The sequence below is a fragment of the Thiomicrospira sp. WB1 genome (assembly GCF_001507535.1).
GTDB lineage: Bacteria > Pseudomonadota > Gammaproteobacteria > Thiomicrospirales > Thiomicrospiraceae > Hydrogenovibrio.
In genome coordinates this window covers 1-57,193 of sequence record NZ_LQBN01000002.1, presented here as the reverse complement: position 1 = coordinate 57,193, position 57,193 = coordinate 1, and the positions used below count along the sequence as shown (strand labels likewise).

The following is a 57,193-nucleotide window of genomic DNA, read 5'->3' as shown; positions in this document are numbered from 1 at the left end:
GCCATTTGAAGCCATTGACGCCCAGTTTGCTCTGTCCGAGCAAGCGGTCATTCAGTTAATGCGGCGTGAATTAAAACCCAACAGCTTTCGGCGCTGGCGCAAGCGGGTCAACGGCCGTAAAACCAAACACCTTCAATTAAGGAGCAAAACGGTACAAAGAGGCTATTGCCCAACGCAATACAAACACCGCTAACACAGACGCAGAAAAAGCCGGTCGGCATGCATCAGAAAGAAATCAAATAGAAATTAGAGACAAAAGAGAAGAAAGAATGGCGGTGAAAGAGGGATTCGAACCCTCGATGGAGCTACAAACCCCATACTCCCTTAGCAGGGGAGCGCCTTCAGCCACTCGGCCATTTCACCGTCGAAGTGTGCGCGTATATTAACGTGTCAGTCGCAATTTGTAAACCGTCAAACTGCAATTTTGAGCCGTCTCTGTCCCGCGAACTCAACAAAAAAGCGGTGATCGAAACGACCACCGCTTTGCTGCGAACAATCTTTGCCATTTTAACCAGGCCTGGTCAAAATGGCAGGATCGTGAGGATGATTACATCATTTCCAGGTCCATCTGAATGGATTCAACACCAGCAGCGGCGCATTTCTCGTCGTCCATGCCATCCGGCGCCCCACTGACGCCCACCGCGCCATAGGTCTTGCCACCGGCCTGGATCAGCACGGAACCAGCCATGAAGGCCACACCGAGTTCCTGGCTTTGGAGCGGGCTGTTGGCGCGCCCTTCCAGATCGGAGCCTTTGGCCCCGAATTGAACCGCGGTGTAGGCTTTGTTGCGGCTGATATCCCAGGACACATAAGGGGCCGTGGTGTCACGCAACTGTGCTTGCGGCAGACCATTACGGTCGACAACGGTTGCGGTCACCGGAATCCCCATGTCACTGCAGGCGTCTACTGCCGCCTGCGCCACTTTTTGTGCGGCTGACAAGGTCAGAACACTCTGGGTAATGGCCAGGTCTTCCGCCTTGGCAGGCAGGGCGACAGCCATCGCCAGTGCGGCGGGAACAAACAAACGTGAAAGTGCTTTCATGCGTCACTCCTCTGTATCAGGTTCCAGGTCGAGGCGGCACAGCCACTTATGGAGATGAGCGTAAAATGCCCGACGGCGCCGCACTCAACCCGGAAAACCTCTTTGTGATTCAAATATTATGCTTGAGTACCACTTGGATTATACATTCAAAACTCGGGACATCGCAGCCAAAGGTTTGTGAAAACAATATGCAAGGCAATGTCTTTCCCAAGCGACCACCCCTTCCTCTATAATGCCCGGTAACGAATCGAATCCTGTCACCGGGGCTGTTTATTTATGCAACCAATCCGTCGGACCCTGTGCCACGCGCCAGCCAAACTGATTCTCAGTGGCGAACACGCCGTGGTATACGGTGCACCGGCATTGAGCCTCTGTCTTGACTTGCCGACCCGGTGCGAACTGAACTGGTCGCCATTAGGCACCGACGACGGGTCAACGCTGACCCTTGATCTGCCCGATCTGGGCGTTGAAACCGACATGACCCTGGACCAGTGGCAACGCCTGGCCACCGATGTGGCCGCTCGCCTGAAGCTGCACCAAGACAATCATCTGGCCGTCGACCGGGTTTTGAGCGCGCCCTGGGAGCTGGCCCTGATGGCCTTTCATACGTTTCATGTTCATCATCGTCTTGAACCAGGCCACTGGCGGTGTCGAATTGAGCAGAAGAATGCCTGCCACCTGTCCCTGATGGGCAAGGGACTGGGTAGCTCAGCTGCCATGACGGTTGGCATTCTCAAGGGACTGTGTGCCCACCACCAGTTGCCGGACGACCCGATCACGCTTTTGAGCCTGGCCCAGGAAGTGGAGCATTATCAGCACGGTCATTCCAGCGGTCTGGACCCGGCAACCCTAATTCACGGCGGCCTGGTCCGCTTTGAGCCTCACCGCCCTCCAACATCGCTTGCCAACCAACCTTTTCGCGGCTGGCTCATTGACACAGGGCGTCCGGCCAGCAGCACCGGTCAGGCGGTGGAGACCGTGGCCGAGAGGTACGGCCATGACCATCCGATCTGGGCCCGGTTCCGTCAGACCACCGAGCGCATTCACCAGGCCTGGCAAGATCAGGCCCTGCCATCCCTGAATCAGGAATTGAATGACAATCAGGCCCTGCTGGAAACCATCGGGGTGGTGCCCGAGCGCATTCGCGAATTTATTCAGGCCATGCACCGTCAACTGGATACGCCCGACGCCGTTGCCGGAATCAAATTATGCGGAGCCGGTGCCACGCACGGTCAAAACGGCGGCATCCTACTGGTTCACCATGACCACATCGACACCGAGCTTTGTGATGCCTTTGGTTATGACGCCTTTGCCGTCGAAACCTCTGCCACTGGCGTGCGTTGTCAGGGCATGCACACAAAGGAGCCGACATGATTTCACTGGAAACCAGCGCGCCGGCCAGCACCATGATCTTAGGCGAACACGCGGTGGTACAGGGTCACCCGGCACTGGTTGCAGCGCTGACACCGCGCCTTCGCATTCATTGGCAAAGCCGCGCGGACGATCAGTTGCGCATTGAATCAGCACTGGGAAATCTGACCAGTCGCTGGCACACTCTGAGCGTCGCCCAATGCCCGGAACTGAAATGGGTGATCACCGCATTGCTGAGCCAGCGTCCGGCGCTCGAGCATTCGGGCTGGACCCTCAGCATTGACAGCGACATCGACCCCACTCAGGGTTTGGGTAGCTCCGCCGCCCTGGTGGCGGCACTGGTCAGTGGCCTGGCCTGGCTGACCCGGGGCCCCACCGACACCGAATCCTTGTTTCAAACGGGGCTGACCCTGATTCATCAACTGCAAGGGCGTGGCTCCGGTGCCGACCTGGCCGCCAGTCTCAGCGGCGGGTTGGTCAAATTCATGCCGGGAACACCCCCAAAGATCGAACGCGTTTCCGCCCCGCTGGCACTGACGCTGGCCTACAGTGGTTATAAAACCCCCACAGCGGAGGTTCTGGAGTGGGTTGACGCGCAATGGGCCGCTTTGCGCCCCGTTCAGGATGGGCTCTATCAGCAGATGGGCCAGGCCACGCAGGCCGCCTTTGAAGCCCTGACTCAAGACCGTCTGGATGATTTTTTTCGACTGGTGCGTCATTATCAGGGCTTAATGCATGCACTGGGCGTCAGCGATGCCCGCCTGAGCGAACTGGTCTGGGACTTGCAACAACGTTGGCCGGCCTCTAAGATTTCCGGCTCAGGACTGGGCGACTGCGTACTCGGCATCGGGCTAAGTAAACACGCCCAAACCACCGGCGACCCTGTCTGGCCACTGAGCGAACAGGGCGTACAGATCAAACCGGCCGAAAACGGAGAGCTTTTACCATGACCGCCACACCGGACCCACGCAAACAATTCGTCCGCCAGGTGCTCAATCAGGCCCAGACACTTGGGCTCAGCCAACCCGCCGAAGGCGAAGCTGACGCGCCCGTCAACATCGCTCTGTGCAAATACTGGGGCAAACGCGACCCGGTACTGAATCTGCCCGTCAACAGCAGCCTGTCAATAAGCTTGCCCGGGTTTGGCACCACCACCCGCCTGCTCTGGCGCCCGGACAGCGATGTCACCGGCTTGCAGCGGCTCACTTTAAATGGCACCCCCATTTCTCCGGAAGACCCGGTGTTTCAGCGACTGGCGGCCTTTCTGGCTCTGTTTCCGGCTGCGGATCAGGGACGGTTTGACATCGACACCCACAACCAGGTGCCCACCGCAGCCGGACTGGCCTCCTCCGCGTCCGGGTTTGCCGCCTTGGTCAAGGTGATGAACCAGGCATTTGGCTGGGAACTGTCGCAGGAGAAGTGCTCGTTGCTGGCGCGGCTTGGCAGCGGCAGCGCCAGCCGATCACTTTATGATGGCTTTGCCATCTGGCATCAGGGATTACGTGCCGATGGCCTCGACAGTTATGCCACGGCGTTACCGCAGGTCTGGCCATCTCTGTGTGTGGGGCTGGTGGAAGTCGATACGTCTCAAAAATCAATCGGTTCCACCGCGGGCATGCAACAGACCGTCTCGGACTGTGATTTATACCAGGCCTGGCCAAAACAGGCACAAAAGGCCCTGTCGACGCTGCAACTGGCACTCGAAACCCAGGACTTCGCCACCCTTGGCAAAACCGCCGAACACAATGCCCTGAGCATGCATGCCACCATGATTGCCACCTGGCCGCCGATTCTCTACTGGCAGCCGCAAAGCGTTGCGGCGATGCAAACCGTCTGGCAACTTCGGGCCGACGGTGTGGGGGTGTACTTCACCATGGACGCCGGCCCGAACTTGAAGTTATTGTTTGAAGAACAAGACAGGCCCGCGGTCGAGCAAGCCTTTGGCAACCTGACCATTCTGCGGCCGTTTGCCAGAGCCTGACCGCCACCCAAATAAAAAAAGCCGCAAAAGCGGCTTTTGGTCAGACAACATTTGAACGTTACTTCACCACGCTGAGGTGGCTGCGTTTTTTCGGTTTATCTGACTTGGTTTGCGAATCCGTGCGCGTGCCGTCGTCCGAACCGGCGTCCTCGTCGGGATAAGGCTCGGGAGGAAACGGCATACCCTGGCCGTTTTCACGCGCAAAAATCGCCAGAACCGCTTCAGGCGGAAAATGCAACTTGCGCTCAATGCCGCTGAAACGCGCCTTGAAGCGAATTTCATCGTTGGTGATTTCCAGCGCCCGCACCGCATCCGGGTGAACATTGAGCACAATCATGCCGTCCTTGGCGAACTCCTGCGGCACTTCGATCCAGGGGTAATTGGCATCGACCTGCAAATGCGGGGTCCACTCATTGTCGACAATCCATTCGAACAGAGCTCGAATCAGATAGGGGCGATTTGAAATCATACGGCTCCTTAAATGACGTCTCGCATGTCCAGCTCGTCGTCCGACAGACTTTCTGGAAAGACTTCTCTGGCGAGCACTTTTTCGGCGTAATCCTTGACCGGCTTGGCGGACTTGGGCAGTTCAATGCCCAGATACGGCAGTCGCCACATCAGCACCGCCAGACTCACATCCACCAGCGAATATTCGTCGTTCATAAAATAAGGCTGGTGTTCAAATACCGGAATCATCTGGATCAAGCGTTCCTGTAGATCACGACGAGCGGTTTTGACCGCTTTTTCGTCATCCGACTGGGTAATGGTGTCGGCAAGCGAGTACCACTCCACTTCGATTTGACGCAGCATCTGACGAGACCGCGCCTTGGAAATCGGGTCCACTGACAGCAACGGCGGGTGCGGGAAACGCTCATCCAGATATTCGATGATGACCTGCGGGTCATACAACACCAGATCACGATCAACCAGGGTGGGCAGGGTTCCGTAGGGGTTCAGCTCCACCAGGTCTTCGGGCATGCCCTCCGAGGTGTCCACCTCAACGATTTCCATCGGAATGTCTTTTTCCTTGGCCATCAGACGCACGCGGTGCGAACTGGGGCTTTTGGAATCGGAAAAAAGGGTCATCACAGAACGTTGTGTGATCGGCAGATCGGACATGGCTGTCTCCTGAATCGAAATAATCAGCGTCATGACTCGCCTGAGCGACATCATTACACCTGGGGTTAAGTGTACTAACCGTATTATACCCTGCCCGTCAAGCCCCTGACCTGCGATGATCATGAAGTTAAATCAGGCGCGTTCAAACCCAAACGGCATCACCGCGCTAATCGACTTGGCACTTAATCCCAGTGCGATCAAACGGTCCACCCCGAGTGCCACGCCAGCACAATCGGGCAATCCACCTTGTTCCAAGGCCTCCAGCAGACGCTGGTCCAGCGGCACAACCGGTTTGCCCAGCTGCTGGCGCGCTTGCCGTTCCCGCTCAAAACGATGACGATGCTCAGCGGGGGATTGCAATTCCTGGTAGCCATTGGCCAGCTCTTCACCAGCCACATAGGCTTCAAAACGCAGCGCCCAGCGCTCATCCTGTGGGTCTTGTTGCGCCAATGATGCCTGATCCAGCGGGTAATGGGTCACACAGGTCACCCGGTCATGCCCCAGCTGTGGTTCAATCACCTCGGTGAACACCAGTTGCGCCCAGAGATCGGTCTCGTCCTCACTCAACCCGGTGACCGGTGCCGCCCCTTTTGTCGCCAGGCAGGCCTGGTAAGTTTCGGCATTCGCAGACAGGGGGTCGTCAATGCCTGCATAGCGAGCAAACGCTTCTTCCCAGCGAATCGACTCCATCGGCTGGGCCAATGGCCGTCCCAGCAGTGCCAGCGTGCCTTCAATCACGTGTGCGGTTTCCTGCTGCATTTGATACAGGTCAAAGCCCAGTCGATACCACTCCAACAGGGTGAACTCGATTTGATGGCGACGCCCCAGGTCACCGTCGCGAAACACTTTCCCCAAATAGAACAGGTCCCCCGAACCGGCACAAAGCAGACGCTTCAAGGGGTATTCGGGCGAGGTGTGCAGATATCGGATCTGCGAATCTGCCTGACCGGGCACGTTTACCGCCACTTTAAGGGAGTCCAGATGCACGTCCGGAGTGGCTGCCTCCGAAAGCATGGGCGTGTCGACTTCGAGCAGATCGCGCTCATAAAAAAACGCCCGCAGATGCGCCAGGCATTGCGAGCGTTTTTTCAGCACGGCCAGATCGGCGCTGGGCCGCCAATCGACGGCTGGCTCAGTCTTTGGCACGTGACACATATTCACCGGTCTGTGTATTACAGATCAGTTTTTCGCCAATCTGCACAAACAAAGGCACCTGCACCACGGCACCGGTAGACAGGGTCGCGGGCTTGCCGCCGGTACCGGCGGTGTCGCCTTTCAAACCGGGATCGGTTTCCACCACTTCCAGAGTGACCTGAGTCGGTGGCGTCACCGAAATCGGGTCGTCGTTCCAGAGCGTGACGGTGCACATGTCCTGTTCCACCAGCCATTTGTCCATATCAGCCACGGCCGCGGCGCTGGCCTGATACTGCTCAAAGCTGCCCGGGTCCATAAAATGCCAGAATTCCCCATCGTTGTACAGATACTGAAGATCGACTTCCATGACATCGGCGGCTTCCACTTTTTCACCGGATTTAAAGGTTTTTTCCAGCACCTTGCCAGTGATCAGGTTGCGAAACTTGACCCGGTTGAACGCCTGGCCTTTGCCCGGCTTGACCAGCTCATTTTCGATGATGTTACAAGGCTGACCGTCCATCAGAAATTTGAGGCCACCTTTGAATTCATTGGTACTGACTGTTGCCATATTGGATTCCTCTTCGCGTTTGTCCGCTTGACACAACGGTGCGCAAACCGCTGCGAAAAAGCGCCGATTCAGTTAAAATTGTGCGGTATTTTACATCAAACCCTTGATCATGTTCGAGTTTCCCGGGAGACTGCTATTTATCCGCCCAAACGCCAAAGTGTGACGCTGGAGCGCTTGCTCGCATCGCTGGCGCTGGACCCCAACGCCAGCGACGCCCCCGAGCTGGATGTCGAGTCGGCGTTTCCGGTTCGCATCCCCGCGCATTTTCAGGCGCAAATGCAACCGGGCGACTGGCAGGACCCTTTATTGCGCCAGGTGCTGCCGTTGGCCGAAGAAAGCCTAGACGTTGACGGCTATGAGGCCGATCCGGTCGGTGATGCCAAGGCCAGTCTGCAACCGGCGCTGATCCAGAAATACGCCGGGCGGGCGCTATTGATTGCCAGCCCCAAGTGCGACATCCATTGCCGTTACTGCTTTCGCCGCCACTACCCTTATGAGGAGGCACGCCAGACCCACTGGCAGTCAGCTCTGGTACATCTGCAGGACCGGCCGGACATTGAAGAACTGATTTTAAGCGGCGGCGACCCATTGAGTTTGAGTACCGGCGCGCTGTGTGACCTGTTGGATGCCATTGAAGCGCTCCCCCACTTAACCACACTGCGAATACACTCGCGCACACCGGTGGTCGCGCCCCAACGCATCGCCTCGCAACTGATTGAACGCTTGCAGCAACTGCCTTTGTCCATCGTCCTAGTGAGCCACTGCAACCATGCGCACGAACTGAGCGATGAAACCCATGCGCTGTTTCAACGGCTCCAATCAGCCGGTGTCACCCTGCTGAATCAAACCGTGCTGCTCAAAGGCATCAATGACTCGGCAGACATTCTGGCGGACTTGAGTCGGCGCCTGTTTTCCCAGGGCGTTTTGCCCTACTATTGCCACCAGCTTGACAAGGTGGCGGGCGCGGCGCATTTTGACCTGCCCGACCGGCAGGCCTGGTTCATTTTTGATCAATTGCGACAGCGACTGCCCGGTTACCTTGTGCCGAAACTGGTCCGAGAAGAGGCTGGCGAACCCTATAAAACACTGGTGTGCTCACCATGAGTTCACGCCACCTTCGCCACAGACGAACCTTTTCACTTCGCTTTCAGGCTATGATAAACCTCTGAACCAAACCGCCGTGACAACCCCATTACTGACACCGAGACCCAAAAAGGAGCAAGCCATCCAATCGTCTTCCCTCTCAAACGAGCGTAAATTTCCTCGGCCCGGTTGGCTGAAATGGACGCTGTCGGCTGTCTTTTTAATCGCGGTGGTGGCAGTGATTCACCACTGGCTCGGCTGGTCACGCCTGTGGCAGGCCTGGCAGATGCTGAGCGAGCTGGAAATTATCAGCGTGGTGGGCCTGCTTTTGCTCAGTTACCATTTTCGGGCGCTGCGCATCTTTTATTATTTTCGTCATCAAGGGCCCGTGACCCGGCTCGGCTGTGACAAACTGGTGCTTAATCACACGGCCTGGAACAATTTTCTGCCCATGCGTTCAGGGGAATTGAGCTACCCGTTACTGGTTAAACGTTATTTTGGCATCGGCTACAGTCGCTCCCTGGCCAGCCTGTTGTGGTTGAGACTGATGGATCTGCATACACTGGTCATGCTTGGACTAGGCTTGGTCTGGGTGATTTGGCCGCACTGGGCCCTGGCGCCACTGATGGGGTTTGTGCTCGCGATGCCATTGCTCACATTTGGTCTTAAGCGCCGTTTGAAACAATGGAACCGCCAGCGGTCCGAGCGCATCGATCAGGCTTTGGATGGGCTGCCCCACCATCTGCCCTTGCTTTTCAAACTTTGGGCACTGACCTGGTTGAACTGGGGAGGCAAGCTGGTATTATTCATTCTGGTCATTCAGGCAATGACCGAGCTGCCGGTCTCTCTGGCCATGGCAGCGGCCATTGGCGGCGAATTGTCCAGCGTACTGCCCATCCATGGCCTGGCTGGTTTCGGCACCTATGAAGCGGGCATGATGGTGCCATTGCTCTGGGCACAAGCCGACCCGAAAGCGTTATTGGCCGCCGCGGTCAATGTTCATCTGTTAATTTTAGGCGCCAGTGCACTGGGGCTGGTGGTGGCTCAATGGCTGCCCGCAACCGAAAAGAGACACACATTATGACCGACACCGCGACCACCGTATCCATTGTAATCCCGCTCTACAATGAGCAGGACAATGTTCACCCCTTGGTGGACAAGGTTATGGACGCCTTGCAAGGGTTTGAATCTCAGTGGGAGCTGATTCTGGTCAACGACGGTTCCCGCGACCTGACCTATGAGCGCTTACAGGCTATCGCCACCGAACACGCGTTTGTGCACCCCATCCATCTGCAACGCAATTTTGGTCAGACCGCTGCAATGCAGGCCGGCATTGATGCCGCACGTGGCAACGTCATTGTCACGCTGGACGGCGATTTACAGAATGACCCGATTGACATCCCGCGCATGGTTCGCCGCCTGATTGACGATGACCTCGATCTGGTTGCCGGCTGGCGCAAAAACCGCAAAGACGGTCTCTGGCTGCGAAAGATCCCTTCGCGCATTGCCAACCGGTTGATTGGTAAAATCACCGGCGTGCGCCTGAACGACTATGGCTGTTCACTCAAAGCATTTCGCGCCAAGGTGCTCAAATCCATCACCCTGTTTGGCGAGATGCACCGCTTCATACCCGCCTGGCTGGCGACCGAAACCCACCCGGACCGCATCAAGGAAGAAGTGGTCACCCATCATCCACGCATTCATGGAGAGTCCAAATACGGGCTTTCACGCACTTTTCGTGTGGTGATTGATTTATTGTTTATGTATTTCTACATGCGTTTTCGCGGGCGCCCCGGTCATTTTTTCGGTCAGGCAGGCCTGGTCTCCAGCGGACTGGGCGGCATGGGACTGTTTTACCTGTTTGTGCTGAAGCTGTTGGGCGAAGACATCGGCGACCGGCCGCTTTTGATCACCTCTGTCATGCTGGTGATCCTGGGCGTTCAGTTGATTCTGACCGGCGTGCTCGCCGAGCTGATCACCCGCATCTACTATTCGGCTTCGGATCGCAAGTTTTATACGGTGATGACGCCTGACACAGAAACGCCTGCGGCGGAAGAAGGCTGGCAGACACCCATTCAATCGCGTCAGGATGACTGAATGAGCACCCAGGCTCAGAGCCAGACAACGTCTTTGTCGGTATCACAGTGGCTGTGGTTACTCCTGGTCCTAGGCGTGAGCACCTTCTTTCAACTGGGCGCCGTCCCCCTTTTCGATCTGGATGAGGGCGCCTTTGCCGAAGCCACACGCGAAATGCTGGCAAGCGGGGATTATATTTCCACCTGGTTGAATGGCGAACCCCGTTTTGACAAACCCGTTCTGATTCATTGGCTGCAGGCCGCCAGCCTTACTCTGTTCGGGCAAAATGAGTGGGCCGTGCGTCTGCCGTCGGCGCTGGCAGGCGCAACCACCCTGCTGGTGCTGTTTGTTTTTATGCGCCGTCATCGCGACGCTCAAACCGCACTACTGGTCGTAGCCATGACCGGGTTGAGTCTGAACATCGCCCTGATTTTCAAAGCCGCTACGGCGGATGCCTTGCTGATCTTGTTTTTAACCTCGACTTTGCTCGGCATCTACGAGTATTTCGTTCGTCCTCGCACATCAGTTCTAGTCGGCATTTACGCCTTGATGGGGCTCGGGTTGCTGACCAAAGGCCCTGTTGCCGTCTTTTTCCCAGTTCTGATCTCTTTCATTTTTTTCGGCTGGAATCGCCGCTGGCAGGACTGGTGGCGCGCTATTTTCTTCCTACCGGGCTGGGGCGTCATGCTTGCCATCGCCCTGCCCTGGTATCTGCTGCAATACCAGCAAATGGGGCAAGCCTTCATCGACGGTTTTTTCTTTCAGCATAACCTATCGCGTTTTGACAGCGCCATGGAAGAACATGAGGGGTCCGTTTTTTATTATTTGCCGGTCCTATTGCTGTCGTTTGTGCCTTTCTGGGCTTTGATAAAACCGGCCTGGGAGGCGCGTGGCAAGGGACAACCGGCCTCACTTAGCCAATATGCCCTGATCTGGTTGCTGACGGTGGTGATTTTCTTCAGTCTTTCCGGCACCAAATTACCCCACTACATCAATTATGGCCTGCCCGGCCTGATGATCTGGCTTTCCCTGTTTCACACCGCCTTGTCCGACAGCCGATGGCACCTGTGGCCGAGTTGGCTTATGCTCGGCTTTTTATGGGGACTGCCCAACTTACTGGTGGCCATGTCTGGCCAGGTAGAACATATCTATTACCAAAGTGTGTTGGCAGAGTTTGATCAGACCGCCCACGAGATCCACTGGTACGCTTGGATGAGCGGGATCACCGTGTTACTGCTATGGATTCAAATAAGCCGCCTGAACAACGTGCAACGGCTAATCGGATCCGCAGTGCTGGTGATGCTGGCATTTTTGGTGTTGGTCTCGCCGGTGACGGCTCAGCTTCAACAGGGCCCGATCAAGCAGGCGGCCCTTACCGCCAAGGCCCTGGACAAACCGGCGGTGCTTTGGCGCTTTAACCGCCCAAGCTTCAGCTTCTACGTCGACGCCATCACCCCTAAACGCAAGCCCCAGCCCGGCGAGCTGGCGCTTATGCAAACCACCAAGCGCGAACGAATCGACTTTCCATACCGCGTGCACTATCAGCAACGTCAGGTCATGCTGATTGAACGATTAAGCGAGGAGTCGCAACACGAGAAAGACATTGTAGGGCGATCAACGCCGACGAGCGAGCAGCCACCCGGCCAGAAGAACCAGAACCAGTGAGGGCAAAAACGCTCCCAGAAAAGCAGGCAATTGGTAAACCACGCTCAAATTACCGAACACCTGATTAAGCAGGTGAAAGCTCAGACCGATCAAAACGCCCACAAACACCCTTTGCCCCATGCTCACCTGACGCTGGGACCCAAACACCAGCGGGAACACCATCAACAGCATGCCCACCTGCACAAACGGCATGGCAATTTTGCGCCAGAAGGCCAGTTTGAAATGCTCGGCATCCAGTTCATTGGCTTCAAGAAAACCAATGTAATCATAGAGATCCAACACCCCCATATGTCGGGTTTTCACACTCAGACGCTGTAACTGTTCCGGCGTCAATGAAAACAGGAAGGGGGTTTTTGCCAGGGTTTGCTGAGTACGTTGCAGCCACTGATGCGAGGACGAAGCCGGCTGACCCAGCGCCTCTTGAGCCTGGTTCAAAAGGTTGGCAACCTCGGCATCGGCCTCCCAGCTCAGCCGATTCTGGCGGGCTTTGAGCAACACCCATTCACCATTTCGATATTCCGCGCGTTTGGCTTGCGTCCAGCTCTGCAAACGTGACTGATTCAATTCGTAGACACGCACATTCAAAAAAACCTGATCGGACACGACCTTACCGATGTGGACCAACCGATTGCGTTCACGTACCCAGAGATCGCGACCCTGGCCAATTGAAAAATTCTCATGCAGTGCTTCCATGCGCACCTTTTCAGCCGCCACTTCGGACTTGGGTGCCAGCCCCTCTCCCAAAACAAAAAACAACGCCCATAACAGCGCCACCGATTTCATCAATGCCCAAAAAATCCGGGGCAAGGACCAGCCGGTCACCCGCAACACAATCAGCTCAGACTGATTGGCCAGCCCGCCCAGACCGATCAGTGCGCCGATGAGCACCGCCAGTGGAAACAGTTCATACCCATACACCGGCAGCTTAAACAGGCTGTAATGCACCACTTCGGCCAGCCCGTAATCCTTTTCCATCTTGCCAAGCTGATTGAGAAACTCAAAAAACACAAACAGGCTCAACAACACCAGCAGCACCAGCAACGCATGTTGAACCAATACCCGTCCCAGATAACGCTCAATTCGGTTCATGCATCCTCCTCGCCCGGGGTTTATTCACCCCTCGGCGCCAACCATCCAAGGTGAGCGCATAGATCAAAAACACGATCCACACGGGCCAAAGGCCAACGACCAACGGCCATTCTCCTTCCCCCATCATGGAGCGCAAACTGATCAGCAACTGGTAATAGGTCACATACAGGACCAGCGCCAGTGCAATTTTGGCAAAACGTCCCTGGCGAGGGCCTGTTCGGCTGAGTTTTAACCCCAATAAACCCATGATCAAGACGCTCACCGGCGCACTGAGTCGCCACTGCCACTGAGCCTGATGGGCTGGATCGTTCGAGCCCATCAATGCCTGATTGCTCATTTCCTCCTCCCCCGGCGCACTGCGACGTGCCTGAAAACTGGGCAAAAAACCTTCAAACCGTTCAAATTCTCGTACAGAGAAATCCTCTGGGCGATTCACGGATTCATAGATGGCCCCATCAAACAGAACCAGCGCCAAACGCTCGTCAATTGTTTCAAACTGCCCTTGTGGGGCCATCAGAATGGTTTCACCCCGTGACCGGGTTGGGGCCAGACGGATCCAGACATCGGTCATCTCCGATTGGTCGGTCAGAGTACGGGTATAAAACACCCCCTGCTTGGCTGGCAGTTCGTTAAAACGCCCCGGCGTCAGCGCCGTGACCGGTGACATCGATTGCGCCTGATCCATCAGCACGCGTGATTGCTGGTGACTCCAGGGCGCAACCCAGCCACTAACCCAGGCCGTCAGCGCCACCAGGGGCAGCAGAAAGACAAGCAGCCGTTTCTGAAACCAGCGCAGGGAAACGCCACAACTTTGCAGCACCACCATCTCCTGGTCCTGATACAGCCGCCCCATGGCCAGCATCACACTCAGCAACGCCACCAAAGGCAGAATAATCTCCAGCGCCGGTGGAATTTTATAAATCAGCAATGACAACACCAGGCCTGGTGGAATATCCCCCTCCACCGCCACCGCCAGCAGACGGGTGGCCTCGGACCCAAATGCCACCAACAGCAACACACTGAGCACGGCCATCCATGTGGCCAACAAAGAACGAAACAGGTACCGGTCAAGAATTCGCAAAAAAAACCACCAACGGTTAGAATATTTGGCATTCAATAAAGAAAATATTATACAAGTTAAGAGGCCCTCTCCATGCAAGAAATCCAGTTTAACGCAACGCAAACCTTAACCACCGACGCCTACGACACACTTGTGGTTCCGGTTTTTGCCAAAGGCGATCAGATTTCTCAGCTCCACACCCTGGGACTGGACACCGCAGTGGCACGCTGGGTTGAACAAAACGATTTCGAAGCCGGCAACGGTCAGACGCTGCTGTTGCTGGACCACGCAGCCAGCCCCTGTCAACGACTTCTGCTGGTCGGCTGTGGAGACAGCGCCAAGCTGACGGAAAAAACTTACCGTCAAGCGATCAAAGCGGCCACAAACGCACTGCATCAATCCGGTGCGCACAACGTGCTCTCGGTTCTGACATCCATTTGGCCTGAAAGTCGTGACCAGGCCTGGTCACTTTATCAGAACACGCTTTTCCTGCAGCATGGCCTCTACGACTATCAACACCCTAGCCGAGGTGATTTCACCCCCAAGCAAACCCGCGTGCAAAGCGTGACCTTTTTCAGCCATGAAGCTGAGCAGGACGACGTTCTCAAGCAGGCACAGGCTTCGGCTTATGGCATGAAAATGACCCAGGATCTGGCCAACACCCCTGCAAATTATTGCACGCCCACCCACCTGGCCGAGACCGCGCAACAACTGGGCAAAACTTACGGGTTTGAGGTCACCATTCTGGAAAGAGAGCAGATGACAGAAATGGGCATGGGCGCATTTATGGCGGTCGCCCAAGGCAGTCAAACCCCTCCAAAAATGATCTGTTTGTCTTATCAGGGCGGCGACCCGGACCAACCGCCGATTGCGCTGGTGGGCAAAGGCGTCACCTTTGACACAGGCGGCATTTCACTCAAACCCGGTCAGGCAATGGATGAAATGAAATACGACATGGGCGGTGCCGCCGCTGTTCTGGGGACTTTCGAAGCCATCGGGCGCCTGCAACCCAATCAAAACATTGTCGGTGTGATCCCTTCCACCGAAAACATGCCGTCCGGCTCGGCGATCAAACCCGGGGACGTGGTCACCTCTCTGTCGGGGCAGACCATTGAAATCCTCAACACCGATGCCGAAGGTCGACTGATTCTGTGTGATGCCCTGACCTACGCCCAGCAAACGTTCAAACCGGAAAAAGTCATCGACATGGCCACCCTTACCGGGGCCTGTATCATTGCCTTGGGCCATGAAATCTCAGGCATTATGGGCAACGATCAGGCTTTGGTGGACGCTTTGTTGGACGCCGGGCGCGAAACCTACGACCGTTTCTGGCAACTGCCCTTGGCCGACGAATTCGATGCACAGCTCAAATCCAATTTTGCCGACATGGCCAATATCGGTGGCCGGGCCGCTGGCACCATCACCGCCGGGCAATTCCTGGCACGCTACACCCGAGACACTCGCTGGGCGCACCTCGACATTGCCGGCACGGCCTGGCGAAGTGGTGAACAGAAAGGCGCGACCGGGCGCCCGGTGGCTGCGCTGGTCCAATATCTGACCCATGCCTCGGACTGACATGGCCTTGGCCCCAACCCCAGCCAACCAGGATGTGCTCTTTTACATCCTGCCGGGCGACGCACCGAGTGACCTGGACCAGTTTGTGTTGAAATTGCTGAACAAAATTCATCGTCAGGGGCGCCAGGCCGACCTGCTGCTCCCGGATGAGGCCACAGCGCAAAAATTTGAAGAACGCATCTGGGGGCTGCGCCCGGAAAGTTTTATTCCATGCAGTCTCAACGGCGATTTCAAGGCGCCTTTTCAACTTTACACGCAATTTCCAGCGACCCCTGGCAACGATGTACTGATTAATCTCAATCCCGCGTTTGAACCGATGCGCGCCATAGAGGACGGCGCCTATCACCGGCTGATTGAAATACTGGATCAGTCGCCACAGCGAATTGAGCTAGGGCGAGAACGCTGGCGACAATACAAGAAACTGGGATTGACCCCAACCTCCCACAAGCTGTGAGGCGCTGGCAATCGGCTCAGTCTAGGCTGGCGTGACTAACCGTACATGCCATACATTGGAGCAACGATGGACATTACACAACTGCTGACGTTTACGGTCGAACAACACGCCTCGGATCTGCATTTATCCGCTGGCATGCCACCGATGCTGCGCCACGACGGCGACATCCGCAGTCTGGAAACCGAGGCCCTCTCTGCGCAAAGCGTCCATGACATGGCCTTTGACATCATGACCGATGCCCAGCGGAAACTGTTTGAACGCGACTGGGAAATCGATTTCTCATTTGAGTTGCCCAACCTCGCTCGGTTTCGTGTCAATGTGTTTCAGCAGAATCGGGGCGTCGGTGCGGTCTTTCGGGTGATCCCGGGCACGGTTCTGTCACTGGAAGATCTGAATGCACCGGAAATCTTCAAAGACATTGTGGAAACCCAGCGCGGCCTGGTGTTGGTTACCGGTCCCACCGGTTCCGGTAAGTCCACCACGCTGGCGGCCATGGTGGACTACCTCAACAAAACCCGAAAAGCGCACATCCTCACCATTGAAGACCCGATCGAGTTCGTCCACACCCCGAAGCAGTCACTGATCAATCAGCGCGAAGTGCACCGCGACACTCAAAGCTTTGCTTCGGCTCTGCGCTCATCGCTGCGGGAAGACCCGGATGTAATTCTGGTTGGTGAAATGCGGGACCTGGAAACCATCAGCCTGGCACTGACGGCGGCCGAAACCGGGCACCTGGTTCTGGGCACACTCCATACCAGCTCCGCCGCAAAAACCATCGACCGCATCATTGATGTGTTTCCCGCCGGGGAAAAACCCATGGTGCGCGCCATGCTGTCAGAGTCTCTCAAAGCCGTGATTTCTCAGACCCTGCTGAAAAAAACCGGCGGCGGGCGCGTGGCCGCGCACGAAATCATGCTCGGCTCCCCGGCCATCCGCAACCTGATTCGCGAAGACAAGGTGCCTCAGATGCAGTCGATGATTCAAACCTCCAACAAACTTGGCATGCAAACACTCGATCAGGATTTACGCCGACTGGTCAATGCCAAGCAGGTGGCACTGGAAGAGGCCCGGGCCAAGGCCACCAACAAAGACGAATTTTTACGCTGACGGAAAACGCACATGTCTGAACGGTCGCACACACAACTGACCACCCTGCTGCAGGCGTTTGACCAACAAGGCGGTGCCGATCTGTTCATCACGGCCGGGGCCCCGGTCAGCCACCGCCTGAACGGCGCCATCGAGCCTCTGACGGAAGAATCTCTGTCGTCCGAACAGGCCAGACACCTGACGCTGGCCTTGATGACGGAAGAGCAGCGTGCGCGCTTTGACGCCGAAAAAGAACTGAATTTTTCCTACCATCTGAGCGATGCCTCGCGTTTTCGCGTCAACGCGTTTTTTCAACAGGAACAGGTCGGCTGTGTGGTCCGCCGAATTGCCACAACCATCCCGACCTTGCAGGATCTGGGATTGCCTTCGCACCTTGGAGAGCTGGCCCTGAGCCCGCGCGGCCTGATTTTGATGGTTGGGGCCACCGGCTCCGGCAAGTCCACCACTCTGGCGTCCATGGTGGATCATCGCAATCGTCAGCAGCGGGGCCACATCATCACCATTGAAGACCCGATCGAATTCGTGCACCGCCACCAGCAGAGCCTGATCACTCAGCGCGAGGTCGGCGTCGACACTGAAAGCTATGCCCAGGCGTTGACCAACACCCTGCGTCAGGCCCCGGATGTGATTTTGCTGGGTGAGATCCGCACCGAAGAAACCATGGCCCATGCCATCAACTTTGCTGAAACCGGCCACCTATGTCTTTCGACCCTGCACGCCAACAATGCCCATCAGGCGCTGGAACGGATCGTCAATTTTTTTGAACAGGCCAAGCGTGACCAGATATTGATGGATCTGTCGCTCAACCTGAAAGCCATCGTGTCGCAACGCCTGATTCCCAGCGAAAAAGGGGGGCGCATTGCCGCACTGGAAGTGCTATATAATACGCCTTATATTTCGGAACTGATTTTCGATGGGCGCATTCACGAGATCAAGACCGCCATGCAAAACAGTCAGACACCAGGCATGCAAACGTTTGATCAGTCTTTGTTTGACCTGTATGAAGCCGGACAGATCAGTTATGAAAATGCGTTGCGTCATGCGGATGCGGTCAACGATTTAAGACTCCAGATTAAACTGAACAGCCAACAACCATTGCCGGACGCGCTGCAAAGCGAACGGACTCATTTAAGCATCCGGCCCGATGATTAACGACAAAGCCTTCATGCCAAACATCACCGACTCTAAATTTGCACCGATTCTGATATGGCTTTTTTACCAGGCCTGGTGCCTGCCCGCTCACGCGGACGAGATGCCTCAACCGCTGAATGGTTCTGAACGCGCTCTGAGCTCTCAGACGGACCAGCTCTGTGAAGAATGGGCCAATAAATTACGGACCGTTCAACAAAGCACATGCAGAAACTTCAAGCTGCATGCGAGCGTCCGCTTTCAGTCCGCGGAAAAACGGCCACTGGTCTACAAAGAGGTTCGTCCCGGCAACCTGTCTCCCCCTAAAGGACGCATTTTGTTTATCGGCGGTATTCATGGCGACGAGTACGCGGCGATCAGCATTACCTACCTTTGGCTGCAGGAGCTGTTGAAAGCGCGCACGCAACCCCACTATCACTGGCTGTTTCTGCCCCTGGCCAACCCCGATGGCCTGTTTCAATCTCCGGCAACCCGCATGAATGCCAACGGTGTGGATCTGAACCGGAACTTTCCGTCCCCCGATTGGGACGATTCGGCCTTATCCACCTGGCGCAAACATTATCGTGGCAATCCACGGCGCTACCCAGGCACTCATGCCGCCAGTGAACCGGAGACTCGCTGGATGGTGCATATGATTGAACGTTTCCGCCCGGATGCGATCATTTCCGTGCACGCCCCTTACGGGTTGCTCGACTACGACGGACCGGAACATGCTCAACCCAACCGGATCGGTCACTTAAAGCATCGTTCACTCGGCACCTACCCCGGATCACTGGGACGCTATGCCGGGGAGCACCTTAACATCCCGGTTCTGACACTGGAGTTGCGTTCGGCCGGACGCATGCCCAAATCAGATGAAATCGAGCAGATGCTCAAAGACCTGGAAAGCTGGGCGGCGGCAAAAATCCGCCAACAGGAAAAAGAGTTATAGCGCGAACGCGCTGCGACGGTAAAAAGCGTGGTAATTACTTTTGACTCAAGCGAGGCAGGTTGGCGGCCGGAATCGTATTTTCATACACCAGTTGCCAGTGCCCCTGATCGGCTTCACGCCAATACTGTTCAACCTTATCCTGATTTCCGACCGGAAAACTGACATAGTAGACGCCCGGCTCGCCCGGATAGGCATAGACGCTGACGGCCGACCAGTCAACCTGATAAGGCGACTCTTCCCGCAACCATTGATTAATACGGGTGAGCACAGACTGTTTGTGGCCATTGATTTCGGCCAAACTCCGCTTGGGCGTTTTTTCGGCAATGATCACCGGTGTGGTTTGATTCAAACCGAAGCGGAACAACAGGTTTTCCATGGCCGGATTATTGAGCACCACACAGCCACGACTGGCCAGAGGCGGGCGACTGTATGTCGAGCGCGGCGTGCCATGCAGCCAGATTCCCGAGCCAGTTCGCCCCTGCCCTTTGTCCCAGGTGTTGGGATAATTCAGCGTCAGTGCCCCCACCCCATACAGCTCGGGCAGCGTCTGGTCCGGCAATTGTTTGACGATCTGATAGACGCCCACAGGCGTTTTTTTGTCACCCCGGACCTGCTTGCCTGTGCCGCGCTCGCCCAGTGTCACATAATAATTGGCCACCTCTTCGTAACCGTTTTCCTGCTTCTGATACAGAAACAGCCGGTGCGCCTCAGCATCCACCAGAACCAGGAAAGGTTCCTGACTGGTTTTGAGCACATATTGCGACAAAATGTCGTCACGGCGAGCCGGAGCAGAAAGTTGGTCACGATTCTGGCGCCAGCGGACCTTGGCTTCCGTCACCAGGGCGTCCACGGTTTTGGCATGACGCTGACGCTCAACCAGCACTTTTTGTTTTTGACCGGACTTGATCGCCAGGAGTTCAGCCTTGAGCAATTGCGCCAACTTGTATTCCGGCATTTCGGCGGCCAGTTGAGACAGGTCCAGGACGGCCGAGTCGAATCCCCCCTGCTCGATTGCGCTCAAACCAGTGAGCAATTTTTCTTCGGGCAACAGAGTAAAACCGTCCTGAGCCTGAACCGACAGCGAAGCTCCCAGAGCAAGGTGGCTTACCAGCACAGCGGTAAACGCCGAACGGCGCCAGATGGCGCGGCGCGTCCGACGGCAACGCTGACTGTCATGCACATTAAGGGGAAACATTGATCACCTCCTCCAGTGCAATGCGCCAGCTCTGGTCCGTCTGCTGGTGCCAGATTAATTTTTTGCGCACCTTATCCTGGAAAAAATCCGATTGGTATGCCTGATTGAACGTGACTTCGATCGTATTGGGCCCCAATGGGATGGCACGCATCTCCGACAGACGAATCCGAATGAACTCGGGGCGACTCAGACTGGCCTGACGGTTCGCGACCCAGGCCTGGTGACTTTTGTGGTCATCAGGCAAAAAATCTTCAACATAAAAAGCGAGGTAAGCCTTCAGCGCCTGATCCGACCAGGCCTCACGCCAGGCTTCGGTCTGATTGATCACCGTCTGCATCGCCTGCTCAGTCTGGCGCAAACGGCGCTCTTCGGTTGTCTGCAAGTCGGCCTGCGCACTCAGATCCCATTTAGGGTCAGGCTGCTTAACCTCGGTATCAAACACGGCCTGATAAGCCTGCTGCGATTGATAGGCGTATATTTGGTTAAGATTGTCACGTAAAACTTTCACTTGAGGAATCTGCGCCAGGGCGGCTTCCAGCTCTTGCTGGGCCTGCTCGTATTGTCGCAAATGCATCAAGGTCGCCGCAAGGTTATTCCGCACCGCCAGATCATTAGGAAAATCGGCTTTCAGGGCACGTAAGCGCTCCAGAGCATCCTGATACTGCCCCGACTGTGAGGCCTGGGTGGCGGCCTCAAAACGCTCGGCAAAGCCGGCGCCTTTGTCGGTTTCAGCCCAGCTCGACAGGGACACGCCCAAGCACAGCGCCAGCAAAAACGTTTGCAATCCTCGAGCGGAGGTGAGATGAAAAACCGGTCGAAAAATCGACCCTGATAGACAGACGTGTCGGCTCATGTCAGTCAATGACAACCTCTAACAATTGGTCGGCACGCCGGGGTGACGAAACCAGAAAACAAATTTGGGGCAGGCAGTCAGATGCAGCACCATCTTGCCGACCACTTCAAAACATTCAATAAACCTTTCTATTCTAACGCAAATCGCCCACCCCGACCATAGAGGATTTGAGTGTTTTGATGCGGTCACGCAAACTGGCGGCGGCTTCAAAATCCAAATCTTTGGCGGCCTGATACATTTTCTTTTCCAGTTGCTTGATTTCCGCCGCCAGTTCCGCAGGCGTTTTCGCCGCATCCTCGCCCACCGCATAGACTCCCTGCATTTCTGCAGCCTGGTCCTTGGCACGTGCCGATTGCGGCTTTTTCGCGTAGGGCGAATCGTCCAGGATGTCGGCCACTTTTTTGTTCAACTTCTGCGGCGTAATGCCATGGGCCTCATTATGGGCAATCTGTTTGTGGCGACGCCGTTCGGTCTCACTCATGGCTTTCTGCATGGAACGAGTGATTTTGTCGGCGTAGAGAATGGCCTTGCCCGCCACATTTCGGGCCGCCCGCCCGATGGTCTGAATCAAAGAACGGTCAGAACGCAAAAACCCTTCCTTGTCGGCATCCAGAATCGCCACCAGCGACACTTCGGGAATATCCAAGCCTTCACGCAACAGGTTGATGCCCACCAGCACATCAAACTCGCCCAGACGCAGGTCACGGATAATTTCGATGCGCTCCACCGTATCAATGTCGGAATGCAGATAGCGCACCCGCACCTGATGCTCTTCCAGGTATTCGGTCAGGTTTTCAGCCATTCGTTTGGTGAGCGTGGTGACCAGCACCCGCTCGTCCACCTCGACCCGTTTTCTGATTTCACCCAGCAAATCATCCACCTGCGTCGTCGCCGGACGGACTTCGATCTCTGGGTCCACCAGCCCGGTGGGACGCACCACCTGTTCCACCACTTTCGACTGATGCTCGGCTTCATAATTGGCCGGGGTCGCGGACACAAAAATACTCTGCGGCATCACGCGTTCAAACTCGTCGAAGCGCATGGGGCGGTTATCCATGGCCGAAGGCAATCGAAACCCATAATTCACCAGGTTTTCCTTACGCGAACGGTCGCCTTTATACATCCCGCCAATCTGAGGGATGGTGACATGACTTTCATCGATCATCATCACCGCATCATCCGGCAAATAGTCGAGCAGCGTCGGCGGCGGCTCCCCCGGGCCACGCCCGGAGAGATAACGGGAATAATTTTCGATCCCGGAGCAATAGCCCAGTTCCGCCATCATTTCAATGTCGAGACGGGTACGCTCTTCCAAACGCTGAGCTTCCACCAGTTTGTTGCGTTCACGCAAGTCAGTCAGGCGCTCCACCAGTTCATCCTTGACCTGATCAATGGTTTTGAGAATGCGCTCGCGCGGGGTGACATAGTGGGTTTTGGGATAAACCGTAATCCGAGTGGGACGGCTCAATATTTCGCCTGTCAGTGGGTCAAACCAGGCCAGCGCCTCCACTTCATCGTCAAACAGCTCGATGCGGATGGCAAATTCTTCGGCCTCGGCGGGAAACACATCGATCACATCGCCGCGCACCCGAAAGGTCCCGCGCCACAGTTCCGTTTCATTGCGTGTGTACTGCATGGTACTGAGCTTTTCCAGAATCTCACGCTGTGCCATCTGGTCGCCCAGACGCAACTGCAAAATCATTTTAAGGTATTGATCCGGGTCGCCCAGGCCGTAAATGGCGGAGACGGTCGCAATCAGCACCACATCCCTGCGTTCCATCAGCGCCTTGGTCGCCGACAACCGCAGTTGCTCAATCTGCTCATTGACGGACGCGTCCTTGTCGATATAGGTGTCGGACGCCGGCACATAGGCTTCCGGTTGATAATAGTCATAATAGGAAACAAAATATTCGACTGCGTTATGGGGAAAGAACCCTTTCATTTCACCGTATAGCTGAGCCGCCAGGGTTTTGTTGTGCGCCATAATGATGGTGGGACGCTGCACCCGCTCGATCACATTGGCCATGGTGAAGGTTTTGCCCGAACCCGTTACCCCCAGCAGGGTTTGAAAGGCTTCGCCATCCTCCAGCCCTTCGACCAGTGCATCAATGGCCTGGGGCTGATCCCCGGCCGGTTCATACTGTGAAACCATCTCAAAACGTTTCGCCACAATCCCTCTCAAATTCCCTTAAAAAACACACGCAAGCATTGTAAAATAACGGTCACAGAGCGTGAATTCTGCAAATCGCATTATTTTAACGCAATCGCTTTTGCAAGTGACAACCGTTCCTTATCGAACCCATATAGAAGACGAGTGCCTTTTTATGTCAAGACTGTCTGATCGCGTCAATCGAGTTCAACCTTCTCTTACGCTGGTAATTACCGCCAAAGCCGCCGAGCTCAAGCGTGCCGGCAAAGACGTGATCAGCCTGGGCGCGGGCGAGCCGGACTTCGACACACCGGACCACATCAAACAGGCGGCCATCGACGCCATTCATGGCGGCCAGACCCGCTATACGCCGGTTGACGGCACCCCGGAACTCAAAGAAGCCATCATCGCCAAATTCCGGCGCGACAACGAACTCGACTACCAGATGGACCAGATTCTGGTGTCTTCCGGTGGCAAGCAAAGTTTTTACAACCTTTGCCAGGGTCTGCTCAACGACGGCGATGAAGTCATCATTCCAGCCCCTTACTGGGTGTCTTACCCGGATATGGCTTTGCTGGCAGGCGGCAAGCCGGTGGTGCTCGAAACCGGCATTGAGCAGCAGTACAAAATCACCCCCGAGCAACTGGAAGCCGCCATTACCGACCGAACCCGTCTGATGGTGATCAACAGCCCTTCCAACCCCACCGGCGCGGTCTACACCCGCGATGAGCTGGCAGCGATCGGTGACGTACTGGCCAAACACCCTGAGATCGTCATCGCCTCCGATGACATGTACGAACACATCCTACTGGGCGAGACCCCGTTTACCAATATTTTACAAGTGCGTCCGGAATTGACCGATCGCACCGTGGTCATGAACGGCGTTTCCAAGGCGTATGCCATGACCGGCTGGCGCATCGGTTATGCCGGCGGTCCCAAAGATCTGATCGGTGCCATGCGCAAAGTCCAGTCCCAGAGCACCTCCAACCCCTGCTCGGTCTCTCAGGCCGCGTCCGTGGAAGCGCTGAACGGTCCGCAGGACTGCATTGAGACCATGCTAACCGCTTTCAAAGAGCGCCATCAATATGTGCTCGACACCGCCAATAGCATTCCCGGAATCCAGTGCATTCCGGCCTCCGGTGCTTTCTATGCGTTTCTGGATGTGCGTGAGGCCATGCAGATGAAAGGCTTCAAAGAAGACGCCGATTTTGCCACAGCGTTACTGGAAGAGCAGGAAGTCGCCGCGGTTCCCGGCTCCGGTTTTGGCGCGCCGGGCTACCTGCGCATTTCTTTTGCCACCAGTCTGGCGCATTTGCAGGAAGCATTGAAACGCCTGAGCGCGTTTATGAATGCCTAAACACTGGTGTGATGTGAGCGATGGGTTCAAGGTTGTGCTGACATTGACCTTGATCGCCCGTCAAACCCGGTTAAGGTGATGCAATAATCGCAATAACGCCGCATACGCACGCCCCTCGCTGAACTCCGGATGCGCCAGCAAATCGGCCCAGTTTTTCAGCGGCCAGCGAATCACTTCAAGCGGCTCGGGCTCATCGCCTTCTGCGGGGTCCTCCACCAGCTCCTCCGCCAGCACAATGTGCGTGTGGTGCGACATATAACCCGCAGCCAGCGTGACCGTATCCAGTTGCGCCAGACTTTGCGGACGGTAACCGATTTCTTCACGTGCTTCGCGCTCCGCGGCCTCTCGCCAGGATTCCCCCGGATCGATTTTGCCTTTGGCAAAGCCGAGCTCATAACGCCCCACCCCGGCCGCATACTCACGAATCAGGATCAGATCGTCTCCCAGCAAAGGCACAATCAGAACCGCTCCCTCGGCGGAACTGACCAAGCGCTCAAACTGAACGCGTGTGCGGTTGGGATATTCAATTTCCAGGCCTTCCACTTTGAACACACGGGTGTGTGCCAGCGGCTTTTTCGATAGAATGGTCGGATGAGAAGGTTTTTCCATAAAATAATGATACGCAAAGCGGAATAAGAATGCGAGAAAGAGTCACCGAAAATCCCTTAGCGACGGTTCCCCTCCCCTGGGCTGATATCGACACGGTTCTGCTGGACATGGACGGAACCCTGCTCGATTTACATTTTGATTACCATTTCTGGATGGAATACGTGCCTCAGAAATACGCAGAAAAACAGGGCCTTCCTCTGGAAGAAGCCAGCCGCGTGATTCGCGAAAAAATCCACTCCCAGACCGGGACGCTGAACTGGTACTGCCTGGACTACTGGCAAGAGCAACTGGCCCTGCCCATTGTCGAGCTCAAACACGAACTAAAACACCTGATCGCCGAGCATCCCGAGGTCATCCGTTTTCTGGCTGGCTTACAAAAATTGGGCAAACAGGTCATCATGGTGACCAATGCCCACCGCGACAGTCTGGCGATCAAACTGGAATGCACTGAAATCGGGGACTATTTTGATGCCATGCATTCGTCGCATGATTTCGGCCTCCCCAAAGAAGCGTCCTCGCTCTGGTCGCACATACAGACCCAAACCCCTTATGACCCAAAACGTACGTTATTGATCGACGACAACCTGACCGCGTTGCGCTCGGCGCGCGACTATGGCATTGCGCACCTGTTATGTGCCGTGCACGTCAGCCCCAAACTGGAAGCGGTGGACCCCGAAGAATTTCAGGGGTTCGAACATTTCAGCCAGATCATGCCCAGCCAGTAAGGCCTGATTGACACCTTTTTCACCAGGCCTGGTGAAAAAGCCAGTTTTCATCACACCCATCACTCAAGCGGGATTAGGTGATAGGCCGTTTCGACCGTGGGCACGCCTTTGCGTTCAAACGCCACACTTTCCAATACCTGCACGCGGTAATGCGCGCCATAAAGCCGTTCGATCTCGCTCTGATCCACGCTGAATGGCGGCCCCGACAGCACGCGCTGATCATACGTCATCGCAATCAGCATCTGCGGCACAGGGCGCGGCAGAATCGCGTTCAGGTGTGCCACATATTCACGCCGCATGGCTTCGGGCAAGGCAATCAGAGCCGCCCGATCATACACCGCACCGATCTCAGCGCAATCCTCGGCACGCAGATGAAAAAAGTCCCCGCAATAAAGCGATAAACCACTCACTTCATACCCGGTCAGCTGCGGGTGTGACGTGGGCGTGCCCACCAATTGATGCGCTTGGAGAAATTCTTCCAGCGCCTTGGCGCTGAGTTCGACCCCGGTGACCGCATGACCCAGTTCTTTGAGCCATAGCATATCGAGCGTTTTGCCGCACAATGGCACCAGCACCGACTCGTCGCCGCTCAGCCCCAATGCCTGCCAGTGCGACTGCAAAAAACGATTGATCTCGGTCTGGTGAAACCCGACCCGACCGCTGTGCCACATTTGATGCCAGAAATCCGCTTGCATAGCTCTCCTAAAATTGATGACAACCATTATAATGGGCGCATGACAAAAAAACAGCACACAGACGCCCCGGTTCGCGGGCAACGCAAATGGCTCGGCAACCTGCTCTGGATATTGGTTTTTCTGGGGTTGTTCTTGTTGCTTCGCCCTTTTATGCAAGGCGATGTGGTCGAAGGCCAGGCACCGGATTTTACCGCCACCACGCTGCAAGGCGAAACCGTTCGGTTGAGTGACTTCCACGGACAAACGGTGCTGGTGCATTTCTGGGCCACCTGGTGCCCCATCTGTGAATTCGAAGTGAATGCCATCGAGCGCGTGGCTGAGGACTGGCCAGTGCTTAATGTTGCCACCCAGTCCGGCGCCGGTTCCGAGCTGACAGATTACGTTCAGACCCACAACATGAACGCCGCCAATGTCGTGCTTGACCCGGATGGCCGCCTGTTTCAGCGTTATGGCGCCAAAGCGGTCCCGGCTACTTTTGTGGTAAACCCCGCCGGAGAAATCGAATTTGTCGAAGTGGGCTATTCCACCAGCTGGGGCCTGCGCGCACGCCTTTGGTGGGCCAGTCAATGATCAAGGCACTCAAACGTCTGGCCGGAAAAGGGGCTAGCCCCACAGTGGTTGACTGCATCCGCGATGAATTCGGTTTGATGCAAGTCGTCGACACCGCCACCACACGCAGCCTTTACTTCAACACGCTGGTCGAACAAAGCCGCCAGTTCCTGCATGCGCCGATGACACTGGGGTTTGAATACCAGCAATTGCTGTTTGACCACATCATGGCCTATGCACAGGACCGACGGGCCCCCTCAATCTGCATGCTGGGCGTCGGCGGCGGCACTCTGGCCACACATTGTCATTTGGCTTTGCCTGATTCGTCCCAAACTCTGGTCGATATTCGCGAAAGCGTGTTTGAGGTCGCGCATGATTATTTCGGATTGCCGCACACCCCACATATCCAGACCCAGGTGGCCGACGCCCAGGCATTTGTGCTGGAAACCGCCTCCGGGATTCAGCAAACCGAACAGAGCGCATTCGATATTTGGGTGCTTGACCTGTATGATCAGCACACCATGCCGGAGGCATTCAGTGACGTCGTTTTTTTAGCGGCATTGGCGCAATGCATCGGCGCACCAGGCCTGGTGCTTTTTAATTTGTGGCGCGGCAATGCTCACGCCACCAGCCGTGTGATTGAATTCTGGGAACAGCACCCGGATTTTGACGTCACCACACACCCGACGCAACACACCGGCAACATTATTTTGGCCGCACAACCCCGGCAAGGCGGACGCTGATGCGCGCCACACCCTTAGACTTTTAGGAACAAACGGTTATGGCACTGCTTCATCTACGCGACATTGACTTGAGCTTTGGCACCCAGTGCATTCTGGACAAGGCACACTTAACCATTGAGCGCAACGAACACGTCTGCCTGGTCGGTCGCAACGGTCAGGGCAAGTCAACGCTGCTCAAAATCATCGAAGGCACGCTTGAACCCGACCGTGGCAGTCGTGTGCTGCAGGACGGTTTGCGCATCACCAAACTGCAACAGGAAGTGCCCAATGATCTAACCGGTTCGGTCTTTCACGTGATCGCCGAAGGGCTGGGACAGACCGGCGCACTGCTGGAGGAATTTACCCAACTGACACAACGGATGGCCATCGACGATGACCCCAAGCTGTTTGAGCGATTCACCCAGGTGCAGCAGCAGCTGGATGCCAATGACGGCTGGTCCTTGCAACAGAACGTCGACACCCTGATTTCCAAGCTCGCGCTGCCCGCCGACGCCGAATTTTCCGACCTGTCCGGCGGCATGAAGCGCCGCGTGCTTCTGGCGCGGGCACTGATCCGTTCGCCCGACATTCTGTTGCTGGACGAACCCACCAACCACCTCGACATTGCTGCCATCGACTGGCTGGAACCCTTCTTGAAATCCCTCAATTGCACCTTGGTGTTTATCACCCATGATCGGGCGTTTCTTCAGGCACTGGCCACGCGCATTGTCGAGCTGGATCGTGGGCACTTGAGTAGTTGGGAATGCGACTATCAGACCTACCTCAAACGCAAAGCCGAAAAGCTGGACGCCGAAGCCAAAGCGGCGGCCGAATTTGACAAAAAGCTGGCACAGGAAGAAGCCTGGATACGCCAAGGCATCAAAGCCCGCCGCACCCGTAACGAAGGGCGCGTTCGCGCACTGGAAAAACTGAGGGCCGAACACAAGGCCCGTCGTCAGCATGTGGGCAAAGCCAGCCTTCAGACCAATCAGAGCCAGAACACGGGCAAACAAGTCATCGAGGTCAAACACCTGTCTTTTGCCTGGCCGACCCTAAACGTGGTCGAGGACTTTTCGACCCTGATTCTGCGTGGCGACAAGGTGGGGCTGATTGGCCCCAATGGTTGCGGCAAATCCACCCTGCTGAAACTGCTGCTGGGTGAAATTCAGCCAAAGCAAGGCCAGGTCAAACTGGGCACCCACTTGCAGGTGGCCTATTTCGACCAGCACCGGGCGCAACTCGACCCCGAACAAAAAGTGGTCGACAGCATCACCGACACCTCCGACCATGTGGAAATCAACGGCCAGCGCAAACATGTGATGGGCTATCTGCAGGATTTTCTGTTTACCCCCGAGCGCGCCCGTCAGCCGGTTAAGGCCCTGTCCGGTGGGGAGCGCAACCGTTTGCTGCTGGCGCGTATTTTCGCCAAACCCGCCAACCTGCTGGTACTGGATGAGCCCACCAACGACCTCGACATCGAAACACTGGAGCTGCTGGAAGAATTACTGCTGAACTATCAGGGCACTGTGATTCTGGTCAGCCACGACCGGGCTTTTCTCAACAGCGTGGTCACCAGCTCCATTGTTTTTGATGCTCCGGGACAGGTACACGAATACGTGGGCGGCTATGACGACTGGCTGCGCCAGCGTCCTGACTGGGTCAGTTGGGACAACTTCGCCGAGCAGAAAATGCCAGGACACAACGCCAGTCGTACAGCGACCCAGCCAGAATCCCATGAATCCAATGGCCCCGCCCCTGCGCAGAGCAACCCAACCGCTGCGAGCAAGCCCAAAAAGCTCAGCTACAAGGACCAGCGTGCTTACGACGCCCTGCCCGAAGAGATCGAAGCGCTGGAGCAGGAGCTGGAAGACCTCAACCAACGAGTGAGCGACCCGGATTTCTACCAGACATCGGATTATCAGGAAACGCTGGCCCACATGCAGCGCTGCGAAGACGAACTCGAGGCTGCCTTTGAGCAATGGGAAACACTGGAAGCGAAGATGCACGAATGATATACATTTTCATTATAAATCTTTTCAGTGGGTAACGAATTTGTTAAGATCACTCACCAAGCCACTTGGCACCCGTAGTGGTTAAAAAAAACAAAACCGCTACATATTGGGGTTAAAGGCGCTTTTTAGAAAAAATGTATGGGGAACCGATTCATGAGCTGTCAGGAAAAACATTCGTATTCGACATTTTGCCGGTCTTCGAACAATGCGCTGAAAGAGCCGATGTTCTTTGGCCAGAATGTGAATGTGGCGCGCTACGACCAACAAAAACACCCCATTTTCGAAAAACTGATCGAAAAACAGCTCAGTTTTTTCTGGCGGCCGGAAGAGGTTGACCTGTCGAACGACCGTGGCGAATACGCCAACCTGCCCGAGCATGAGAAACACATTTTCATCTCCAACCTCAAATACCAGACCCTGCTGGACTCGGTGCAAGGTCGCTCTCCCAATGTGGCCCTGTTGCCTCTGGTCTCCATTCCAGAACTGGAGACCTGGATTGAAACCTGGTCATTCTCCGAGACCATCCACAGTCGCTCTTACACCCACATCATCCGCAACATTGTGTCGGATCCGGGCATTGTTTTTGATGACATCGTCACCAATGACGAAATCGTCAAGCGTGCCATTTCGGTCACCGAGCACTATGACAAACTGATTCATCTAACCAATCGCATGTATGCCGAGGAAATCGACCTGGCTCAGGATGCCGACTTCCGCAAAGAAGTCAAAACCGCGCTGTTTTTGACCATCGTTTCGGTCAATGTTCTGGAAGCCATTCGCTTCTATGTTTCCTTTGCCTGCAGCTTTGCCTTTGCCGAACGCTCACTGATGGAAGGCAACGCCAAAGTGATCAAACTGATCGCCCGGGATGAAGCACTGCACCTGTCAGGCACCCAGCACATCATCAATCTGATGGCTGAAGGCAAAGACGACCCGGAAATGATGACCATCGCGCAGGAAAACCGCGACAAGGTCGAGCAGATTTTCCGTGAAGCCGCGGAACAGGAAAAACAATGGGCCGACTACCTGTTCCGGGACGGTTCCATGATTGGTCTGAATGCCAGCATCCTCAAGGATTATGTTGAGTACATCACCAACATTCGCCTGAAAGCTGTCAAATACGAGCCCATTTTTGAACAGAAGAGCAACCCGCTGCCCTGGATGAACAACTGGCTGGTCTCAGACAACGTTCAAGTGGCCCCGCAAGAAGCTGAAATCAGTTCTTACCTGGTCGGTCAGGTCGATTCAAAAGTCGAACAGGACGATTTCAACGACTTTAACCTCTAGCCCGACAGGCTCCTAGCCCTGCCTCCTACATGCAAAACCAACCAGGCCTGGTTGGTTTTGCCATTCCCATGGCGCCGGGCGCGCCGCGTTCAAAAAACTGTCATTCAAACCACATCCAGCTGTCATCTTGACCCGTTATCTTGGTCAGAATGAATTCTTTGGTCATGGCGTTTTTACGCCACAGCGATTACCACCAATGGCCGGATACCCCCAGTGCGCTTCAACCCTGGGGACTGACCGAGCAAGGTGAAACACAGGCACGTGCTGGGGCAGAAACGCTGATGCACTGGGCGCTGGAAAAAGGCTTTGTGCTGGATCCCGCCATCGTGTGCTCCACCAGTCTTCGGGCCTGGCAAACCGCTCAAGTGATGGCCGCCTGGCTGAACGAACATCAAGCTCCCTTTCCGGTGACAGGTCATGCCACCGACCGGGCTTTCCATCCTGTGAGCGTGCCTCACCTGCACGAACGCTCGGTGGGGGCCGCAGCCAACCTGACCGTTAAGCAGATCGAACAGGCCCTGTCGGCAGACCCTCGCCATACAGTGCCGCCTCCGGGCTGGAAAGCCGACAGTCACTACCGACTCCCATTTGAAGGCGCCGAATCGTTGATTGAAGCCGGTCACCGGGTCAAAACCACCCTGGAAAAGGTGTGTCAGCCTCTGGCAGACACCCTTCAAACCAATACGCTCAAAGTGGTCATCGGTCATGGTGCGAGCTTTCGACACGCGGCTTATCTGATGGGCGTTCTCCGCTTTGAAACCGTTCATCAGTGTTCGCTCTATCATGCCCGACCGTTGCTGTTTCGTTATCAACCCGATCAAAGCCCACAATGGGTTCAACTCAGCGGTCACTGGAAACACCGACACCAGACGGACCCCCTACACACACCGGATTAACCCGAGGAGTTACCATGTCTTTTGCCAACGCATTGCAAACCGAAACCTGGCAGCCCACCCTGGCCGAGCCCTCACGCCCGTGTCATCAGTGGATACAGGCGCTTGAGGCCTCGCCGGGACCGCACTGGGGCATCAGCGGTGACCAGTGGATGAGCCCTGAGCAGGACACTTACTTTTTCTGCGACCTGCACGCGGATGCCGATGCGTTTCTGCGCTCGCTCAAGTTAAGTGGCCTGATCACACGCGACAGCGCACTCAACCACCTTCGGTTAACGGCCGCAGGACAACGCAGCCAGATCATCATCGGCGGGGACTGTTTCGACAAAGGCCCAAGCAATCTGGCTCTTTTGTCGCTGATCGGCGAACTCTACCGACAACACGCTGATGTGATTCTGCTGGCGGGCAACCATGACATGCGCATCTACGCCGGGCTACGGGCGTTGGATGTAATGAATGATTGGCGTCAGGCACACTTTTTCATCCGCATGGGGCGAAAAACCGTGCCGTTGTTTGCTGAAATTCATGCCTATGGACGCAAACACCTGACTGACACTATGCCGCCCATGACCGAAGCCGACATCCGTCGTGCCCTGTTGCCGCCTCCGGAGTGGTTTGAGTTCTTTCCAGCCTGGGCGCAGGGATTTATGCCTAAGAGCAAAATCGACAAGGAAATCAAACGCATCAAGCAAAAGCAGACCGATTTTTTCCAGGCCTGCGCCGAAGCCGGACTGGGGTTGCGTGAACTCTATCAGGCCACCCTATGGGCCAAAGACTGTCTTTTGAATCCCGAAGGCGCCTTCGGTTGGTTTTTTCAATCACTCGATTTGCTGCATATCAGCGGCAGCTACTGCTTCAGCCACGCCGGACTGGACGATCAGATGGCCATGCGCCTTCAGGTTCAGAGCCCGGATCAAATCAACCAGCACTTTCGCCAACAACTGCAGGAAGGCCGCATTTTTCAGCTTTATTACAGTGCACTGGGCAATACCTTCCGCACCAAATACCGCGCCGGAGACTACCCGCTCACACCCAGAGGGGTTCGTCTGCTGAAAGAACGCCGCATTTATGCCATGGTCAACGGTCATCGCAGTCACCCCAACGGACAACAGCTGTTTGTGCGTGAAGGCCTGCTCAACTTCGAATGCGACACCCAACTCAATGCCAACTGCCGACGCAAAAAGCAGCGTCAAACACCGGGGGAAGCTGTTACAATTTTCCATTCAGATGGACGGGTTCAGGGATTGAGCGCTGATTACCCGGCGGTGAAACAATTCCACCCCAATCATCTCTCATCGGATGATGCAGGAGGGTCGCATGGGCAAAAAGAACAAACGGTTTGAACACGAGTCACTTCAGGACAAAGACGCCATTGTCTGTTACCTGAAAGCGGTCATACAGGGGTTCAAAAAAGGCGCGATTGAGGTGTCGGATGAAGAAGACACCATTACGCTCAAGCCGGAGAAACTCGCCAATCTCAAGATCAAGGCCGACCAGAGCAAAAACGCACAAAGCCTGAACATCAAAATTCAGTGGTCATCGGATCAAAGTGATGACTTTGAAGAAACGCCTTTGTTCATTGACCCCAAAAAAGCCAAAAAGAAAAAATCCTAAGACCCTTGCATGCAACAGCCCGCCGCCCTTTATGAACCGCTGCGTTTCCTGACCCTGGAACTGCAGAAACAACTTTACCAGGTTGAGTCGTTTCTGGAATCGGGCGATCTGGCTCGGGCCGAACAGAGTTTGAGCCGGGTGGATTACATCGACAACCACCACCTCAACCTGCTGCGACGCATCAGCGAACACACCCGCCTTGCGGATCAGACCGCCGAGGTAGACCCGGTCACGTTGCAAAGCTACGACCACATCAATCACAGTCTGAAAACCCTGTCCCGTCAATTGCAGGAAATTGTGTTTCAGGCACGCAACGCCCCCAAAACCGCGTTTCGCCTGCTGACCAAAAAACGCGTGCGTGCGACCTTCAAACACCTGACCAACGGACTGGAGTTGATCGAACCCGCGATTGAAGCGGAGGCTTCCACGCTGGCCATTGACATCTGCCGTTTGCAGGTACGCATCGACCAGGTCTGTCAGGCACAACTGAAAAAATACCAGAACCGCCTGCGCAAAGGCCAACAGACCGACGCCCTGCTTAACGCCAGTTTCATCGTACGCGACCTGAACCGTTTGGGCGAAGCACTGCTTCGCATTGGCGAAGGCATCATCTCCGCCAATCTAGGCCAGATGATTCAGATCGAACGTTACCACTCTCTAGAAGCCACGCTTTCTGCCCTGTCGCTTGATCCACTGGAAGAAGCGCTGACCATCCGGGCCATGGGCGAAACCAAATCCGGCTGTACCATTTCCGGCGTCATGTCGGCCGAAGAATCCGAAGGCGAAATGCTGGCCGTGTTCAAAGCCGGTGACAAAACCAAGCTCAAAGAAGAAAAAACCGGCATCGAAAGCTGGCATGAAATTTATCCCGGCATCGCCCCCAAAGTGTATTCGTACCACAACAGTGGAAACAAAGCCGCCTTGTTGTTTGAATACCTCACAGGGGACACGTTGGAAAAACTGTTGCTTGAACGGGAACGAAAAGCCCTGCGCGAAGCGCTGGCCGCCCTGTTCGAGACCCTGGAAAACATCTGGCAGGAAACCCGGATTGAAACGGTTCATCCGGCGCACTTCATGCGCCAACTAAAAAAACGACTCAAAGACGTTTATCAGGTCCATCCCGAACTGGAATCTCAAAGCGTCAACATCAACGGCCTCAAAAACGCCGACCTGAAAACCTTAATTGAACAGGCGGAGGCATTTGAAGCGACCCTAAGCACGCCTGCGGCGGTCTATATCCATGGCGATTTCAATCTGGACAACATCCTGTATGATCCCTTGTCCAAGGAAATCAATTTCATTGATTTGCACCGCTCGGATTATCAGGATTATGTCCAGGATCTGTCGGTGCTGATGGTCTCCTGCTATCGGTTGAACCGCTTTGGCCCCCAGGACCGGAAACTGATTGCACAGACCATGCACGCCATATACGATTACGGGCGTAACTGGGCGGAAACCATCGGTGATACGGACTATGAACTTCGCCTGGCATTGGGATTGAGCCGGTCGTTTCTGACCTCGACCCGGTTCGTCCTTGACAGCAGTCATGCCAAAGCCATGCAATTCCGTGCGCGCTTCCTGCTGGAATCCCTGTTGAAATTACCCCCGGAACAATTGCACACTTACCGAGTACCCAGAGAGATCTACCATGACTGAAACTTCCTTGAAAATCGGCGTTGTCGGCATTCCCGGAAAATGGTCCACCGAAGTATTGGCCGATGCCATCGAAGCTCAGACCGGCTTTCGACTGGTCATCGACATCGAGCAAGTCATCGCAGACCTTGGGCGCAATCGCGTGACCTATCAAGACCACTGCCTGTGTGATCTGGACGCGATTGTGGTCAAAAAAATATCTCAGACCTACAGCCCCACCGTGATTGATCGATTGGAGATCCTACGCTTTGTGGAAAAATGCGGGGTTCAGGTTTTCTCCAAGCCCAGTGAAATCATCCGTCTGGTGGATCGCATGAGCTGCACCATCTCACTGACTCGCGCGGACGTCCCCATGCCGCCCACGCTGATCACGGAAAATCTGGACGCCGCGCTGACGGCCGTTGAAGACTATGATGAAGCCATCCTCAAGCCCCTGTTTTCCACCAAAGCGCGTGGAATGGAAGTGCTCAAGGCCAAAGACGGCAGCAAAAAGCTCAGACAGCAACTGCAGGCCTACTATGACAAACAGGGATTTTTCTACCTGCAGAAAAAATTAAATCTGCCCGGTCAGGACATGGGGCTGGTGTTTCTGGGCGGCGAATATCTGGGGGCCTACGCCCGCATCAGCGGAGACAAAAGCTGGAACACCACCATTTATGCCGGTGGCAAATACGCACCGGCCAGTCCTTGTGATGACACCATTGCCATTGCCCGCCAGGCCCAGGCGCAATTTGACTTGAGCTACACCACCGTTGACATGGCCGAAACCGAAGACGGGCCGGTCTGTTTTGAAGTGTCTGCCTTCGGCGGCTTCAAAGGCGCACAGGAAGGCCTGCAACTGGACATTGCCCAGCGCTACACTCAGTTTGTGCTGGACACGTTACGCGCATGACCACCGCCAACGAGACGCTCGACACCTTGCGCACCCGGCTGCGTTCAGGCGCACAAACCGCCACACACTGTCTGACACTGACATTGCCAGACGCCCGGTTACGGATTTGCACCGATCAACCGGCCTTGGCCCGCATCCTGAGCGATTATTTTGCCCCCTGCCTGACTGAGGCCCCATCGAATAAGCCACCGACATTGAGCCTTGTCGCCCTGGACGGAGCCGACACACTGGGCATGGGGGAACAATGGGAAGACTGGCAGCGGGAACCGGGAAAAACCGGACGCAAGGACACCATTTTTGACCCGGCCCCGGACGAGCGCTGGGTTTACAAAGTCAAAACCGGCATGCTTTTCTGGCAAAACGCAGACCAGCCCTCTGCGCTGGGACCTGTAACAAAGCACCCCAACCAAATCATCAATTTTGCCTTAACCCAATACCTCAATCATTGCCTAAACCAAGGCTGGCAGCTGGGGCATTGCGCCGCCCTGCAGATTCAGAATCAAGGACTCGCCATCGCTGGGCTGTCCGGCGGCGGAAAATCCACTCTGATGCTGCATTTACTGGAACAGGGGCAGGCGTTTGTCTCCAATGATCGGCTGCTGATTCGCCCCGACACCAGGCCTGGTGAATTTTGCATGCGCGGGATTCCCAAGTGGCCTCGCGTCAACCCGGGCACGCTTATGCACAACCCTCGGCTGAAACCACTGCTTTCAGACACAGCGCAGGCAGAGCTGGCCAAGCTCCCCGGCGAGGCGCTGCGAAGCCTGGAACAGAAATACGACGTCGAGATTGAACGCTTTTACGGGCCGGACTTCATTCGCATGGAGACACCGTTGCATGCCCTGATTGTGCTCAACTGGTCGGTGGATGCGGCCGAGCCCACGCGCCTGCGCATCACCACCTTGGCTCAGTCGCCTGAACTGCTCCCGGCGTTGAGCAAAAGTCCCGGGCCTTTTTTTGCCAACATTGCGGCGTCACACAAGGCCGGCCATTTTCTCAAAAACGGCACTCAGCCGGATGCGCAAAGCTACCTGAATGCCCTGGGCGATTTGCGTTGCTGGGTTTTGGAAGGTCAACTGAATTTTGATCGGGCCACCGCCCTGATTCTGGACGCACTGAACACCTGAACCTCACCGTTCGACCCGTTCTTCACGCCGACGCCGTAACCGGCCCAGAGTGCGCACCCAGACCGCCCCGAATAAAATGACCAGCCACAACCCATAGAGCCACAACAGAAAAAACGGCACCGCTGCAAACGCGCCGTAAATCAGGTTGTAAGTCCCAAACACAGAAACATACACCCCAAACCCGTATTGCAGCCCTTCCAGTAGCACAGCCACCAACAGAGCGCCATAAAAAGCTTCTTTCCAAGTGACTTTCATCACCGGAACGTAACGATAAAGCAGCATAAGTCCCAGCAGATAGAGGCTGGCAGGCAACCATTGCGCCAGAATCGGCGACAGCTTAGCCAGCCCCGAGGCCACCAGCCACGACTGCAAGGTCAGCGCCAGCGCCAATACCAGCGGCCCGGCGACACTGACACCGAAATAATGCAACAGACTGACCCACCAGCGCCGGGGATGCTTGTGCGTCCAGAAATGATTGATTTTCTGATCAATTTTTGCAAGCAAAAGCAAACTGGTCAACGCCATCAGCCAGGCGCTGATGCCGGTCAGGCTGGTGGCTTTTTCAGAAAACGTATTCAGGTAAGTTTCCACCACCGGCATCGCCGACGGTGTCAACCAATGGACCAGTGCCGTCACCAACCGTTCACTCAAATCCTCAAACCAGGTCGACGCTGAAAACAATGACAACAGCAATCCCAGAACCGGCACCAACCCCAAAAGAGAGGTAAACGCCAAAACCATGGCGTGATCCATGCCATCGGCTTTCCAGAAATGAACACCACTGAGACGCACCAGTTTAAAAAATTTCACACCCTGCCCTTGATTGTTAGGCGCTTCAGAGCGCTTTCTCAGCCCCCTGAATCAAGTCAAATCGCCCCAGCGCACTGGCCAGCGCCACCCATTGACGCAAGCGTTTTGCCTGCGCCAGTTGACGGTCACGGTGTGCCGCGGCTTCATCAATCTGTGCCGTCAGCAACGCCAGGATGGATCCCTGTTCGGTTTCAAGGTCCTGCGACAACGCTTGCACACGGTCTTTTCGGGCCTTCAACAAAGTATTCGAGGCCTTCACCACCGCTTGTTGAGACCGAAGGTTGTGCCAGGCACGGTCCGCTTGCGCCATCAGTTCAGAACGACGCTGATGGCGCAGCCTGTTCAATGCCTGTTGCTCGGAACGAGCACTGGCCAGACGGGCATCCTGCTCGCCATGCCGATAGAAGGGCCATTCCACGCGAATGCCGCCCAGTCCGCCTTGCATGTCATCATAAAAGTAACCGTCGGATTCATTATAAACCCAACCGCCAAAGGCTTCGACTTTGGGGGCGCTTAAACTACGTGCCAAATTCCCTTGTGCTTTGGTTTGATCGGTCTGCCAGCGTAATGTTGTCATGTCAGGATGAGCCTGAACCCACTGCGACCAATCTGGGTCACTCGCCGAAACCGACCAATCGGAGGGCACCTGACTTGAAATGACCTTCAAAGACGTTTGCCAGTCCAGCGTTGCATGTCGCAGAGTCAAACGCTGTTGCGCTGACAGGCCGCTGAGCAAAGACGAAAGACGTGCAATCACATCGGCTTCGGCTTGTTGATTCTCTGCCAATCGCACTTGGTTTTCTGCCAGTCGAGCTTGCAGTCCCGCCCAGTCACTGTGACGTTGCTGCCCCAATGACTGACGCTGCGCCAATTGCTGTTCCATGTCAGCCAGCAACGCCCCGGCACGGATCAGGTAACCTTTGCGTACCCGCACCTCAAAGCGATCCAGAACCGCATTGGCCAGCTGCTGACGTACGGAAAGCTGTTTCCGGGCGAGGACCGCCTGTAATTCTTCGGTTTGCGCTTGAGCCAAGCGCTCCCGGGCTTTCAGATCCGGTCGATACAAAGCTTGGGTCAGTTCCAGCCGGTTGGCAGTTCGACCAAAATCGGCTTTATCCATCACCCGATAACTGAGTTCCGATCGCAGTGCCACTTGCGGCCCCATTTGAGACTGGGTGGCCACAGACCGATGACGCATGGCATCCACCGTTGCCTGCTGTGCAGAAAGCGTCTCATTGTATTGCACGCCCCAGTCAAGCCACTGTGCCAGCGTCATGGGCGTCTGTTCGTCGGAAGCATTGGCCAGGGCCAGAGGCATCGTCACCCAAGTGACAACCATCAGCCCTGTTGTTTTAATCCATGTTTTCATGCGAACTCTCCTTTTGTTGGCTCTCACCCGCCTGCTGCGGCCAGGCCCGATAGGCCCACAGGGAAAGCACTGGCAGCAGCACCATCGATACCAGTGGTGCCGAAATCATGCCACCAATCATTGGCGCCGCAATGCGTTGCATGACTTCCGACCCCGCTCCGCCACCGATCATAATCGGCGACAGACCGATCACAATCACGCTCACGGTCATCGCTTTTGGACGCACACGCTGAACTGCGCCTCGAATAATCGCGGCCCTTAATTGAGCTTGACTGCCCAATTCACCATCGGCTTGAGCCTGACGGATCGCCTCTTTCAAGTAGATCATCATGACCACGCCAAATTCCGCCGCCACACCTGCCAGTGCAATCATGCCCACAGCCACGGCCACAGAAAAATCATAATCAAGCCACCAGACAAACCAGACCGCGCCCAATAACGCCACCGGAATCACCGACAGAATCATGAAGGCTTCTCGCAGGCGTTGGAACACCAGTGAAAGCAACACAAAGATGATCAATGTCACCAGTGGAATCATCCAAAGCAGGTCAGCCTTCGCCTGTTGCCACTGTTCAAACTGACCCGACCAGGTCAAACTATACCCTTGAGGCAAGGTCAAAGATTCGGACACGGTTTGCCGGGCCTGGGCCACAAAGCCGGCCAAATCAACCTCTGGAGACAAGTCAACAAATGTCCAGCCTGTTAACTGAGCATTTTCAGACTTGATCATCGCCGGGCCGGTGCGAACCTGAATGTCCGCCACCATACCCAGTTGAATGTGCGCGCCACTGGGCGTGATGATGGGCAGTGTTTCCAAGGCCTGTTTCGAATCCCGCCAACTTTGCGGGAAGCGCACACTCATACCATAACGTTCACGGCCCTCCACCGTTTCAGCCACCGTCTGACCGCCAACGGCCGTGGCCAACAAACGACTCAATTGCGCCATGGTCAAACCGTAGCGTGCCGCCGCCTCTCGATCAGGGACCACGTCCAGATAGCGCCCGCCGTGAGAACGTTCGGAAAACACCGAGCGTACACCGTCCACATCGGTCAAAACCGATTCCAATTGTGTCCCAATGTCCTGAATTGTCGCCAAATCTGGACCGGCAATTTTAATGCCCACAGGCGTTTTAATGCCCGTCGACAGCATGTCGATGCGTGTCTTGATCGGCTGCACCCAAGCGTTACTGACACCGGGCACATCCACCGCCGCATCCAATTCCTGTATCAGCGCCTCCAAGGTTATGCCTTCGCGCCACTGATCCTTGGGTTTAAGCGAAATCGTGGTTTCAATCATGGTCAGCGGCGCAGGATCAGTCGCCGTCTCAGCGCGCCCGATTTTGCCAAACACCGTTTCCACTTCCGGAAACTGATTAATCATCTGATCGGTTTGCTGCAACAAATCCCGTGCAGCGCCGATCGACAGTCCCGGCAAGGTTGTGGGCATATACAGCAAATCTCCCTCTTCCAGTTTTGGCATAAATTCAGTGCCCATTTTCTGCCACGGATAAAGCAGTGTGACCATCAGGACTGCCGTGATGACCAGCACGGTTTTGGGCCAGCGTAAACAAACCTGTAAGAAAGGCTGGTAAAGCGCGATTAATCCACGATTGAGCGGGTTATGCGCTTCGTCCTGCAAGCGCCCACGAATAAAATAACCAATCAGAACCGGCACCAGCGTAATGGCCAGTCCGGCGGCCATCGCCATGGCCCAGGTTTTGGTCAGCGCCAGAGGACTGAACAGGCGCCCGGCCTGCTCCTGCAGAGCAAACACCGGCAGGAAACTCAGCGCAATCACTAACAGTGAAACAAAGATCGGCGCCCCCACTTGCTGGGTCGCGGTTTGTACCAAGCGCCAATGCTCAGCGCCTTCAGCCGGACGACCATGTCGCTTTTGGAATGCCAGCAAATGCTTGTGAGCGTTTTCGATCATCACGATGGCCGCATCCACCATGGTCCCAATGGCAATGGCGATACCGCCCAGCGACATAATATTGGCGCTGACCCCCATTTGATACAAAACCGCAAAGGCCCCCAGTATTCCCAAAGGCAGGGCGACCAGCGCCACCAGCGCTGAACGTAGATGCCATAAAAACAGCAAAGAAACGCCCAGCACCACCAACATTTCCTGCCAAAGTTTATCCGTCAGCGTCTCAAGCGTCCGGCCGATTAGTCCAGTTCGGTCATAGGTTTCGACAACCTCAACACCTTGCGGCAGACTGCCTTTGAGGCGTGACAGTTTTTGCTTGACCGCTTCAATGACGGACATGGCATTGGCACCGGCACGCATGACAACAATGCCCCCGACCACTTCGCCTTCGCCATTCAATTCAGCCAGCCCACGACGGGGCTCGGAGGCAAACTCGATCCGTGCAATGTCCTTGAGCAGAACAGGCGTTTGGCTGGCGGTGCGCCCGACCGGCACTTTGGCCAGGTCTGAACGTTCATTCACATACCCTTTCAACGCCACCATGTATTCAGCCTGCCCTTGCTCAATCAACGACGCGCCCTTCTCCATCGACGCTTGTCGCAATGCCTGCGTGACCTGATTGAGAGGCAAGTCATAAGCCCGCAAGGCATTGGGATCAACGATGACCTGATACTGACGCACCATTCCACCAACGGGCGCCACCTCGGCCACGCCCGGTACGGATTGCAATTCGTATTTCAAAAACCAATCCTGCAGACTGCGCAAGCTGGCCAGGTCGTGCTCCCCGGAACGATCCACCAACGCGTACTGATAAACCCAGCCCACGCCCGAGGCATCCGGTCCGAGGGCAGGTTTGGCCGTCTCGGGCAAATCGTCTGCGGCCTGGTTCAAGTACTCAAGCACCCGGCTTCGAGCCCAGTAGAGATCCGTGCCCTCTTCAAACAGTACATAAACGTACGAATCCCCGTAAAACGAATACCCACGGACGGTTTTGGCCTTAGGCACCGCCATCAACTGACTGGACAGTGGATAGGTCACCTGATTTTCAACGATCTGAGGGCTTTGACCGGGATAGCTGGTTTTGACAATGACCTGGACATCCGAAAGGTCTGGAATCGCATCCACCGCCGTTCTTTCCCAGCTAAACCAACCGGCCACCCCGAGTGTCAGCGCCATCAACACAATCAGACCTCGCTGCTGCAAACTCCAGCGAATGATATTAGTGATCATGCGTCACCTCCTGACCGTTTTCGCCCTCTGAACTCTGATGATCCATGGGGGTGATCGCCTCCTGTTCAGCATCCTCACTGACCTCATTCATACGGTTCAGGTTAGACTGAATTCGACTTTCCGAATCAATCAGGAACTGACCGGAAACGACCACGTCATCGCCCTCGTTCAAACCGGAGAGAATTTCCACCCAGCCCTGCGTCTGCATGCCAGTGTCAACCGGTTTCACCTGAAATCCACCGGACTCCAGTCGCGTGACCACCCGCGCCTGGCGCCCATCATCAATCACCGCTTCCAGCGGAACCGCCAGAACATTGCGCTTTGGACCGCCATAAATAACAACGTCTGCAGCCATGTTGGGTGCCAGTTGTTCCTGTTCATTGGACAGCACGATCCGCGCGCTTTTTGCCTGTGTCACAGGGTCCAATTCGGGTTCGATGTAATCAATCCGTCCTTCCCAGTGCTGACCTGGATAAGCCGCCGTTGAAACCTCCACCGTCAAACCGTTTTTTAACCAGGCCTGGTGCAACGGCAACACTTGTGCCTGCACCCACACTTGAGACAGGTCCACGATCTGAAACATTTCGACTTGTGGGCTGACATACATGCCTTCTTGAACCCTCAGTTTTTGAACGACACCGGATTGGGGCGCCAGATAGGGCACACGTTGAATTACGGCGCGTTTTTGGGTCAGCGTGCGCAAGGTTTTTTCAGCCATGCCCAAATGACGCAGGCGGCTTTTGGCCGCCTGAACCACCGACCGAGCACCAGACTGCCCAGATGACTGACGCTGTAATGCCAACAAATAATCCTGCTGCGCCGCCAATAGCTCGGTGGAATAGATCCAGAACAGCGGCTGCTCTGCCGTCACTCGATCCCCATCGGCACGAATTTGAAGATCATAAATCCACCCTTCCGTCAAAGGATGGACATGTCGCAAACGCGTTTGATCCGCCTGTACCTGCCCAAACGTTTCGATGTATTTCCAGAGGGGGGTGCGTTCGATTCGCTGAGTCCGAACCGAAAAGGCCTGTTTCGCTGAGTCCGTCCCGCCTGATTGCCCGGAAATCACCGGGGTTTCTTGGGTGGTTTCAAGCTTCTTTTGCACCAAATCCATGCCGCAGATGGGACAGGTACCTGGGTGATCTTGGACAATTTGCGGATGCATTGGACACACATAGCGCGTATTGGCCAGTGCCGGAGTAAACAGTGTACCGGTGGCCCACGCAGCCAAGCCCTGTAAAAGTTGACGCCTATTCATGAGTTATCCTTTCAGGATCGAACCATCCCGTTTTGAAGTGTGAGGAACCGCATTCTCTATGACGAACCTATGCCACCCAAACGCCTTGGCGATTGGACGCACAAAAAGAATGCAAATGGATAAAAAAACAGCATTGGGTCGAATGACCCGTTTTAATTAGGCGAGGAAACGCGGTGGACGCAGCAAACGCTCGGGAATGCCAGAATGCAGAGAAACGATGTGTTCAGAAAGCAGATAGAAAAAATCCCACTGAGCAACCAAGGCCGGTTTGGAGGACAACACAAAAACATGCCCCATCATCATGCAGCCGGAACCGCATTGGCAAACATCGCTGAAACAGTGTTCACACCCATGCTCGGAAGCGTGTGCCGTTTGTGAGCCGCTTGCCGCTTCGGTCATTTTGGATTCATGGTGAGCCGGACAGCCCTCTGTCGTGGTCTCAGCCGTCTGCATCGATGCCTGCGGCCCAATCTGACTGGCACTGGCCACAAAGGCCACGGAAGTCAGCATGAGCAGACATAGGGCCAACGCCCCCCACAACCAAAACCGAGGACTGGATTGCCAACAACCAAATGCGGGATAAAAACCAATCATACTTCGATGCTACGCAAACACCGGCCAGATTGCATTGAATTATTTTTATGAGTGCATAAAAAAACCCCACCTTAAGAGGCGGGGTTCAAATCACACTCGCGACGTGACGACGTCGCCTTCACCGGGATCAGGAAAACACGTCAGCCGTGATGTTGTTGAACCACGAATACGCGTATTGTACTTCGCGTTTACGCATTTCCTTGTTGAGCTTACCAGGCGTCAAGCCACCCGAGCCCGGCACCTTGGCAATCTTGCCATCTTCGTATTTGTAGACCATGGCCACAGAAATGGCTTCGTCTTTGCCTACGATGGAATAACAGGTGTTCACCCAGGAAGGCTCCACCATTTCCTTGCCCGTCAGAGACGCATAAACGCCCATGGCACAGACTTTCGCCTCAGAGTTGGCCGCATAACCTGACTTGGGCAGAGGCGACGCAATGGACGAATCACCCACGACGAACACGTCATCTTTGAGGGTTGAGGCAAAGGTCTTGCCATCAATCGGACACCAGTTGCCATCGGTCAAACCGGCTTTGAATGCAATGTCGCCCGCTTTCTGGCCCGGGATGATGTTCAGCACATCGCCCTGAACGGTCTTGCCGCTGGCGGTGGTCACGGTTTTGCTGGCCGCATCGACTTTGACCACGGCATCGCTGCCATACCACTCAATCATGGCGTTGTCAGTCTTGTAGCCATAGTGACGTTCCCAGGCGTCTTCAAACAAGCCCATTTTTGAGAACTTGGGTTTGGGATCGAGAATCACAACCTTGGAGTTCGGCTTGTTTTCCTTGAGGTATTTTGCAATCAAAGACGCACGCTCATACGGCCCTGGAGGACAACGGAATGGGTTTGGCGGTGGCGCAATGACCACGGTGCCGCCGTCTTTCATGTTTTGCAATTGTTTGTGCAGTTCCACCGTCTGAGGACCGGCTTTCCAGGCGTGCGGGATCGATTTGGCTACCTCGGCGTCATAGCCTTCAATGGAATCAAAATCAAACTGTACCCCCGGCGCGACCACGCAGCGATCGTAGGCCAGAGATTGCCCACCTTTGGTTTTGACCGTTTTGCCGTCTGTGTCAATGTCGGTGACCTCATCAAACACCACCTTGATGCCATGGCTCTTCAGACCGTCGTAATCAAAGGTAATGGTGTCGATATCGCGATCCCCGGCGATGACTTCGTTTGACATAAAGCAGGTGTGATACTGCTTGTTTTTTTCAACGATGGTCACATCCATTTTCGGGTTGAGCTTTTTCAGATATTTCGCGGTGGTGCCACCGCCGATACCGCCGCCGACGATCACCACTTTCTGGTTGGCGGCAAAGGCCAGTTTCTGATAACCGAACAGGGTTGTTCCCGCCACACTGGCGGCGGACATTTTAATCAGATTTCGTCTCGTTACTTGCTGAGTCATGGTCCGCTCCTTACTTTTCACCTGAGGCATAATATTCAATCAAGGCGGTGATGCCATCATCGCCGTATGCCTTGTCCAGTTTGTCCAGAGCACGTTTCATTTTGCGCTCCATATCACGATGTCCACTGGTGAAATCGTCCATGCTGTACTGCAAGTAAGGCTTCATCTGCCCGGACAGGAACCCGGAATCATCCCCCGGCAAGGTCCCGGCGTCTTCATGACACTTGGAACAGAAACGATCATGCAATTTGGCACCGATTTTAGCGACCTTATCGTTATGTTCTTGCTCAACGGGCACGTATTCCAGGTTGGCAAAATAACCGGCCATGGCTTCAATGTCTTCATCGGTATAGCCTTTGGCAATGCGTTGCATGATGGTGCTCGGACGCTCGCCGGAGCGATAGGCTTTCATCGACTCTTTAAAATAATATTCCGACATACCGGCAATGGACGGGATGGCCGGACCACTGCTGATGCCGTCGACCCCATGACACCCAACACAGCTGTCTGCCAACATGCTGGCGCGATCAAACTGGGCGTAGGCGTGACCGGACATCATCATGCTCCCGGCAAACACCAATCCCAGCCATTTTTTCAGGGACGTGCGTTGCTGTTGCTTCATATCAAGCGTTCCTCCTCGTTGAAAACGTGCAACGTTTCGTTATGGGCCATGATCTGGCCTTCTTTGCACTCAGTAAATAGGCTTACCCAATCTCAGGCAAGCCCAAAAAAACCCCAATTCAGGGGCTTAATACGGTTCAGTCGGTTTTCATGGTCAGCGCATCCAGATCCAGATTTTCCAATTCCGGCATCGGCTCCATAGGCTCGTGATGGGCAATCCCTTTGTGGCAATCGATGCAGGTTTCACCCTCCTCAATCGCTCGTGGATGACGGCGCTGGGCCGAACGCGACTGCGCTTCGATGTTCATGGCCTCAAACGTGTGACAGGTCCGACACTCTGCCGAATTGTTGGCGCGCATTTTGTCCCAGACGATGTTGGCCATGCGCCAGCGCTCGTTGTCGTAATGTTCCTGGTAGGCTTCCGGGTCGTTTTTGATCTCGTCGCTCACGGCGAAATTGCCCAAAAATTCGTGATAAACGTCTTTGGCGGCAATGATCTTAGCTTTGACCTTGGGCACAAATTCCTTGGGCACATGGCAATCGGCACAGGTCGCCCGCACCCCGGATGTGTTCTGATAGTGCGCGGTTTCCTTGTACTCAGCCAGATTCACTTTCATGCTGTGGCAAGAGGTGCAGAATTCCATTTCATTGGTGGCATCAAACACCAGATTCATGGCACCGTAAGACGCAAAGCCGAGCACAAAAATCCCGGCAAAAACCAACCCTTTCTTTTTCATCATAACCATAGTCAATTTGTTGAAATATGTGGGCATGGTAGGGGCTGGGTATCGGAAAAACCACTTAATTTTTCCAATGCAGAATAAGAAAAACTTATATTCACCCAAATTTTGAAAGGGAATTTAACCGGTTTTTTTACTTTTTTTACATAGATTTCAAATGATTGCGGATTGTTTCCTGCAACCGATGTTTGGCTGGCAAACGAGATTGAAGTTGCAAAAAAATCTTTTTTGCCTGGCTTGACTGGCCGCTTTGGTAAGCAAAAACCCCTCGCAACCAGATGGCCTCCGGGCGCTGATGAGCCGAAGGCGGCAACTGTGCCAAGAGAGCTTGGGTCCGTTCACTCAACCTGCCCTCTTGCCGATACTGGGCCTCCGCCAGCCCCAACAATACCTCAGGAGAAGCTTGGTCCTGTTGATAAAGCGTTTTCCAAGCATTCAGCGCCGCCGGCCATTGCCCGAGCTGAACATAAGATCGAGCCAATAATAACCAGGCCTGGTGGTTATCCGGCGAGTTCTGAATCCGCTCGGCCAAGGCGCTCACCATACTGAGCTGACTGGCCTCACTGGTTTGCGAGGCCTGATAACGTTGCCAGCCGGCCTGAAACATCAGGCCCTGCCAGACCAGAATCAACGTCAATATTACCACCAACCCTGCTAGAAACACCCGCTGGGTTTTTTGCAGTCGTTGTTGCCGACGATAAAGCGGCCAACCGATTAAGGCTCCCACAATCAGCAGCGTGAACAGGCCTCCACCGACGATCATAACGACGTGCCTTTCTGATTTGGCGTTTGAGAAGCATGACGATGGCGGGCACGAGTCAGCCAGAACCCTCCCATGCCCACTGCGAGCAACAGCAACACAAACGGTCCCAACCAGAGCACCCAGTGAGCACCCCGCATGGGCGGCCGATAATGCACCTGGTCGCCATATTCTCGCTGCATCGCCGCAATGATCTGTTCAGGCCGCTGTGCCTTCTTGACCAAACGCTGATAAACGTCGTTACGCATGGCTTTGGCCACTGGGGCTTGCGAAGCCTGAATACTCTGATTGGCGCAGACCACACAACGCAAATGTTCAGTCAATTTCTGGTATTGCTCATATTGGCTCGGCGAGTCAAATGCCGCCATCGGTGGCCCGGCGATGGCGCTGTTCAACCCAAGCACGAGTCCCAGGGCAACCAGCCACCAACGTCGGCCCAAATCCCCACTCAAACGTTTCATTCGCTTTCTCCATGGCGTTGCGTCCCGGGTCGGATCGGGACGACGATTCTGGCATATTTCTGCCAGAGCGCAATCAGCCCGCCCAGAGCCATCAACAGTGCTCCGCCCCAAATGGCGCGGATAAACGGCGTGGATTGAAGTCGTACCGACCAGGCCGTATCCGCCTGACCGGGCACACGCTCGCCGAGCGACACATAGAGGTCACGTGACCAGCTCGAATCAATCGCTACCTCCGACACCGGCATGGTTTGGCCAATGTAGGTCCGGCGCTCTGGCGTTAAACGTCGAACTTTGCCGTCTGCCGACTTGAATTCAATCAAAGCGCGCGTGGCCAGATAGTTAGGCCCGGTCACGGATTCAAGCCCTGTAAACGTCACCCGCTGTCCCTCAAAGCGCACCGAATCGCCCGGTTGCATGCGTACTTCACGCCAGGTTTCCATCACCGACGCCAACACCATACCGATCAACAACACCCCGAAACCGACATGCGTCAGCCAGGTTCCGATGGGCGCCCGACCATGGATCACATGTCTCGTTCGCGCCCAGGCGCGCGCGTGCAACCAAACCGACCCCCAAATCCAAACCGCCATTAAGGCGGCCACCAGTGCGGACACGGCCTTTGAGGGCAACCAGAGCCACAGCCCCAGTGCGACAAGTACTGAGCCACCGGCACTCAGACCGATGAGCGTCAAGGAGCTCAGCCGTTGCCCATTCAGGTAACCGGACATCAATCCCAGTCCCATCAATGCGACCAGTAATGCCGTCAAGGGCGCCATAACCTGATTGAAATAAGGGGCGCCGACTGACACCTCGCCCAGCCCCAGCCCGCTCATGACCAGCGGAAACAAGGTGCCCAATAACACGGTCAGTGCCATGACCCACAACACAATGCTGCCAAAAAACACACTACTTTCCTGACTCAGCAGTGGGACCGGCGGCTCTTTTCTGGCCGACAGGGTGCGGTACCCCCAAAGGCCCAGAGCCAAGACGCCCACCCACAGGGTAAAGAGCAAAATCAGACGACCCCGCGTCGGGTCCACCGCAAACGCATGCACGGACGACAAAATACCCGAACGCACGAGAAAGGCACCAATGAGCGTCAGAAGGTAAGCGAAAATCACCAGAAACTGCGCCCATGCACGAAAACGAGGGTGACGTCTGGCCAGAGGGAGAACATGAATCAATGCGGTGGCCAGAAGCCAGGGCAGAAGCGAGGCATTCTCAACCGGGTCCCAGAACCACCAACCGCCCCAACCCAGCTCATAATAAGCCCACACACTGCCCAACAAAATCCCCAGCGTCAAAAATACCCAGGCCAGCAGCGCATAGGGTTGCGCCCAGCGCAGACAATCCGCCGATGCGTCACTGCGCCAGAGCATCGCCATGACCAGTGCAAACGGCGGGACCAGCGCCACATACCCCAGGTAAAGCAAAGGCGGATGCAGAATCAACGCCCAGTCCTGCAAAAGCGGGTTCAACCCCAGACCGTCCTGCAGCGCCGTGGTCGCGAGCGCAAACGGATTGGAACCATACACAAGGAACAAAAGATACGCCGCCAGCAAAGCCGTTTCGACACTCACCAGAGGAAACAATACTCGGTTGGGCAGAAAAGAGGGACGCGCACTCAACCAGACAACCCCCGAGAACAACCAGACCCACAATAAGAACGAGCCCTCGTGGCCTCCCCAAATGGCCGCAACCTGGTAGTACCAGGGCAGGGTTTCTGCGGAATGGCGAGCGACATACTCAATCGCAAACACATCCATGACGAATGCGCCGCCCAGTATCAGCATGGCCAGCGTAAGGCCAATCAGGAGCACCGCCACCCAAAAGCGAAGCGGCCCTGCCTCCTCGAGCTGCCCCTGCGCTGTCTCAGAGTCAGACCAGGACGTCAGAGTGGCACTCCAAAATGCCGTCCAGATGGCGACCGCGGCCAAAGCCCAGAGAAAAACGGTTCCGAGCCAGGCCAGCGTCATGGCTCAGCCTTTTTCAACCCGGCGGCCACCTCCGGCGGCATGTAATTCTCATCGTGTTTGGCCAACAATTGAGACGCCACAAATCGGCCCTCGTCCATCAATTGGCCGGTGGCCACCACGCCCTGGCCTTCTCGGAACAAACTGGGCAATAGTCCCTCATAAACCACCGGAATGGATTTCTGATAATCGGTCAGATCAAAGAACACCTTGACGCCCTGACCCTGCCGCAGGGAACCCGCCGCCACCACGCCGCCCAGACGAACCGTCTTTTCAGAGCTCGCTGGCTGCTCAAGCAGCTCACTGACCGAATAAAAATACATGACATTTTTCTGCAACGCCTGTAGCATCATCCAAGCGCCGAGTCCGGCCCCCACCAGCACCAGAAAAGCCCACATCAGTCGCTTTCTTCGCACCGCACTCAGTCGCACTGTGAGGCCTCCAGACGTTGGCGCAAACGACGAGCACAGCGCCAGGGCCACCACAGTTGCAGCCCGATAATGGCCATCGAAAACCCAGTCGCTGCCAGCACATAATCGATACCACTTTCCACTATCCGTTTTCTCCTGATTGATTCAATGAACGCAACCGCTTTGCCAGCCAGGGAGTATGACGCGCTTCCATCAACACCCGACACCGCAAATGCCAGACAACCTGCCAGACAAACACCAGTAAAAACGCCAGCGCCATCAACAACAGTGGGTAAAGCATGCTCCAGTGCATGCTGGTTTCCAGCCCGCGAATGCTTGGAGGCTGATGCAACGTATGCCACCAGATCACTGAGTAATGAATGATCGGCAGATTAACGCTGCCAACCAGAGTCAGAATCGCCGCCATGCGGGCCGCCGCTCTGGCATCGGCCAAGACATCAAAAATCAGTACAATGCCCAGATAAATAAACAGCAGCACCAATTCCGAAGTCAAGCGTGCATCCCAGACCCACCAGGTTCCCCAGGTCGGCTGTCCCCAAATGGCCCCTGTCACCAGCGCAATGAGCGTATAGCCAGCCCCCAGCCAGGCAAAGGTTTTCATTGCCCAACCGGCGATGGTCACCTGCCAGATAAACACCAGCAACGCCAGCCCCACCATGGCCCCATAAACCATCATCGACAGCCAGGCAGCCGGCACATGGACATAAAGAATCCGAAACACCTCGCCCTGCTGATAGTCGGCCGGGGCCAGCCAAAAGGCGGTGTAGCCACCGACCAGCAAGAAGATTATGGCCAGAGTGGCCACCCAGGGCTGCAATCGCAGCAGTCGCTGATACAGCATCGCCGGTTGCCCCCACTGCAGACTCCAACGCCAGAAACGGTTCATGATTGCGCCACCGTCAGTTTCAGCATTTGTGACGCCGCCCAGGGCGCAAGAAAAAGTATAAAAATGACCAGGCCTGCCAAAAACAAAAGACCATGCTCAAATAAACCGGCACCTGTCAACGATGACACACCACTGGCACCAAACACCAGAATGGGCACGTAAAACGGCAAGACAAGCACTGCCAGCACAAACGGGTTATACCGCCCCTTCTGCATGACCGAAACCCCAACGGCGCCTATTCCCAGCATGGCAAAACTCCCTAATCCAAGCAGGGTTATCATAAGCCAACTGACTGAAAGATCAAGGTAGAGCGCTTGTCCCAGCAGGGGTGCCACCACCACCAGCGGAAGCACAAAAAACGCCCAGTGCGTCACCCATTTTGCCACCACATACACCGGCAAGGCACGGCCGCTTGCCACCCACAGGCGCAGGGTCCCGTCCTGAAGGTCTGTGAAAAACAGATTGGGCAATATCAGAAACACCGACAGGGTCACCCCGACCCAAAGCAAGCCCGGCGCCACCTCGGCCAGCAATGCGGGGCGATGACCCAGCGTGAGCGGGAACAATACAGTGATCAGAATGAAAAACAGCAAGGGGTTGAGTAAGGCTTTGGGATCGGTCAGCAACAATCGCCACTGCGATCGGGTTTCCCACGCCAGTTCGCGCAGAAACGCCATCAGAAACACACCCGGCTGCGTGCCTCAGTCGGCGAAAAGGATGCCAGATTCAAAACAGTACACCGTTCATTTAACGCCTCAAGACGGCACCAGAAAGGGTCATGGGATGTCATCAGGATCATTTTTCCAGCTTCAAGTGCATCGAGCAGGAGAGAAGACAAACGTGCGCGTGCGGCATCATCCAAACCCACACCGGGTTCATCCAGCAACCAAACAGGTCGATCATTCAAGGAAAAAGCGGTCAAAAGCAGGCGTTGGCGTTGACCAAACGACAGAGTGTTCGCACTCACCTCGCGTAACGCCTCCAACCCCTGACCCTTCAAAGCATGACGCATCGTCTGGGTCGACACGGGGGTGGACGCATAAAAGCGTGAGAGATAAGCAAGGTTATCCAGAAGCGTCCAACCGGCCTTGATCGGAGCTTGGTCGCCAAGCCAAGCGATTCGTCGAGTAAGTTCAGAGAATGACTGAGGCTGACGGTCAAGCGACACATTAGCTTGATCGATCGGCAAAATCCCGGCCAATGCCGCCAAAAGAGACGACTTGCCAATGCCGTTGGCGCCTTTAAGCCAAAGCATCTGCCCCGGAGAAAGAGAAAAGCCGACCGATTCAAGCAACCGGCGATTATCCCGAGACAGACTTAGCCCTTCAACCTGGATCATGCCTACAGTTGAGTGGACCAGTGCCGGGGCAGTTGTAATTTGGCTTCAACCTGCTCGCGGACATGCAGTCCGGCCAGTTTTTCAATGAGGATCAAAGCAAAGAGCATGGCCGTCCCCGGCCCTTGCGAGGTGATGATTTTGCCATCACAAACCACAGGCTCATCTTCGAAAACCATGCCTTTACCCGGCTGTTCGTCGATCATACCGGGAAAACTGGTCGCATGGCGACCATCGAGTAATCCCGCCGCAACAAGCGCTTTTGGCGCGGCACAGATCGCGGCCAGCCAGCGATCTTTTTCCACTTGCCGCTGCATCAGACTGCGCAGGTCCTCATCATCGCGCAAGAAATCAGCACCCGGCATGCCTCCGGGCAGGACAATCAGATCAAAATGGCGGTCCATCACTTCTTGCAACGTGGTTTGCGCCACCAGCGTAGTGCCACGACTGGCATAAATGGTTCGGTCCGTATCCAGGCTGGCCGTGACCACGTCCAGGTTCGCTCGGGTTAACAGGTCAACCAAGGTGACCGCTTCCAGCTCTTCACAGCCCTGAGCCAGTGGTACCAATACTGATTGCGATGCCATACGCCTCCCTTGAACGTTATTCGGCCTGCATCTGTCGAGCCAAAGCCATCCCCTTTAACAGATTCAGTGCCTCATAGAGTTCGTAATCGGTTGAAATGAAATCTGATTCATCTTCTGTTTCTGAAGCCTTTTCATCAGACTGGGAACCATTGCTTTCGTTTTCTCCCATCAGGTGCCCGGAAAGATCTTTTTCCTTAATCCGGCCGAAACCAGTGTCTTTGAGTTTTTCAACTTTTACTTGGTCAATTTTGATGTCCGGTTCAATCCCTTCGGACTGGATGGAACGCCCGGATGGCGTGTAATAGCGGGCGGTCGTCACCTTGATGGCGCCACCGTTGTTCAGCGGGATCAGCGTTTGCACCGAGCCTTTACCGAAACTGCCTCGTCCGGCGATCAATGCTCGCTTGTGATCCTGCAATGCCCCGGAAACGATTTCCGACGCCGACGCCGAGCCTTCATTAATCAGCACCACAATCGGCTTTCCTTTCAAAATATCACCGTTGGCCGAATCAAACGACATCTGTGCGTCTTCCACTCGCCCTTTCGTGTAAACAATACGTTTGCCACCGGTTAAAAAGGCATCCGACACATCCACGGCCGCACGCAACACCCCACCCGGGTTGTTTCGTAAATCCAGAACCAAGCCGTTCAAGGCGCCATCATTGGCAGCCTCCAGGGTTCGGATTGACTCGCCTAGATCCTGGCCTGTGCGCAACTGAAACTGGCTGATTCGGACGTACCCCATTCCGTCTTCAAGCAATTTCTCTTTCACGCTTTTGACTTGAATCACAGCACGTGTCAGCTCAAGTTCAATCGGTTTATCCACCCCGTCACGCAAAATCGACATGGTAATCGTGGTCCCGGGCTTACCTCGCATAACCTTAACCGCTTCGGACAGAGTTTTACCCTTGACCGGTTCACCATCAAGCTTAACAATCAAGTCCCCAGCTTGAACACCGGCCTTTTTTGCGGGGGTGTCATCAATGGGGGCAATGACTTTCACGAAGCCATCTTCCATGCCGACTTCCATGCCCAGTCCACCAAATTCGCCTTTGGTGTGTTCCTGCATCTTTTTATATTCTTTGGCTGGCAAATAGGAGGAATGCGGATCCAGATTGGACAACATGCCCCCAATAGCGCCTTCCAAAAGCTTTTCATTTTCTACCGGGTCCACATAAGCACTGGAAACACGGTCAAACACCTCAACGAACGACCGCAGTTCTTCGAGGGGCAAGGTGACGGTTTGTGTCTCAGCCTGCGGCTCAGAATTGGATTCTTTGGCAATGACGGTGGTGCCCGCCGCCAAAACCAAACCAAATAACGCACCCAACCCCATCCAGGTTGACTTGACCTTCCAGCTTTCCTTCACACCTGTCTCCAAACTGTTTCCGTTTTTGCCCGTCTATGACGACGCTTTGAATTATTTTTTGATTGTAGCATGAACCTGTTTCGTTTTTTTACCAACCGACCGCCTGAACAGCACATAAAACGCGCTGTCAGACTTATAAAATTCGTTTGCGTGACAAGACGAATACCATTATTTAGAATACGCTTATATCATGAATACCGATATAAAAGAATTAAGTCGGTCAACCCTCAAACTATACGGAAGAACCCTTTCATGGAAGAAGTCAACGCCGCTGCGATCAAAGAAGAAAACATAGAAAAAGCGTCAAAAGCCCTCAAAGCAATGGGGCATCCGCTGCGTTTGAAAATATTGTGCGTTCTTGGGGATCGGGAATTACCTGTCATGGACATCGTGTCCAAAGTGGGAACCACTCAAAGCAACATCTCTCAACACATTGATATTTTGAGGGAAAAAGAAATTATCACCTCTAGACGGGATGGCAGCCGCATTCTCTGCCGGGTTCGTGACACCCAAATTCTCAATTTATTGGAAGCAATGCAACAGACATTCTGCCCGGTTGGCTAATGACGACAAAAGGCAACACGACAGATCACTAACCCGGGAGAGCCAAGCGTTGATCCATCATACGGAGTTCGAAGGCATTGCGCGCCTCGTTAGCGGTTGAAGCAACCGCTGCACCGCTGCCGGCTTCCGTTGGCTCGGGTTCAATCGAAACAGGATCATCATTGCTCCCTGCTTCCCGCTCTTGCATGTCCCCGTCTCCACCCTCATTCCGGCTTCCAGCTCTTTCGGCTGCCAACTCAGCACGAGCCTGCATGGCCATCTGTGATGCCTGGCTGGCGACCTGACGGTCCGTATTGGAGGGCTGTGCCGGCGCCATGGCCGCAGCAATCACCTGTTGCGCTTTTTGTATCGTGGCCTCAGGGTCACCCGATACCGGGCTGGTATCGATCCCAACACTCCCGCCTATGGCATAGCGTTGACCGTCCGGACCGGTTTGATAGGTATACGTTGGCCCAGAGGTGACGTATTGACCACCAGCCGCCACATGCGCCATCTCATGCGAGCGCACCTCACGATCTCGCGCCTTAAGCTGTGCAACCACTTGCTCCACTTGATCTGAAGGCTGAGTTTGTGAGGAAGGTGCCTGAGAACGACTCGTATTACCCGAAAGCGATGATTCCGGGTCGTTGACTGGGCGACCTTGGTTCGAAATGGAGGCTGATGAACGTGAGTCCGGGGCTGGCGAGTCGCTCTGACGGGCAGAATTGGGGACAGGCACTGATTGTGAGGGGGAAGAAGAAAGCGGTGACGTACCACCTCCTGCCATCATTAAAGGCATCAGTGTGGTCATGGTTCCGGTTGCACTGATCGTCATAGAAATACCCTCTCAATATCAATCATAGCACAACCGAAAAAGGATGCAACAAGGCTTAAAAAACAGCCATATCAAGCATCTAAACACCATAACGAAGGTAGGTTGGTTCCTTTTCACCAGGCTAGGTAAAAAGAAAAAGAGGTCGGAGTACAGCGAAGCCGCAGAAGTTGGGTACTTATCGTTCAGACATAAAAAAACCCATGAGGGGTTGCCTCACGGGTTTGGGATATAAGCTTGGGGATGACCTACTCTCACATGGGACCTCCCACACTACCATCGGCGCTGAGACGTTTCACTTCTGAGTTCG

57 protein-coding genes and 1 tRNA gene (1 of these 58 cut by a window edge) are annotated in these 57,193 nt (G+C 55.2%); 26 read left to right on the top strand and 32 right to left on the bottom strand.

From position 1 onward, the window contains the following. Positions 1–193 carry the 3' portion of a TIGR03643 family protein gene (locus tag AVO41_RS04715; protein WP_068583510.1) on the top strand. Its footprint begins 83 nt before the window's first position, so the window shows 193 of its 276 coding nt (coding positions 84–276); its start codon lies off the left edge, out of view; its stop codon occupies positions 191–193. Positions 194–270: 77 nt separating this feature from the next. On the opposite strand, the gene AVO41_RS04710 is transcribed toward AVO41_RS04715, so the two are convergent. Both AVO41_RS04710 and AVO41_RS04705 read right to left on the bottom strand, forming a co-directional pair. Next, positions 271–363 (bottom strand) — tRNA-Ser (locus tag AVO41_RS04710). Between the two features lie 184 nt (positions 364–547). Further along, complete coding sequence (locus AVO41_RS04705) at positions 548–1,042, bottom strand: heme-binding protein (RefSeq protein WP_068583507.1); 495 nt, start codon at positions 1,040–1,042, stop codon at positions 548–550. Between the two features lie 276 nt (positions 1,043–1,318). Here AVO41_RS04705 and AVO41_RS04700 point away from each other — a divergent pair, with 276 nt between their 5' ends. The 3 genes from AVO41_RS04700 to mvaD are packed head-to-tail and all read left to right on the top strand — an operon-like array spanning position 1,319 to position 4,394. After that, positions 1,319–2,416: a mevalonate kinase gene (locus tag AVO41_RS04700; RefSeq protein WP_068583504.1), complete on the top strand. Its 1,098-nt coding sequence runs from the start codon at positions 1,319–1,321 to the stop codon at positions 2,414–2,416. Continuing rightward, the gene (locus tag AVO41_RS04695; protein WP_068583501.1) at positions 2,413–3,363 is read left to right on the top strand and encodes a mevalonate kinase; all 951 of its coding nucleotides are present in this window, start codon (positions 2,413–2,415) and stop codon (positions 3,361–3,363) included. The genes AVO41_RS04700 and AVO41_RS04695 overlap by 4 nt, the downstream gene beginning before the upstream one ends. Next, on the top strand, positions 3,360–4,394 hold the full coding sequence (mvaD, locus tag AVO41_RS04690; RefSeq protein ID WP_068583498.1) for a diphosphomevalonate decarboxylase: 1,035 nt from the start codon (positions 3,360–3,362) through the stop codon (positions 4,392–4,394). The genes AVO41_RS04695 and mvaD overlap by 4 nt, the downstream gene beginning before the upstream one ends. Positions 4,395–4,452: 58 nt before the next feature. On the opposite strand, the gene AVO41_RS04685 is transcribed toward mvaD, so the two are convergent. From AVO41_RS04685 to efp, 4 genes are all read right to left on the bottom strand, one after another. Further along, complete coding sequence (locus AVO41_RS04685) at positions 4,453–4,863, bottom strand: ClpXP protease specificity-enhancing factor (protein WP_068583496.1); 411 nt, start codon at positions 4,861–4,863, stop codon at positions 4,453–4,455. Positions 4,864–4,871: 8 nt separating this feature from the next. Then, positions 4,872–5,513 (bottom strand): glutathione S-transferase N-terminal domain-containing protein, encoded by a 642-nt coding sequence (locus tag AVO41_RS04680; RefSeq protein ID WP_068584751.1) that lies wholly within the window; start codon positions 5,511–5,513, stop codon positions 4,872–4,874. A 132-nt stretch (positions 5,514–5,645) separates the two neighbouring features. Then, the gene (epmA, locus tag AVO41_RS04675) at positions 5,646–6,668 is read right to left on the bottom strand and encodes an EF-P lysine aminoacylase EpmA (protein WP_068583494.1); all 1,023 of its coding nucleotides are present in this window, start codon (positions 6,666–6,668) and stop codon (positions 5,646–5,648) included. Then, the gene (efp, locus tag AVO41_RS04670) at positions 6,646–7,215 is read right to left on the bottom strand and encodes an elongation factor P (RefSeq protein ID WP_068583489.1); all 570 of its coding nucleotides are present in this window, start codon (positions 7,213–7,215) and stop codon (positions 6,646–6,648) included. Before efp ends, epmA begins: the two co-directional genes overlap by 23 nt. 159 nt (positions 7,216–7,374) lie before the next feature. On the opposite strand from efp, the gene epmB reads away from it, so the two are divergent. From epmB to AVO41_RS04650, 4 genes are all read left to right on the top strand, one after another. Beyond that, a complete protein-coding gene (epmB, locus tag AVO41_RS04665) occupies positions 7,375–8,319 on the top strand; it encodes an EF-P beta-lysylation protein EpmB (RefSeq protein ID WP_153003487.1) in 945 nt (314 codons plus the stop codon). A gap of 76 nt (positions 8,320–8,395) precedes the next feature. Then, positions 8,396–9,382, top strand: coding sequence for a lysylphosphatidylglycerol synthase transmembrane domain-containing protein (locus AVO41_RS04660; protein WP_068583487.1), 987 nt, complete (start codon positions 8,396–8,398; stop codon positions 9,380–9,382). After that, positions 9,379–10,395 carry a glycosyltransferase family 2 protein gene (locus AVO41_RS04655; protein WP_068583483.1) on the top strand — a complete coding sequence of 339 codons (1,017 nt, stop codon included), beginning with the start codon at positions 9,379–9,381 and terminating at the stop codon, positions 10,393–10,395. The genes AVO41_RS04660 and AVO41_RS04655 overlap by 4 nt, the downstream gene beginning before the upstream one ends. After that, positions 10,396–12,039 (top strand): glycosyltransferase family 39 protein, encoded by a 1,644-nt coding sequence (locus AVO41_RS04650; protein ID WP_068583481.1) that lies wholly within the window; start codon positions 10,396–10,398, stop codon positions 12,037–12,039. Here the strand turns inward: AVO41_RS04650 and lptG are convergent. Continuing rightward, positions 11,989–13,128 (bottom strand): LPS export ABC transporter permease LptG, encoded by a 1,140-nt coding sequence (gene lptG / locus AVO41_RS04645; RefSeq protein ID WP_068583479.1) that lies wholly within the window; start codon positions 13,126–13,128, stop codon positions 11,989–11,991. The genes AVO41_RS04650 and lptG overlap by 51 nt on opposite strands. Continuing rightward, the gene (gene lptF, locus AVO41_RS04640) at positions 13,115–14,209 is read right to left on the bottom strand and encodes an LPS export ABC transporter permease LptF (RefSeq protein ID WP_068584747.1); all 1,095 of its coding nucleotides are present in this window, start codon (positions 14,207–14,209) and stop codon (positions 13,115–13,117) included. Before lptF ends, lptG begins: the two co-directional genes overlap by 14 nt. 72 nt (positions 14,210–14,281) lie before the next feature. Between lptF and AVO41_RS04635 the strand changes: the two genes are divergently transcribed. From AVO41_RS04635 to AVO41_RS04615, 5 genes are all read left to right on the top strand, one after another. Further along, entirely contained in the window at positions 14,282–15,763 is a 1,482-nt protein-coding gene (locus AVO41_RS04635; RefSeq protein ID WP_068583476.1) for a leucyl aminopeptidase, read from the top strand. Position 15,764: 1 nt separating this feature from the next. Continuing rightward, on the top strand, positions 15,765–16,217 hold the full coding sequence (locus AVO41_RS04630) for a DNA polymerase III subunit chi (protein ID WP_068583473.1): 453 nt from the start codon (positions 15,765–15,767) through the stop codon (positions 16,215–16,217). Positions 16,218–16,283: 66 nt separating this feature from the next. Then, entirely contained in the window at positions 16,284–17,324 is a 1,041-nt protein-coding gene (locus tag AVO41_RS04625; protein WP_068583468.1) for a type IV pilus twitching motility protein PilT, read from the top strand. A gap of 12 nt (positions 17,325–17,336) precedes the next feature. Further along, complete coding sequence (locus tag AVO41_RS04620) at positions 17,337–18,476, top strand: PilT/PilU family type 4a pilus ATPase (protein ID WP_068583466.1); 1,140 nt, start codon at positions 17,337–17,339, stop codon at positions 18,474–18,476. Continuing rightward, entirely contained in the window at positions 18,469–19,404 is a 936-nt protein-coding gene (locus AVO41_RS04615) for a M14 family zinc carboxypeptidase (RefSeq protein WP_235584670.1), read from the top strand. The genes AVO41_RS04620 and AVO41_RS04615 overlap by 8 nt, the downstream gene beginning before the upstream one ends. 34 nt (positions 19,405–19,438) lie before the next feature. Here AVO41_RS04615 and AVO41_RS04610 read toward each other — a convergent pair whose 3' ends face one another. The 3 genes from AVO41_RS04610 to uvrB all read right to left on the bottom strand — a co-directional run bounded on the left by AVO41_RS04610 (position 19,439) and on the right by uvrB (position 23,622). After that, complete coding sequence (locus AVO41_RS04610; protein WP_068583464.1) at positions 19,439–20,599, bottom strand: murein L,D-transpeptidase family protein; 1,161 nt, start codon at positions 20,597–20,599, stop codon at positions 19,439–19,441. Further along, complete coding sequence (locus AVO41_RS04605; RefSeq protein ID WP_068583461.1) at positions 20,586–21,452, bottom strand: tetratricopeptide repeat protein; 867 nt, start codon at positions 21,450–21,452, stop codon at positions 20,586–20,588. Before AVO41_RS04605 ends, AVO41_RS04610 begins: the two co-directional genes overlap by 14 nt. Before the next feature lie 133 nt (positions 21,453–21,585). After that, on the bottom strand, positions 21,586–23,622 hold the full coding sequence (gene uvrB / locus AVO41_RS04600) for an excinuclease ABC subunit UvrB (RefSeq protein ID WP_068583459.1): 2,037 nt from the start codon (positions 23,620–23,622) through the stop codon (positions 21,586–21,588). A gap of 154 nt (positions 23,623–23,776) precedes the next feature. On the opposite strand from uvrB, the gene AVO41_RS04595 reads away from it, so the two are divergent. Beyond that, complete coding sequence (locus tag AVO41_RS04595) at positions 23,777–24,958, top strand: pyridoxal phosphate-dependent aminotransferase (protein WP_068583455.1); 1,182 nt, start codon at positions 23,777–23,779, stop codon at positions 24,956–24,958. 60 nt (positions 24,959–25,018) lie between these two features. Here the strand turns inward: AVO41_RS04595 and nudE are convergent, their stop codons facing one another. Beyond that, positions 25,019–25,567: an ADP compounds hydrolase NudE gene (gene nudE / locus AVO41_RS04590; RefSeq protein ID WP_068583452.1), complete on the bottom strand. Its 549-nt coding sequence runs from the start codon at positions 25,565–25,567 to the stop codon at positions 25,019–25,021. A gap of 29 nt (positions 25,568–25,596) precedes the next feature. Between nudE and yrfG the strand changes: the two genes are divergently transcribed. Next, positions 25,597–26,292, top strand: a complete 696-nt coding sequence (yrfG, locus tag AVO41_RS04585) for a GMP/IMP nucleotidase (protein WP_068583448.1) — start codon at positions 25,597–25,599, stop codon at positions 26,290–26,292. A 59-nt stretch (positions 26,293–26,351) separates the two neighbouring features. Here yrfG and tmpT read toward each other — a convergent pair whose 3' ends face one another. Next, complete coding sequence (gene tmpT / locus AVO41_RS04580; protein ID WP_068583446.1) at positions 26,352–26,987, bottom strand: thiopurine S-methyltransferase; 636 nt, start codon at positions 26,985–26,987, stop codon at positions 26,352–26,354. Between the two features lie 39 nt (positions 26,988–27,026). On the opposite strand from tmpT, the gene AVO41_RS04575 reads away from it, so the two are divergent. The 10 genes from AVO41_RS04575 (at position 27,027) to AVO41_RS04530 (ending at position 37,736) form a co-directional block, all read left to right on the top strand. Continuing rightward, positions 27,027–27,557, top strand: coding sequence for a redoxin domain-containing protein (locus tag AVO41_RS04575; RefSeq protein WP_068583443.1), 531 nt, complete (start codon positions 27,027–27,029; stop codon positions 27,555–27,557). Continuing rightward, the gene (locus AVO41_RS04570; RefSeq protein WP_068583440.1) at positions 27,554–28,279 is read left to right on the top strand and encodes a spermidine synthase; all 726 of its coding nucleotides are present in this window, start codon (positions 27,554–27,556) and stop codon (positions 28,277–28,279) included. The genes AVO41_RS04575 and AVO41_RS04570 overlap by 4 nt, the downstream gene beginning before the upstream one ends. Positions 28,280–28,317: 38 nt before the next feature. Beyond that, entirely contained in the window at positions 28,318–30,270 is a 1,953-nt protein-coding gene (locus tag AVO41_RS04565) for an ATP-binding cassette domain-containing protein (protein ID WP_068583438.1), read from the top strand. Between the two features lie 153 nt (positions 30,271–30,423). Further along, positions 30,424–31,557, top strand: a complete 1,134-nt coding sequence (gene nrdB, locus AVO41_RS04560) for a class Ia ribonucleoside-diphosphate reductase subunit beta (protein ID WP_068583435.1) — start codon at positions 30,424–30,426, stop codon at positions 31,555–31,557. 164 nt (positions 31,558–31,721) lie between these two features. Next, positions 31,722–32,453: a histidine phosphatase family protein gene (locus tag AVO41_RS04555; protein WP_068583432.1), complete on the top strand. Its 732-nt coding sequence runs from the start codon at positions 31,722–31,724 to the stop codon at positions 32,451–32,453. A 14-nt stretch (positions 32,454–32,467) separates the two neighbouring features. Then, a complete protein-coding gene (locus AVO41_RS04550; RefSeq protein ID WP_068583429.1) occupies positions 32,468–33,793 on the top strand; it encodes a metallophosphoesterase in 1,326 nt (441 codons plus the stop codon). Next, positions 33,768–34,064, top strand: a complete 297-nt coding sequence (locus AVO41_RS04545) for an amphi-Trp domain-containing protein (RefSeq protein WP_068583426.1) — start codon at positions 33,768–33,770, stop codon at positions 34,062–34,064. The genes AVO41_RS04550 and AVO41_RS04545 overlap by 26 nt, the downstream gene beginning before the upstream one ends. Before the next feature lie 9 nt (positions 34,065–34,073). Next, the gene (locus AVO41_RS04540) at positions 34,074–35,720 is read left to right on the top strand and encodes an aminoglycoside phosphotransferase family protein (protein WP_068583424.1); all 1,647 of its coding nucleotides are present in this window, start codon (positions 34,074–34,076) and stop codon (positions 35,718–35,720) included. Next, entirely contained in the window at positions 35,713–36,609 is an 897-nt protein-coding gene (locus tag AVO41_RS04535; RefSeq protein WP_068583420.1) for a GAK system ATP-grasp enzyme, read from the top strand. Before AVO41_RS04540 ends, AVO41_RS04535 begins: the two co-directional genes overlap by 8 nt. Next, the gene (locus AVO41_RS04530; protein ID WP_068583418.1) at positions 36,606–37,736 is read left to right on the top strand and encodes an HprK-related kinase B; all 1,131 of its coding nucleotides are present in this window, start codon (positions 36,606–36,608) and stop codon (positions 37,734–37,736) included. Before AVO41_RS04535 ends, AVO41_RS04530 begins: the two co-directional genes overlap by 4 nt. Before the next feature lie 3 nt (positions 37,737–37,739). Here the strand turns inward: AVO41_RS04530 and AVO41_RS04525 are convergent, their stop codons facing one another. The 18 genes from AVO41_RS04525 to AVO41_RS04445 form a co-directional block, all read right to left on the bottom strand. Beyond that, on the bottom strand, positions 37,740–38,546 hold the full coding sequence (locus AVO41_RS04525; RefSeq protein ID WP_068583415.1) for a YhjD/YihY/BrkB family envelope integrity protein: 807 nt from the start codon (positions 38,544–38,546) through the stop codon (positions 37,740–37,742). 25 nt (positions 38,547–38,571) lie between these two features. Further along, positions 38,572–39,915: a TolC family protein gene (locus AVO41_RS04520; protein ID WP_068583412.1), complete on the bottom strand. Its 1,344-nt coding sequence runs from the start codon at positions 39,913–39,915 to the stop codon at positions 38,572–38,574. Further along, entirely contained in the window at positions 39,899–43,075 is a 3,177-nt protein-coding gene (locus tag AVO41_RS04515) for an efflux RND transporter permease subunit (protein ID WP_068583409.1), read from the bottom strand. Before AVO41_RS04515 ends, AVO41_RS04520 begins: the two co-directional genes overlap by 17 nt. Then, positions 43,065–44,336: an efflux RND transporter periplasmic adaptor subunit gene (locus tag AVO41_RS04510; protein ID WP_235584669.1), complete on the bottom strand. Its 1,272-nt coding sequence runs from the start codon at positions 44,334–44,336 to the stop codon at positions 43,065–43,067. The genes AVO41_RS04515 and AVO41_RS04510 overlap by 11 nt, the downstream gene beginning before the upstream one ends. A 156-nt stretch (positions 44,337–44,492) precedes the next feature. Continuing rightward, positions 44,493–44,846: a hypothetical protein gene (locus AVO41_RS04505; RefSeq protein ID WP_153003485.1), complete on the bottom strand. Its 354-nt coding sequence runs from the start codon at positions 44,844–44,846 to the stop codon at positions 44,493–44,495. 211 nt (positions 44,847–45,057) lie between these two features. Then, positions 45,058–46,344: an NAD(P)/FAD-dependent oxidoreductase gene (locus AVO41_RS04500; RefSeq protein ID WP_068583403.1), complete on the bottom strand. Its 1,287-nt coding sequence runs from the start codon at positions 46,342–46,344 to the stop codon at positions 45,058–45,060. 10 nt (positions 46,345–46,354) lie between these two features. Continuing rightward, on the bottom strand, positions 46,355–46,966 hold the full coding sequence (locus tag AVO41_RS04495) for a cytochrome c (protein WP_068583400.1): 612 nt from the start codon (positions 46,964–46,966) through the stop codon (positions 46,355–46,357). A gap of 136 nt (positions 46,967–47,102) precedes the next feature. Next, positions 47,103–47,705, bottom strand: a complete 603-nt coding sequence (locus AVO41_RS04490) for a NapC/NirT family cytochrome c (protein ID WP_235584668.1) — start codon at positions 47,703–47,705, stop codon at positions 47,103–47,105. Positions 47,706–47,847: 142 nt separating this feature from the next. Next, positions 47,848–48,468 (bottom strand): tetratricopeptide repeat protein, encoded by a 621-nt coding sequence (locus tag AVO41_RS04485; protein ID WP_068583397.1) that lies wholly within the window; start codon positions 48,466–48,468, stop codon positions 47,848–47,850. Continuing rightward, on the bottom strand, positions 48,465–48,926 hold the full coding sequence (locus tag AVO41_RS04480) for a cytochrome c-type biogenesis protein (RefSeq protein ID WP_068583394.1): 462 nt from the start codon (positions 48,924–48,926) through the stop codon (positions 48,465–48,467). The genes AVO41_RS04485 and AVO41_RS04480 overlap by 4 nt, the downstream gene beginning before the upstream one ends. After that, positions 48,923–50,902 (bottom strand): heme lyase CcmF/NrfE family subunit, encoded by a 1,980-nt coding sequence (locus AVO41_RS04475; RefSeq protein ID WP_068583391.1) that lies wholly within the window; start codon positions 50,900–50,902, stop codon positions 48,923–48,925. Before AVO41_RS04475 ends, AVO41_RS04480 begins: the two co-directional genes overlap by 4 nt. Continuing rightward, positions 50,899–51,315 carry a cytochrome c maturation protein CcmE gene (gene ccmE / locus AVO41_RS04470; RefSeq protein WP_255357703.1) on the bottom strand — a complete coding sequence of 139 codons (417 nt, stop codon included), beginning with the start codon at positions 51,313–51,315 and terminating at the stop codon, positions 50,899–50,901. The genes AVO41_RS04475 and ccmE overlap by 4 nt, the downstream gene beginning before the upstream one ends. A gap of 5 nt (positions 51,316–51,320) precedes the next feature. Then, the gene (locus tag AVO41_RS10905) at positions 51,321–51,452 is read right to left on the bottom strand and encodes a hypothetical protein (protein WP_255357697.1); all 132 of its coding nucleotides are present in this window, start codon (positions 51,450–51,452) and stop codon (positions 51,321–51,323) included. Then, entirely contained in the window at positions 51,452–52,216 is a 765-nt protein-coding gene (ccmC, locus tag AVO41_RS04465) for a heme ABC transporter permease CcmC (RefSeq protein ID WP_068583385.1), read from the bottom strand. Before ccmC ends, AVO41_RS10905 begins: the two co-directional genes overlap by 1 nt. Further along, the gene (locus AVO41_RS04460; protein WP_153003484.1) at positions 52,213–52,893 is read right to left on the bottom strand and encodes a heme exporter protein CcmB; all 681 of its coding nucleotides are present in this window, start codon (positions 52,891–52,893) and stop codon (positions 52,213–52,215) included. The genes ccmC and AVO41_RS04460 overlap by 4 nt, the downstream gene beginning before the upstream one ends. Then, the gene (gene ccmA / locus AVO41_RS04455) at positions 52,893–53,555 is read right to left on the bottom strand and encodes a heme ABC exporter ATP-binding protein CcmA (protein ID WP_068583379.1); all 663 of its coding nucleotides are present in this window, start codon (positions 53,553–53,555) and stop codon (positions 52,893–52,895) included. Before ccmA ends, AVO41_RS04460 begins: the two co-directional genes overlap by 1 nt. 2 nt (positions 53,556–53,557) lie before the next feature. Then, positions 53,558–54,139, bottom strand: a complete 582-nt coding sequence (locus tag AVO41_RS04450; protein ID WP_068583376.1) for a DJ-1 family glyoxalase III — start codon at positions 54,137–54,139, stop codon at positions 53,558–53,560. Positions 54,140–54,155: 16 nt separating this feature from the next. Then, positions 54,156–55,475 carry a S41 family peptidase gene (locus tag AVO41_RS04445; RefSeq protein ID WP_068583373.1) on the bottom strand — a complete coding sequence of 440 codons (1,320 nt, stop codon included), beginning with the start codon at positions 55,473–55,475 and terminating at the stop codon, positions 54,156–54,158. A 285-nt stretch (positions 55,476–55,760) separates the two neighbouring features. Here AVO41_RS04445 and AVO41_RS04440 point away from each other — a divergent pair, with 285 nt between their 5' ends. Continuing rightward, a complete protein-coding gene (locus AVO41_RS04440; RefSeq protein WP_068583370.1) occupies positions 55,761–56,072 on the top strand; it encodes a helix-turn-helix transcriptional regulator in 312 nt (103 codons plus the stop codon). Positions 56,073–56,100: 28 nt separating this feature from the next. On the opposite strand, the gene AVO41_RS04435 is transcribed toward AVO41_RS04440, so the two are convergent. Then, on the bottom strand, positions 56,101–56,886 hold the full coding sequence (locus AVO41_RS04435; RefSeq protein WP_201022850.1) for a putative metalloprotease CJM1_0395 family protein: 786 nt from the start codon (positions 56,884–56,886) through the stop codon (positions 56,101–56,103). Positions 56,887–57,193: the final 307 nt, after the last annotated feature.

Bases quoted from the DNA above. Each gene is read 5' to 3' on its own strand.
- AVO41_RS04615 (WP_235584670.1), top strand. From the start codon at position 18,469: ATGATTAACGACAAAGCCTTCATGCCAAACATCACCGACTCTAAATTT.
- AVO41_RS04610 (WP_068583464.1), bottom strand. From the start codon at position 20,599: ATGTTTCCCCTTAATGTGCATGACAGTCAGCGTTGCCGTCGGACGCGC.
- AVO41_RS04680 (WP_068584751.1), bottom strand. From the start codon at position 5,513: ATGTCCGATCTGCCGATCACACAACGTTCTGTGATGACCCTTTTTTCC.
- AVO41_RS04530 (WP_068583418.1), top strand. From the start codon at position 36,606: ATGACCACCGCCAACGAGACGCTCGACACCTTGCGCACCCGGCTGCGT.
- AVO41_RS04445 (WP_068583373.1), bottom strand. From the start codon at position 55,475: ATGGGGTTGGGTGCGTTATTTGGTTTGGTTTTGGCGGCGGGCACCACC.
- epmA (WP_068583494.1), bottom strand. From the start codon at position 6,668: ATGTGTCACGTGCCAAAGACTGAGCCAGCCGTCGATTGGCGGCCCAGC.
- mvaD (WP_068583498.1), top strand. From the start codon at position 3,360: ATGACCGCCACACCGGACCCACGCAAACAATTCGTCCGCCAGGTGCTC.
- AVO41_RS04475 (WP_068583391.1), bottom strand. From the start codon at position 50,902: ATGACGCTGGCCTGGCTCGGAACCGTTTTTCTCTGGGCTTTGGCCGCG.
- AVO41_RS04535 (WP_068583420.1), top strand. From the start codon at position 35,713: ATGACTGAAACTTCCTTGAAAATCGGCGTTGTCGGCATTCCCGGAAAA.
- AVO41_RS04620 (WP_068583466.1), top strand. From the start codon at position 17,337: ATGTCTGAACGGTCGCACACACAACTGACCACCCTGCTGCAGGCGTTT.
- AVO41_RS04500 (WP_068583403.1), bottom strand. From the start codon at position 46,344: ATGACTCAGCAAGTAACGAGACGAAATCTGATTAAAATGTCCGCCGCC.
- yrfG (WP_068583448.1), top strand. From the start codon at position 25,597: ATGCGAGAAAGAGTCACCGAAAATCCCTTAGCGACGGTTCCCCTCCCC.
- AVO41_RS04440 (WP_068583370.1), top strand. From the start codon at position 55,761: ATGGAAGAAGTCAACGCCGCTGCGATCAAAGAAGAAAACATAGAAAAA.
- ccmC (WP_068583385.1), bottom strand. From the start codon at position 52,216: ATGAACCGTTTCTGGCGTTGGAGTCTGCAGTGGGGGCAACCGGCGATG.
- AVO41_RS04485 (WP_068583397.1), bottom strand. From the start codon at position 48,468: ATGATCGTCGGTGGAGGCCTGTTCACGCTGCTGATTGTGGGAGCCTTA.
- nudE (WP_068583452.1), bottom strand. From the start codon at position 25,567: ATGGAAAAACCTTCTCATCCGACCATTCTATCGAAAAAGCCGCTGGCA.
- AVO41_RS04695 (WP_068583501.1), top strand. From the start codon at position 2,413: ATGATTTCACTGGAAACCAGCGCGCCGGCCAGCACCATGATCTTAGGC.
- AVO41_RS04570 (WP_068583440.1), top strand. From the start codon at position 27,554: ATGATCAAGGCACTCAAACGTCTGGCCGGAAAAGGGGCTAGCCCCACA.
- AVO41_RS04460 (WP_153003484.1), bottom strand. From the start codon at position 52,893: ATGGCGTTTCTGCGCGAACTGGCGTGGGAAACCCGATCGCAGTGGCGA.
- efp (WP_068583489.1), bottom strand. From the start codon at position 7,215: ATGGCAACAGTCAGTACCAATGAATTCAAAGGTGGCCTCAAATTTCTG.
- AVO41_RS04450 (WP_068583376.1), bottom strand. From the start codon at position 54,139: ATGGCATCGCAATCAGTATTGGTACCACTGGCTCAGGGCTGTGAAGAG.
- AVO41_RS04495 (WP_068583400.1), bottom strand. From the start codon at position 46,966: ATGAAGCAACAGCAACGCACGTCCCTGAAAAAATGGCTGGGATTGGTG.
- AVO41_RS04550 (WP_068583429.1), top strand. From the start codon at position 32,468: ATGTCTTTTGCCAACGCATTGCAAACCGAAACCTGGCAGCCCACCCTG.
- ccmA (WP_068583379.1), bottom strand. From the start codon at position 53,555: ATGATCCAGGTTGAAGGGCTAAGTCTGTCTCGGGATAATCGCCGGTTG.
- AVO41_RS04515 (WP_068583409.1), bottom strand. From the start codon at position 43,075: ATGATCACTAATATCATTCGCTGGAGTTTGCAGCAGCGAGGTCTGATT.
- AVO41_RS04490 (WP_235584668.1), bottom strand. From the start codon at position 47,705: ATGATGAAAAAGAAAGGGTTGGTTTTTGCCGGGATTTTTGTGCTCGGC.
- AVO41_RS04575 (WP_068583443.1), top strand. From the start codon at position 27,027: ATGACAAAAAAACAGCACACAGACGCCCCGGTTCGCGGGCAACGCAAA.
- lptG (WP_068583479.1), bottom strand. From the start codon at position 13,128: ATGAACCGAATTGAGCGTTATCTGGGACGGGTATTGGTTCAACATGCG.
- AVO41_RS04630 (WP_068583473.1), top strand. From the start codon at position 15,765: ATGGCCTTGGCCCCAACCCCAGCCAACCAGGATGTGCTCTTTTACATC.
- AVO41_RS04595 (WP_068583455.1), top strand. From the start codon at position 23,777: ATGTCAAGACTGTCTGATCGCGTCAATCGAGTTCAACCTTCTCTTACG.
- AVO41_RS04685 (WP_068583496.1), bottom strand. From the start codon at position 4,863: ATGATTTCAAATCGCCCCTATCTGATTCGAGCTCTGTTCGAATGGATT.
- AVO41_RS04705 (WP_068583507.1), bottom strand. From the start codon at position 1,042: ATGAAAGCACTTTCACGTTTGTTTGTTCCCGCCGCACTGGCGATGGCT.
- AVO41_RS04700 (WP_068583504.1), top strand. From the start codon at position 1,319: ATGCAACCAATCCGTCGGACCCTGTGCCACGCGCCAGCCAAACTGATT.
- AVO41_RS04520 (WP_068583412.1), bottom strand. From the start codon at position 39,915: ATGAAAACATGGATTAAAACAACAGGGCTGATGGTTGTCACTTGGGTG.
- AVO41_RS04565 (WP_068583438.1), top strand. From the start codon at position 28,318: ATGGCACTGCTTCATCTACGCGACATTGACTTGAGCTTTGGCACCCAG.
- AVO41_RS04435 (WP_201022850.1), bottom strand. From the start codon at position 56,886: ATGACGATCAGTGCAACCGGAACCATGACCACACTGATGCCTTTAATG.
- AVO41_RS04505 (WP_153003485.1), bottom strand. From the start codon at position 44,846: ATGCTGACTTCCGTGGCCTTTGTGGCCAGTGCCAGTCAGATTGGGCCG.
- AVO41_RS04510 (WP_235584669.1), bottom strand. From the start codon at position 44,336: ATGAATAGGCGTCAACTTTTACAGGGCTTGGCTGCGTGGGCCACCGGT.
- nrdB (WP_068583435.1), top strand. From the start codon at position 30,424: ATGAGCTGTCAGGAAAAACATTCGTATTCGACATTTTGCCGGTCTTCG.
- AVO41_RS04545 (WP_068583426.1), top strand. From the start codon at position 33,768: ATGGGCAAAAAGAACAAACGGTTTGAACACGAGTCACTTCAGGACAAA.
- AVO41_RS04625 (WP_068583468.1), top strand. From the start codon at position 16,284: ATGGACATTACACAACTGCTGACGTTTACGGTCGAACAACACGCCTCG.
- AVO41_RS04635 (WP_068583476.1), top strand. From the start codon at position 14,282: ATGCAAGAAATCCAGTTTAACGCAACGCAAACCTTAACCACCGACGCC.
- AVO41_RS04655 (WP_068583483.1), top strand. From the start codon at position 9,379: ATGACCGACACCGCGACCACCGTATCCATTGTAATCCCGCTCTACAAT.
- AVO41_RS04540 (WP_068583424.1), top strand. From the start codon at position 34,074: ATGCAACAGCCCGCCGCCCTTTATGAACCGCTGCGTTTCCTGACCCTG.
- tmpT (WP_068583446.1), bottom strand. From the start codon at position 26,987: ATGCAAGCGGATTTCTGGCATCAAATGTGGCACAGCGGTCGGGTCGGG.
- AVO41_RS04650 (WP_068583481.1), top strand. From the start codon at position 10,396: ATGAGCACCCAGGCTCAGAGCCAGACAACGTCTTTGTCGGTATCACAG.
- AVO41_RS04480 (WP_068583394.1), bottom strand. From the start codon at position 48,926: ATGAAACGTTTGAGTGGGGATTTGGGCCGACGTTGGTGGCTGGTTGCC.
- AVO41_RS04605 (WP_068583461.1), bottom strand. From the start codon at position 21,452: ATGAGCCGACACGTCTGTCTATCAGGGTCGATTTTTCGACCGGTTTTT.
- AVO41_RS04555 (WP_068583432.1), top strand. From the start codon at position 31,722: ATGGCGTTTTTACGCCACAGCGATTACCACCAATGGCCGGATACCCCC.